This window comes from uncultured Methylibium sp., assembly GCF_902826655.1.
GTDB lineage: Bacteria > Pseudomonadota > Gammaproteobacteria > Burkholderiales > Burkholderiaceae_C > Methylibium.
Genome location: NZ_CADEFR010000014.1, coordinates 1 through 56161, shown reverse-complemented (window position 1 = coordinate 56161; position 56161 = coordinate 1). Strand labels below are relative to the sequence as shown.

General features: G+C 71.1%; 50 protein-coding genes (1 of these 50 cut by a window edge). 24 read left to right on the top strand and 26 right to left on the bottom strand.

Annotated elements, in window-relative coordinates; genetic code table 11:
• From QZV97_RS08405 to QZV97_RS08385, 5 genes are all read right to left on the bottom strand, one after another.
• On the bottom strand, positions 1-1262 hold the beginning of the coding sequence (locus tag QZV97_RS08405) for a CHASE2 domain-containing protein (protein ID WP_295641101.1). Its footprint begins 1543 nt before the window's first position; the window shows 1262 of its 2805 coding nt (coding positions 1-1262); the start codon lies at positions 1260-1262; its stop codon lies off the left edge, out of view.
• A gap of 10 nt (positions 1263-1272) precedes the next feature.
• Positions 1273-2931 (bottom strand): FecR domain-containing protein, encoded by a 1659-nt coding sequence (locus QZV97_RS08400; protein ID WP_295641099.1) that lies wholly within the window; start codon positions 2929-2931, stop codon positions 1273-1275.
• Positions 2932-3032: 101 nt separating this feature from the next.
• Positions 3033-3836 (bottom strand): DNA-binding domain-containing protein, encoded by an 804-nt coding sequence (locus QZV97_RS08395; RefSeq protein ID WP_295641097.1) that lies wholly within the window; start codon positions 3834-3836, stop codon positions 3033-3035.
• Positions 3833-4750, bottom strand: a complete 918-nt coding sequence (locus QZV97_RS08390; protein ID WP_366558899.1) for a DUF692 domain-containing protein — start codon at positions 4748-4750, stop codon at positions 3833-3835. The genes QZV97_RS08395 and QZV97_RS08390 overlap by 4 nt, the downstream gene beginning before the upstream one ends.
• Positions 4751-4757: 7 nt before the next feature.
• Complete coding sequence (locus tag QZV97_RS08385; RefSeq protein WP_295641096.1) at positions 4758-5039, bottom strand: hypothetical protein; 282 nt, start codon at positions 5037-5039, stop codon at positions 4758-4760.
• A 226-nt stretch (positions 5040-5265) separates the two neighbouring features.
• Between QZV97_RS08385 and QZV97_RS08380 the strand changes: the two genes are divergently transcribed.
• Together QZV97_RS08380 and QZV97_RS08375 are read left to right on the top strand one after the other, a co-directional pair.
• The gene (locus QZV97_RS08380; protein ID WP_295641094.1) at positions 5266-5745 is read left to right on the top strand and encodes a MarR family transcriptional regulator; all 480 of its coding nucleotides are present in this window, start codon (positions 5266-5268) and stop codon (positions 5743-5745) included.
• A 184-nt stretch (positions 5746-5929) separates the two neighbouring features.
• Positions 5930-6730, top strand: coding sequence for a dienelactone hydrolase family protein (locus QZV97_RS08375; RefSeq protein WP_295641147.1), 801 nt, complete (start codon positions 5930-5932; stop codon positions 6728-6730).
• A 64-nt stretch (positions 6731-6794) separates the two neighbouring features.
• On the opposite strand, the gene QZV97_RS08370 is transcribed toward QZV97_RS08375, so the two are convergent.
• From QZV97_RS08370 to queF, 3 genes are all read right to left on the bottom strand, one after another.
• Complete coding sequence (locus QZV97_RS08370) at positions 6795-8015, bottom strand: glycerophosphodiester phosphodiesterase (protein WP_295641091.1); 1221 nt, start codon at positions 8013-8015, stop codon at positions 6795-6797.
• A gap of 75 nt (positions 8016-8090) precedes the next feature.
• The gene (locus QZV97_RS08365; protein WP_295641089.1) at positions 8091-8609 is read right to left on the bottom strand and encodes a hypothetical protein; all 519 of its coding nucleotides are present in this window, start codon (positions 8607-8609) and stop codon (positions 8091-8093) included.
• 180 nt (positions 8610-8789) lie between these two features.
• Positions 8790-9221 (bottom strand): preQ(1) synthase, encoded by a 432-nt coding sequence (gene queF / locus QZV97_RS08360; RefSeq protein WP_295641087.1) that lies wholly within the window; start codon positions 9219-9221, stop codon positions 8790-8792.
• Between the two features lie 226 nt (positions 9222-9447).
• Here queF and smc point away from each other — a divergent pair, with 226 nt between their 5' ends.
• Genes smc through def form a run of 4 tightly spaced genes read left to right on the top strand, consistent with a single transcriptional unit; the run spans position 9448 to position 16634 of the window.
• On the top strand, positions 9448-12966 hold the full coding sequence (smc, locus tag QZV97_RS08355) for a chromosome segregation protein SMC (RefSeq protein ID WP_295641085.1): 3519 nt from the start codon (positions 9448-9450) through the stop codon (positions 12964-12966).
• 4 nt (positions 12967-12970) lie between these two features.
• Entirely contained in the window at positions 12971-14026 is a 1056-nt protein-coding gene (locus QZV97_RS08350) for a cell division protein FtsZ (RefSeq protein ID WP_295641083.1), read from the top strand.
• Positions 14027-14060: 34 nt separating this feature from the next.
• Positions 14061-16091, top strand: coding sequence for an NAD-dependent DNA ligase LigA (gene ligA / locus QZV97_RS08345; RefSeq protein ID WP_295641081.1), 2031 nt, complete (start codon positions 14061-14063; stop codon positions 16089-16091).
• Between the two features lie 6 nt (positions 16092-16097).
• Positions 16098-16634, top strand: a complete 537-nt coding sequence (gene def / locus QZV97_RS08340; RefSeq protein WP_295641079.1) for a peptide deformylase — start codon at positions 16098-16100, stop codon at positions 16632-16634.
• Between the two features lie 306 nt (positions 16635-16940).
• Here the strand turns inward: def and QZV97_RS08335 are convergent, their stop codons facing one another.
• Complete coding sequence (locus QZV97_RS08335; RefSeq protein ID WP_295641077.1) at positions 16941-17579, bottom strand: arylesterase; 639 nt, start codon at positions 17577-17579, stop codon at positions 16941-16943.
• Between the two features lie 24 nt (positions 17580-17603).
• Between QZV97_RS08335 and QZV97_RS08330 the strand changes: the two genes are divergently transcribed.
• From QZV97_RS08330 to QZV97_RS08310, 5 genes are all read left to right on the top strand, one after another.
• Complete coding sequence (locus tag QZV97_RS08330; protein ID WP_295641075.1) at positions 17604-18272, top strand: ABC transporter ATP-binding protein; 669 nt, start codon at positions 17604-17606, stop codon at positions 18270-18272.
• Between the two features lie 87 nt (positions 18273-18359).
• On the top strand, positions 18360-19097 hold the full coding sequence (gene rlmB / locus QZV97_RS08325; protein ID WP_295641073.1) for a 23S rRNA (guanosine(2251)-2'-O)-methyltransferase RlmB: 738 nt from the start codon (positions 18360-18362) through the stop codon (positions 19095-19097).
• A complete protein-coding gene (locus QZV97_RS08320; protein ID WP_295641072.1) occupies positions 19087-19845 on the top strand; it encodes an NAD-dependent deacylase in 759 nt (252 codons plus the stop codon). Before rlmB ends, QZV97_RS08320 begins: the two co-directional genes overlap by 11 nt.
• 17 nt (positions 19846-19862) lie before the next feature.
• Positions 19863-20489, top strand: a complete 627-nt coding sequence (gene upp / locus QZV97_RS08315) for a uracil phosphoribosyltransferase (RefSeq protein ID WP_295641070.1) — start codon at positions 19863-19865, stop codon at positions 20487-20489.
• 8 nt (positions 20490-20497) lie between these two features.
• The gene (locus tag QZV97_RS08310) at positions 20498-20839 is read left to right on the top strand and encodes a hypothetical protein (protein WP_295641068.1); all 342 of its coding nucleotides are present in this window, start codon (positions 20498-20500) and stop codon (positions 20837-20839) included.
• Here the strand turns inward: QZV97_RS08310 and QZV97_RS08305 are convergent.
• Entirely contained in the window at positions 20812-22065 is a 1254-nt protein-coding gene (locus QZV97_RS08305) for an MFS transporter (RefSeq protein WP_295641066.1), read from the bottom strand. The genes QZV97_RS08310 and QZV97_RS08305 overlap by 28 nt on opposite strands.
• Positions 22055-23068: a D-2-hydroxyacid dehydrogenase family protein gene (locus QZV97_RS08300; protein WP_295641064.1), complete on the bottom strand. Its 1014-nt coding sequence runs from the start codon at positions 23066-23068 to the stop codon at positions 22055-22057. Before QZV97_RS08300 ends, QZV97_RS08305 begins: the two co-directional genes overlap by 11 nt.
• A 120-nt stretch (positions 23069-23188) precedes the next feature.
• Between QZV97_RS08300 and QZV97_RS08295 the strand changes: the two genes are divergently transcribed.
• A complete protein-coding gene (locus tag QZV97_RS08295; protein ID WP_295641062.1) occupies positions 23189-23698 on the top strand; it encodes a DUF1993 family protein in 510 nt (169 codons plus the stop codon).
• Between the two features lie 47 nt (positions 23699-23745).
• A complete protein-coding gene (locus tag QZV97_RS08290) occupies positions 23746-26184 on the top strand; it encodes a penicillin acylase family protein (RefSeq protein ID WP_295641060.1) in 2439 nt (812 codons plus the stop codon).
• 26 nt (positions 26185-26210) lie between these two features.
• On the opposite strand, the gene QZV97_RS08285 is transcribed toward QZV97_RS08290, so the two are convergent.
• The 8 genes from QZV97_RS08285 to mltG all read right to left on the bottom strand — a co-directional run bounded on the left by QZV97_RS08285 (position 26211) and on the right by mltG (position 32319).
• Positions 26211-27254 carry a DUF72 domain-containing protein gene (locus QZV97_RS08285; protein WP_295641058.1) on the bottom strand — a complete coding sequence of 348 codons (1044 nt, stop codon included), beginning with the start codon at positions 27252-27254 and terminating at the stop codon, positions 26211-26213.
• 118 nt (positions 27255-27372) lie between these two features.
• On the bottom strand, positions 27373-27594 hold the full coding sequence (locus QZV97_RS08280) for a hypothetical protein (protein ID WP_295641056.1): 222 nt from the start codon (positions 27592-27594) through the stop codon (positions 27373-27375).
• Positions 27595-27726: 132 nt separating this feature from the next.
• Positions 27727-28362, bottom strand: a complete 636-nt coding sequence (locus tag QZV97_RS08275) for an ankyrin repeat domain-containing protein (protein WP_295641054.1) — start codon at positions 28360-28362, stop codon at positions 27727-27729.
• Positions 28363-28365: 3 nt separating this feature from the next.
• Positions 28366-29163, bottom strand: a complete 798-nt coding sequence (locus tag QZV97_RS08270) for a TatD family hydrolase (protein ID WP_295641052.1) — start codon at positions 29161-29163, stop codon at positions 28366-28368.
• Between the two features lie 57 nt (positions 29164-29220).
• Complete coding sequence (locus tag QZV97_RS08265; protein WP_295641050.1) at positions 29221-29604, bottom strand: PilZ domain-containing protein; 384 nt, start codon at positions 29602-29604, stop codon at positions 29221-29223.
• Positions 29601-30656: a DNA polymerase III subunit delta' gene (gene holB, locus QZV97_RS08260; RefSeq protein ID WP_295641048.1), complete on the bottom strand. Its 1056-nt coding sequence runs from the start codon at positions 30654-30656 to the stop codon at positions 29601-29603. The genes QZV97_RS08265 and holB overlap by 4 nt, the downstream gene beginning before the upstream one ends.
• Before the next feature lie 5 nt (positions 30657-30661).
• The gene (gene tmk, locus QZV97_RS08255; RefSeq protein WP_295641046.1) at positions 30662-31306 is read right to left on the bottom strand and encodes a dTMP kinase; all 645 of its coding nucleotides are present in this window, start codon (positions 31304-31306) and stop codon (positions 30662-30664) included.
• Positions 31303-32319 carry an endolytic transglycosylase MltG gene (gene mltG / locus QZV97_RS08250; RefSeq protein WP_295641044.1) on the bottom strand — a complete coding sequence of 339 codons (1017 nt, stop codon included), beginning with the start codon at positions 32317-32319 and terminating at the stop codon, positions 31303-31305. The genes tmk and mltG overlap by 4 nt, the downstream gene beginning before the upstream one ends.
• A gap of 44 nt (positions 32320-32363) precedes the next feature.
• On the opposite strand from mltG, the gene QZV97_RS08245 reads away from it, so the two are divergent.
• The 3 genes from QZV97_RS08245 to QZV97_RS08235 are packed head-to-tail and all read left to right on the top strand — an operon-like array spanning position 32364 to position 34580.
• Entirely contained in the window at positions 32364-33323 is a 960-nt protein-coding gene (locus tag QZV97_RS08245; protein ID WP_295641042.1) for a folate-binding protein, read from the top strand.
• Between the two features lie 7 nt (positions 33324-33330).
• Entirely contained in the window at positions 33331-33639 is a 309-nt protein-coding gene (locus QZV97_RS08240) for a DUF4936 family protein (RefSeq protein WP_295641041.1), read from the top strand.
• A complete protein-coding gene (locus QZV97_RS08235; protein WP_295641039.1) occupies positions 33627-34580 on the top strand; it encodes an NRDE family protein in 954 nt (317 codons plus the stop codon). Before QZV97_RS08240 ends, QZV97_RS08235 begins: the two co-directional genes overlap by 13 nt.
• Before the next feature lie 13 nt (positions 34581-34593).
• Here QZV97_RS08235 and QZV97_RS08230 read toward each other — a convergent pair whose 3' ends face one another.
• Positions 34594-35541, bottom strand: coding sequence for an asparaginase (locus QZV97_RS08230; RefSeq protein ID WP_295641037.1), 948 nt, complete (start codon positions 35539-35541; stop codon positions 34594-34596).
• Positions 35542-35645: 104 nt separating this feature from the next.
• On the opposite strand from QZV97_RS08230, the gene lexA reads away from it, so the two are divergent.
• The 3 genes from lexA to QZV97_RS08215 all read left to right on the top strand — a co-directional run bounded on the left by lexA (position 35646) and on the right by QZV97_RS08215 (position 37097).
• On the top strand, positions 35646-36323 hold the full coding sequence (gene lexA / locus QZV97_RS08225; RefSeq protein ID WP_295641035.1) for a transcriptional repressor LexA: 678 nt from the start codon (positions 35646-35648) through the stop codon (positions 36321-36323).
• An 8-nt stretch (positions 36324-36331) separates the two neighbouring features.
• Positions 36332-36670, top strand: coding sequence for a helix-hairpin-helix domain-containing protein (locus QZV97_RS08220; protein ID WP_295641033.1), 339 nt, complete (start codon positions 36332-36334; stop codon positions 36668-36670).
• Positions 36671-36950: 280 nt separating this feature from the next.
• Positions 36951-37097 (top strand): hypothetical protein, encoded by a 147-nt coding sequence (locus QZV97_RS08215; RefSeq protein ID WP_295641031.1) that lies wholly within the window; start codon positions 36951-36953, stop codon positions 37095-37097.
• Positions 37098-37178: 81 nt separating this feature from the next.
• Here the strand turns inward: QZV97_RS08215 and phbB are convergent, their stop codons facing one another.
• The 3 genes from phbB to phaC all read right to left on the bottom strand — a co-directional run bounded on the left by phbB (position 37179) and on the right by phaC (position 40979).
• On the bottom strand, positions 37179-37916 hold the full coding sequence (gene phbB / locus QZV97_RS08210) for an acetoacetyl-CoA reductase (RefSeq protein ID WP_295641029.1): 738 nt from the start codon (positions 37914-37916) through the stop codon (positions 37179-37181).
• A 121-nt stretch (positions 37917-38037) separates the two neighbouring features.
• Positions 38038-39219: an acetyl-CoA C-acetyltransferase gene (locus QZV97_RS08205; RefSeq protein ID WP_295641027.1), complete on the bottom strand. Its 1182-nt coding sequence runs from the start codon at positions 39217-39219 to the stop codon at positions 38038-38040.
• A gap of 68 nt (positions 39220-39287) precedes the next feature.
• Positions 39288-40979, bottom strand: coding sequence for a class I poly(R)-hydroxyalkanoic acid synthase (phaC, locus tag QZV97_RS08200; protein ID WP_295641025.1), 1692 nt, complete (start codon positions 40977-40979; stop codon positions 39288-39290).
• Positions 40980-41151: 172 nt separating this feature from the next.
• Between phaC and QZV97_RS08195 the strand changes: the two genes are divergently transcribed.
• Positions 41152-41439, top strand: a complete 288-nt coding sequence (locus QZV97_RS08195; protein WP_295641023.1) for a hypothetical protein — start codon at positions 41152-41154, stop codon at positions 41437-41439.
• On the opposite strand, the gene pgeF is transcribed toward QZV97_RS08195, so the two are convergent.
• Genes pgeF through QZV97_RS08180 form a run of 3 tightly spaced genes read right to left on the bottom strand, consistent with a single transcriptional unit; the run spans position 41353 to position 43465 of the window.
• Positions 41353-42054 (bottom strand): peptidoglycan editing factor PgeF, encoded by a 702-nt coding sequence (gene pgeF / locus QZV97_RS08190; RefSeq protein WP_295641145.1) that lies wholly within the window; start codon positions 42052-42054, stop codon positions 41353-41355. The two genes, QZV97_RS08195 and pgeF, sit on opposite strands and share 87 nt — an antisense overlap.
• A gap of 59 nt (positions 42055-42113) precedes the next feature.
• A complete protein-coding gene (gene maiA, locus QZV97_RS08185; RefSeq protein ID WP_295641143.1) occupies positions 42114-42755 on the bottom strand; it encodes a maleylacetoacetate isomerase in 642 nt (213 codons plus the stop codon).
• 11 nt (positions 42756-42766) lie between these two features.
• Positions 42767-43465, bottom strand: a complete 699-nt coding sequence (locus tag QZV97_RS08180; RefSeq protein ID WP_295641141.1) for a fumarylacetoacetate hydrolase family protein — start codon at positions 43463-43465, stop codon at positions 42767-42769.
• 107 nt (positions 43466-43572) lie between these two features.
• Between QZV97_RS08180 and QZV97_RS08175 the strand changes: the two genes are divergently transcribed.
• From QZV97_RS08175 to QZV97_RS08160, 4 genes are all read left to right on the top strand, one after another.
• A complete protein-coding gene (locus QZV97_RS08175; RefSeq protein WP_295641020.1) occupies positions 43573-44118 on the top strand; it encodes an NUDIX hydrolase in 546 nt (181 codons plus the stop codon).
• 16 nt (positions 44119-44134) lie between these two features.
• Complete coding sequence (locus QZV97_RS08170; protein WP_295641018.1) at positions 44135-46300, top strand: type I secretion system permease/ATPase; 2166 nt, start codon at positions 44135-44137, stop codon at positions 46298-46300.
• Entirely contained in the window at positions 46300-47727 is a 1428-nt protein-coding gene (locus QZV97_RS08165) for an HlyD family type I secretion periplasmic adaptor subunit (protein ID WP_295641016.1), read from the top strand. The genes QZV97_RS08170 and QZV97_RS08165 overlap by 1 nt, the downstream gene beginning before the upstream one ends.
• 174 nt (positions 47728-47901) lie before the next feature.
• On the top strand, positions 47902-56161 hold an 8260-nt coding region (locus tag QZV97_RS08160; protein ID WP_295641014.1), incomplete at its 3' end, for an Ig-like domain-containing protein.

The following is a 56161-nucleotide window of genomic DNA, read 5'->3' as shown; positions in this document are numbered from 1 at the left end:
GCGGCGTCGGCCACGGCGCGTTCGTAGGCGAGGCGCCGGTTGGCGCGGTTCATCCAGCGCTGCTGTGCCGCGGCGGCCAGCAGGAAGCCGGTGACGATGACGACGACCGGCAGTGCCGCATCGGTCTGCCGGTGCCACACGCTCAGGGCGATCCAGGCCGCCAGCAGGACGGCGACCAGCGCGCCGAGCGCGGCCAGCCCGTCGCGCAGGAGGTCCGGCCGGCCACGCTGCCAGGTCAGCCCGGCCGGCAGCAGGGCCAGGGCCAGGAGCAGGCCGTTGCCGAGCGGTCCCGGCGGATGCAGCACGCGGCCGTCGCGCAAGGCCGCATAGGCGCTGGCCAGCAGCGCGGTGCCCGAGAACTGCCCGCTCGGCGTCATCACGCCGTCGCCGAGGAAGGCGCTGCTGCCGACGAAGACGACGCGATCTCGGATGCGCTCGCGCAGGGCGTCGCCGTCACCGCGGCCGAGCGCCGCGTCGGCGAGCGTGCTGAAGGGCAGCGAGGCGATCGCCTGCGGCGAGGCCGGGAAGGCCAGCGTCGCCATGCCCTGCGCGTCGGTCGGCCAGGCGTGGTCGACGATGCCCCGGCTCATCGCCACCGCCAGCGGGAAGGACGGCAGGACGCGGCCCTGCGCGCGATGCAGCAGGGGCAGCCGACGCAGGCGACCGTCGCTGTCGAGCGGCGTCGTGATGACGCCGACGGCCCCGGGTCGCGACAGGGCCGACAGCAGCTGCGGCGTCGGCGGCGTGAAGGCGGCCCAGTCGGCCGCCGGTGTCGTCGTCGCGGGCAGAGCGACGCGGTCCAGCGGCAAGGCCGGCGGCAAGCCGTCGACCGGGGCCTGGCGCTGGCCGCTGGCCGCCAGCACGACCGGGCCGGGCTTGCCCAGGCTGCGCTGCAGGGCGTCGTCGCCGTCGCGGGGGTCGGCGAACACGATGTCCAGCGCGACCAGCCGTGCGCCGGCATCGCGCAGGTAGTCGATCGTCAGCGCGTAGACGTCGCGCCTCAGCGGCCAGTTGCCCAGGCGCGGCTGCAGCTCGCGCAGCGAGGCGTCGTCGATGTCGACCAGCAGCAGTTCCGGGTCGGGGGCGGACGCGGCGAGCCAGCGCAGCTGGGTGTCGTTCCAGGCATGCGTGAGGCGTTCGTGCAGCGGGCTCAGCCACAGCAAGCCGGCCGCCAGCAGCGCCCCCAGCGGCACCCACAGCAGGCTCGTCTCGCCCTCGGCGGGCCGTGTCAGGCGTTCGAACCAGCGCCGTGGGTCGTTCATCGTCGGCGGCTCACAGCGCCAGCAGCAGCCACACGGCCGGCGGGATCAGCAGCCACCAGCGCGACGTCGGCACCTCGATCTGCTGCGTACCGCCGTAAGGGCCGGCGAAGCCGTCCGGGTCCACGGTGCGGACGCGCATGTAGTAGCGGCCGGAAGGCGGATCGACGAGCGCGATGCTGGCTTGCGCGGTGCGTTCGGCGCGCACGATCTGGGTGAACTCGGCATCGCGCGCCACCTGGACATCGAAGGATTCGCCGGCGGTCGCCGCCTGCCAGCGGAACACCAGCTGGCCGTCACCCACCTGCGGCGGCTCGGCGGCCGGGCTGGGCGGGATGGCGCGCTGAGTGAAAGCCTGCGCGTCGCCGAACGGGCCCTGGTCGCCGTCGGCGGAGATGCTGGCCAGCCGCCAGTGGTAGCGGCCCGGCGGCAGGGCGAGCTGGAAAGCCGGCTCGGCCAGCGCGCGCTCGTCGGCGCGCAGGCGCGTGAACCCGGCGTCGTCGGCGACCTGCAGCCGGTAGCGCGCGGCCACGGCCGGGCGCGTCCACGCGAAGGCGGCGGCGTCGCCGTAGACGCGTGCATCGGCGCCGGGCTGGCTGGTGAACGGCGGCTCGGGCCGCGCCTTGACGACCAGCGTCGTGCTGGCGTTCAGGCCCTCCAGCCCGTCGGCGTCGACGGCGCGCACGCGCAGCAGGTAGCGGCCGTCGGGCAGGTCGGCCCAGCGCGCCGCGGGGTCGGTGAACTGGCCGTCGAGCAGCAGGCGTTCGGGCTGGCCGTCGGCCAGCACCTGGGCGCGATAGCCGCTGGCGCCGGCGGCCGCCTGCCAGCCGAGGCGCAGCGGGATGCGCTCTAGCCGGATGCCGTCGGCCGGCAGTTGCGGCGCAGGCAGCAGCCGGCGCGGCGGCTGCGGCGGCTTGCCGGCGGCGGCGACGCTGCCGAAGCCCGCGTCGACGCGGACCTCGCGACCGGCCGTCGCCGCGACCTGGCCGGTCAGGACCTCGACGCGCGCGCTCGCCGGGTCCGCGTGCGCGCGGAACTCGGTGCCGCGCACGCCGAGATTGACCGTCGGCGTGCGGATCTCGTAGCCGCCGCGGCGGCCCTTCTGCGGCGTGACGACGGTGTCGACGCTGCCTCGGTCGAGCTGCAGGCGCGTGTCCGCCAGCCCGCTGCGACCCAGCACCAGCAGGCGCTCGATGCGGAACTCGCTGTCGGGCGTGGCCAGCAGCCGCGAGCCGTCGGCGAAGCGCAGCGTCAGCGAGGCGCCCGCGCCCGTGCGCAGCACGTCGCCGGCTCGCAGCGACTCGCCGGTCTGCACCGCACGCGACGGCTCGCTGCCGCGCACGACCTGGGTCTCGCCCTGCACGTGGACGACTTCGGCCACGCCGACCTCGCGCCGCAGCCACTTCAGCGGGATGCGCAGCGCGCTGCCGGGCACCAGCCGCAGCGGGTCGGCGATGCGGTTGAGCTTTTGCAGGTCGCGCCAGCCGTAGGGCGCCTGCAGGTAGGTGCCCGACAAGCCGATCAGCGTGTCGGCCGGCGCGATACGGTAGACCCAGTCGCCATCGGGGGACTCGGACTGCGCCCCGGCCGGGCCGGCAGCAGCCAGCAGCAGGCCGCACAGCCAGGGCAGCAGGAGGCGAACGATGCGCTGGCGCATGGTTGGGGCGGGCACGCGTGGGGATGACCGCATGATGCGGCGTGCGGCACCCGGTGTGCAATCCGGTTCCGGCGCCGGCACCACACCCGGAGGGGTGGGGCAGCGATCCCCGGGCGTCAGGCGTCGACGATGGCGCTCAGAAGGTCGTCGTCAGCCCACTGCCTCAGGCAGGCGCCGATGCGCAGCTGCAGCTCGTCCGGGGTGTCGTCAGCGGCCCGCGCCGCGGCGTGCTCGCACGACGCTGCAAAGCCGGTGCCGCCCAGCGCGCCTTGCAGCAATGCGGCCTCGGCCGGATGAAGCGAGCGGAAGTGCGGCTGCAGACCCTTGCGCCAGACGAGCCAGGCGACCGGGTGGTCGCCACGTTCCAGCGGCGGCGGCTCGGTGTCGTCGTCCAGGGCCTGCCAGACCGCGACGGTGTTGTGCTCGAAGACCAGCAAGCGCGCCGTCGGATGCAGCACGAGCTTCAGCGTGCCCCAGGCCTCGGGGGCCACCGCGCCCAATGCCGCAGCGTCCAGCACCGGAGCGTCCGGGCCGTCGAAGGCGCCGCGCAAGGCCCAGTCGAGTCGCGCCAGTTCGGCAACCGCCGGCTCCCGAGGCAGCCAACCGGCCAGGGCGTCGGCGAGGCCGTCACCGAACCAGCGCAGGCTGCGCGTGGTCGGCGGCTGGGCATCGATGTAGCGCAGCGCGGCGCGCTCGAAGCGATCGGCGCCGAGGCAGGCCCGGGTCTTCGCGTAGGCGTCGGCCAGCGCGTCGATGAGCCGCAGGCGATAGGCCTGGGCGTAGATGCCGAGCCGCTGCGCGGCGTGCGCCGCGTCGCCGTCGATCAGCGCCGCGGCATCGGCCGTGCCGATCACGTGCTGCTGCACGAGCGATTGCATGCCCAGCAGCGCGGCGCTCGCTGGACGCCCCTCCGCGCTCATGCCAGGGCCTCGTGCCGGGCTTCGCGTGTCACGCGGGCAGCGATGCCGCGGGCATGGTCCAGTTCGGCGATCAGTTCGGGCAAGGGCGGAATGCGGTCGTCGCGCTCGATCATCGTCGCCACCGGACCGCAGCGCCGCAAGGCCGACTCGTAGAGCGCCCAGACCGGGTCGGCCACCGGCTGGTCGTGGGTGTCGATGATGTGGTCGCCGTGGTCGGAGTGGCCGGCCAGGTGGATCTGCTGGACGCGGTCGGCCGGGATGCCGTCCAGGAAGTCCAGTGGGTCGAAGCCGTGGTTGACGCTGCTGACGTGGATGTTGTTCACGTCCAGCAGCAGCCGGCAGCCGGTGCGACGACAGACCTCGGCGATGAAAGCCCACTCGGTCATGCGCGAGGCACGAAAGCCGACGTAGCTCGACACGTTCTCCAGCACCAGCGGGCGCCGCAGCACCTCCTGCGCCCGGTCGACGTTGCGTGCCACCACGTCCAGGGCCTCGTCGGTGTAGGGCAGCGGATAGAGGTCGTGCAGGACGCGGCCATGCACGCCGGTCCAGCACAGGTGGTCGGACACCCACAGCGGCTCGACGCGGTCGGCCAGCGCCTTCAGCGCGTGCAGGTAGGCGTCGTCGGGGCCGTCGGTGGCGCCGATCGACAGTGCGACACCATGCATCACGACGGGATAGTCGGCGCGGATGCGGTCCAGCATCACCAGCGGCTTGCCGCCGGGAACGAGGTAGTTGTCGGACAGCAGCTCCAGCCAGTCGACACGCTGCGGCGCGGCGAGAAAGTCCGGATAGTGCGCCGTGCGCAGCCCGAGCCCGAAGCCGGGCGACGGCTGCAGCGCCGGCGCCCGCAGCCCCGCACCGTTGCCGGCGCGGGGCTGCGGGGCGGCGTCCGTCTTGTGGACGAAGCTCACGCGCGGATCACAGGTCGCCGATGGTGCCGCCGGCCTTCAGGCACTCGGCCGCGGGCATGCCCTTGAAGCTGTGACCCTTGCAGGCGTTCTGGCCCTTGCAGGCGTTCTCGGTCGTCTTGCAGTCGCCATTGCCCTTGCAGCTGTGCACGCCGTAGCAGTGCACCTTGTCGCTCGCGGCGACCGCCTTGCCCGAGCTGCCCGCCGGCGGCGCGGCCGAGAAGGCGGCGGCCGAGAAGGCCAGGGCGGCAGCGGCGGCGGCGAGTTGCACGCCCTTCGATTGAACGATCATGGTGGTGTACTCCTGAGATGGCATTGAAGCGGGATGGACTGGCAGCGCGCCAGGCCGGACAGTGCTGGTCTTGCGAACCCTCGCACCGACGTGTGTCGCGGTCGCGGCACCAGACTTACACCGCCTCGGCGAAATCCCTGACGAGCCGCCGCGCCGACGGCGCGGGCGATCACCGCCGGCACGCATCGTCTTGTGTGCAATACTATTTGCAGCAACAAGACCCGCCATGGCCACCTCCAGGAAACCCGAAGCCAGTCGCCATCCGGCGCCCAGCGCCATCCTGCTCGACGAGCAGCTCTGCTTCGCGCTGTACGCCGCGTCGCTGGCGATGACGAAGATCTACCGCCCGCTGCTGGCGCAGATCGATCTCACCTATCCGCAGTACGTGGCACTGCTCGCGCTGTGGGAGTGCGACGGGCTGACGATCGGCGAGCTGGGCCAGCGCGTCGCGCTCGACTCCGGCACGCTGACCCCGCTGCTCAAGCGCATGCAGGCGCAAGGCCTGGTCGAGCGCACGCGCAGCGCCGCCGACGAGCGGCAGGTGCTGATCACGCTGACGCGCCGCGGCGCCGAGCTGCAGACGCGCGTCGGCGCGGTGCACGACCAGGTGGCCTGCGCCACCGCCTGCTCCGCGCGCGAGCGCCAGAGCCTCACCGCCGCGCTGCACGCGTTGCGCGGCGCGTTGCTGGCCGGCGCCGCCGGCTGAATCGGTCTTTCCCCCGGCTCGTCGCGGCCTCGGCCGCGCGAGCCCTTGCCGCTCGATCGTCCGTCACCGCTCAACCCAGGAGAACGACCCGATGAAACTGATGCAGTACGGCCTGAAGGCCATCGACTTCCGTCACGCGCAACCGGCGCCCGAGGCCGACGGCTTCTCGCGCCGCGGCTTCGTGATGAGCTCGCTGGCGACCGGCTTCGCCGCCGCCACGCTGCCGGTGTCGGCCCAGACCATCACCACCGACACCAGGGGCCTGAAGGTCGCCGAGGTGATGGTGAGCACCGCCGACGGCAAGATCCCGGCCTATGTGGCGCGCCCCGACAAGCCGGGGAGGCATCCGACGATCCTGGTGATCCAGGAGATCTTCGGCGTGCACGAGCACATCAAGGACATGTGCCGCCGCTTCGCCAAGCTCGGCTACTACGCGATCGCGCCGGAGATGTTCGCGCGCCAGGGCGATGTGTCGAAGCTGACCGACATCGGCGCCATCATCTCGACCGTGGTGTCCAAGGTGCCGGATGCCCAGGTGACCGCCGACCTCGACGCCGCGCTCGCCTTCGCCAAGGCCAGCGGCCAAGCCAACACCGAACGTCTGGGCGTGGTCGGCTTCTGCTGGGGCGGCCGCACGACCTGGGTCTATGCACTGCACAACCCCAAGGTGAAGGCGGCGGTCGCCTACTACGGCCTGCTCGACGGCTTCAAATCCGACATCCGGCCGCAAGACCCGATCGACTTCGGCGATCGGGTCAAGGTGCCGGTGCTGGGTCTGTACTCGGGCATCGACGCCTTCGTCAAGCAGGAGACCATCGCCAAGATGCGCGGCGCGATCGCCAGGTCGGGCAGCGGCTCGGAGATCGTCGTGTTCCCGAACGTCGATCACGGCTTCAACGCCGACTACCGGCCGAGCTACGACAAGGCGGCGGCGACGTATGCGTGGAAGCTGACGCGAGACTGGTTGAAGGAGCGCGGCGTCTGATCGAGCGTCTCGCCTGAACGAAAAGCCCGGCCATGGCCGAGCTTCTTGTTGGCGCGCGCAGCGGTCAGTCGCAGCCGCGCCGTTCCTCGCGCGTCAGGCAGTCGGCGTAGCCCGGGTCGGTCTCGAGCCGGTGCAGCACGCGGGCCGCCACGCCGCTGTCGGGGAAGTCGGTGAACAGGCCATCGATGCCGAGGCCGAAGAACTGCAGGTACTCGTTGACCGGATTGCCGGCGTAGTCACCCGCCAGGCGACGCTGCTCGTTGCGGAAGGTGTAGGCATGGACCAGCAGGCCGGCCCGGTGCGCGCGCGCGATCAGGTCGCCGGCGGGGGCCAGCTTCAGGCTCGCCTCGCCCGCGCCCGAGCCGGCCGGGTTGGCGAGCGTGCCGACGATGTAGCGCTTCCATGGGCCGATGCCGTCGGCATAGCTCTTCACTTCCTTCAGCCCTGCGTCGGTTGTCAGGTAGGCGAAGGTCCGGGCCAGCAGCGCCGGGTTGCCGGAGATGGTCCAGTCGTACGGCCGGTCGTAGGGCGCGGTGAAGTCCAGCGTGCCGTCCGCGTTGACGTCGTTCGCATCGATCAGCTGGACCAGCTTCACGCGCGTCAGCCGGTTCAAGAGCTTCAGGTTCGCCTGCTCGAAGGACTGGATGAAGACCGGCGCCTCGCGGTAGTTCCAGCCGTGGCGCGTCAGCACGTTCAGCAGCCGCTGCTCGAGCGGCAGGCCGAGCTTCTGGTGATAGGTCGGGTGCTTGGTCTCCGGATAGGCACCGACCACGCGGCCGAGCTCGCGGCCCTTGCGCTGCGCCAGCCGGACCACCTCGTCGAAGGTCGGAATCTCGAACTTGCCGTTGAACTGCTGCGGCCGCTCGGCGAAGGCCTGCCGCGCGCGCAGGGTCTTGATCTCGGCCAGCGTGAAGTCGGAGGCGAAGTAGCCTTCCTCGGGGAACCCGTCGACCACGGCCGTGCGGCGGCGTGCGGCGAACTCCGGCCGCGAGGCCGCGTCGGTGGTGTTGACGATGTTCGGCTCGTGCCGCGCGATCAGGTGGCCGTCCCTGGTGGCGACCAGATCCGGCTCGATGAAGTCGGCGCCCAGTTCGATCGCGAGCGCGTACGACTCGAGCGTGTGTTCGGGCAGGTAGCCGCTGGCGCCGCGGTGGCCGATGACGAGCGGGCGGGCGGATTCGGCGCGCGGGCCGCCGCGGCGGTCGTCGGCCGAGGCCGCGGGGATGAAGGCCGCGAGGCCGAGGGCACAGGCCAGCGTGGCGCAGAAGACGGGGATCGATCGCATGGGCACTCCTCCAAGGGGTGCGCGCACGCTAGGGGCCGGTCATGACCCGGCCGTGAGCGGTCGATGACGGTCGCGTCAGAACACGGCCAGCTTGAGCTGCAGCGCGAAGGCGCCGGTCACGTTGCCGGCCAGCGAGGGGATGTAGGTCAGGTTGACGCCGACGCGTCGCCACTCGACCGACGCGACCGGCAGCACGGTCGGGAAGAAACCGCCGTGCCGCATCGCCGGGTAGCCGTCGACGACGCCGAGCGCGGCACCGAGGCTGAACTTCCAGTCGCCACGGCGCGCGCGCGTGAACTCGGGCGACCACACCGCCTGGGCGTAGCGACTGTGCTGGCGCATCGAGTTCCTGTAGGCGCCGGCGGCCAGGCGCCAGTCCTCGTCGAGCGCGACCTCGATGCCGAGCCCGCCGTTCTTCTCGTTGTAGCGACCGGTGTTGCCGCTGCCGACGTGCCGCGACACGAAGCCGGTCGTGAGCCAGAGGTGCTGGCCGTCGGGCTCGTTCGTGTCGGCGCTGGCCGGCACGGCAATCGACAGCAGCGTGACGGCCACGGCCGCGCTGGCGAGGGATCTGAACGGGGATGACGAGGCCATGGTGACGTTCCGGCGAGTTGCTGACTTGCGTCGCAGGTCTCGCAGGGACGGACACGGCGTGGAGCCGATCCGGGCGGGGCACTGGCAAGCAGTGCCTTGTCATCGGCCGGTCATCGACCGGCCTGAACCAGAGTAACAGGGTGTTTGCGCGGCAGATTCGACGCCGCGGCCGACGGGGGGTCAGCCGCGCAGGCCGGATTCCACGGCATGCACCGGCAGATCGACCGGCGGAGCCGGCTTCCAGCCCTTCCTGCGGTGCTCGGCGACGACGTTGGTATAGATGCCGCCGCGCACGTACCAGCGCGCCGTGATGCGCGCGAAGCGCGGCGCCGCCGTCTCGACGAGCTTGCCGAGGATGTCGTTGGTGACCTTCTCGTGGAAGGCGCCTTCGTCGCGGAAGCTCCACATGTACATCTTCAGGCTCTTCAGCTCGATGCACAGCTGGTCGGCCACCATGTCGATCGTGAAGTGCGCGAAGTCCGGCTGCCCGGTCAGCGGGCACAGGCAGGTGAACTCGGGGATCTGGAACTGGATGACGTAGTCCCGCTCGGGCGCGGGGTTGGGGAAGACGTGCAGTTCCTTGGACGGTGCGGTCGGCGGATTCGGCGGCATCGGCCGTTGCCTGGGGGCGGACTTCGGGGCGGATCTGCTGGGGTTCTTGGCCATGGCGAAAGCTCGGTTCGGCCGACGTTTGCTTGCAGTTCGGCGAGGGGCGCGATGCTATCATCCACCGCACTCTCAAGCCGGCGTCCACGCCGGTTTTTCGTTGAATATCAAATAGATAGCGGATAGTCTTCAACTTTCACGCGAAGACGAATCACGCGATCTGCCGCCCGCGATGCGCCTCAATTCGATCAAGCTCTCCGGCTTCAAGTCCTTCGCGGAACCGACGAACTTCCAGCTGCCGGGTCAGCTGGTCGGCGTGGTCGGGCCCAACGGCTGCGGCAAGTCCAACATCATGGACGCGGTGCGCTGGGTGCTGGGCGAGAGCAAGGCCTCCGAGCTGCGCGGCGAGTCCATGCAGGACGTGATCTTCAACGGCTCGGGCAACCGCAAGCCGGCCAGCCGTTCCAGCGTCGAACTGGTGTTCGACAACGCCGACGCCCGCGCCGGCGGGGCCTGGAACCAGTTCACCGAGATCGCCGTCAAGCGCGTGCTGACGCGCGACGGCACCTCCAGCTACTACATCAACAACCAGCCGGTGCGTCGTCGCGACGTGCAGGACGTCTTCCTCGGCACCGGGCTCGGGCCGCGTGCCTACGCGATCATCGGTCAGGGCACCATCAGCCGCATCATCGAGAGCAAGCCCGAGGAACTGCGGCTCTTCCTCGAAGAGGCCGCCGGCGTCTCCAAGTACAAGGAACGCCGCCGCGAGACCGAGAACCGGCTCAAGGACACGCGCGAGAACCTGCAGCGCGTCGACGACATCCTGCGCGAGCTGAACGCCAACCTCGACAAGCTCGAGAAGCAGGCCGAGGTGGCGACGCAGTACCGCGCGCTGCAGGACCAGGGCACGCTCAAGCTCCATCAGCTGTGGTTCCTGAAGCACCGGGACGCCTCGGCCGAGGAGGCGCGCGTCAAGCAGGCCGTGCTGGACGCGACCACCGCGATCGAGGCGCGCGTCGCCGAGTTGCGCCATGTCGAGGCCGAGCTCGAGGCCGTGCGCCAGTCGCACTACGCGGCCAGCGATGCGCTGCACACGGCGCAGGGCTCGCTGGCCGAGGCGGCGCTCGAGGTGAGCCGGCTCGAAGAGCGCATCCGCTACGTCGTCGAGGGCCGCCAGCGTGCCGAGCAGCGCCTGGCCGAGCTCGGCGGCCAGAACGAGAGCTGGGCGGAGCGTCGAGAGCAGGCGACGAGCGAACTCGACGATGCGGCGACCCAGATCGCCGCGGCGGACGAGCAGGCCGAACTGCTGGCCGCGCAGGCCGAGGAGCAGGCCGCGGCATTGCCGGCCGCGGAGGACGCCGTGCGCGCCGCGCAGGCCCGCAGCAACGACCAGCGCGGCAAGGCCGCCGAGGTGCAGCAGCAGATCCAGCTGCTCGCGGCCGAGTCGCGCAACGTCGACGAGCAGACGCGCAGCCTCGCGCAGCGTCGCGACCGTCTGGCGAGCGAGCAGCAGAACCTGGCCGCGCCCGACGACGCACGACTGGAGGCCTTGAAGGCGCAGTTCTCGGCGGCCGGCGAGGTGCAGGCCATCGCCGATGCGCGGGCCGAGGAACTGACCGCCTCGGTGCCGGCACTCGACGAGGACCGCCGCACGCGGCAGGAGCGTGTCAACGCCGAGGCCGCACGCCAGGCCGAGTTGAACGCGCGGCTCGAGGCGCTGCGGGCGCTGCAGGACAAGGTCCAGACCGAAGGCAAGCTCAAGCCCTGGCTCGCGAGGCACGGCCTGGACGGCCTGGCCGGCCTGTGGACCCGCCTGCACATCGAACCCGGCTGGGAGCCGGCGCTGGAGGCCGCGCTGCGCGAGCGCCTGCACGCACTGGCGGTCGGCCGCATGGAGACGGTGCGGGCTTTCGAGGGCGATGCGCCGCCGGCCCGCCTGGCGTTCTACACGCCGCCGAGCGCTGCCATCGCCAACACCCACACGACGCTGCCGCGGCTGTCGGACCTGTTGCGCCTGGGCGGCGAGCCCGGGCTGTCGGCGCTGCTGAACGACTGGCTCGAAGGCGTGTACACGGCCGCCTCGCTCGACGAGGCCCTGGCCAACCGCGGCAAGCTGACCCACGGCGAGGTCATCATGACCCGCGCCGGCCATGCGGTCAGCCAGTTCGCCGTGGCTTTCTATGCGCCGGACTCCGAGCAGGCCGGCATGCTGGCCCGGGCCCAGGAGATCGAGAACCTGGAGAAGCAGGCTCGCGCCCAGGCGCTGATCGTCGACGAGGCGCGCGCCGGGCTGGTCCGCGCCGAGGCGGCCTACACCGATGCGTCGTCGCGCCTGGTCGGCGCGCGCCGCGAGGCAGCGGACAGCCAGACCCGCAGCCACCAGTTGCAGGTCGAGGTGCTGCGCCTGAGCCAGCTGGCCGAGCAGACCACCGCGCGCCGCGACCAGATCGCCGCAGAGCTGGCCGAGATCGATGCCGCTCTGGAGGGGCTGCAGGACAAGCGCGCGACCGCCGAAGGCCGTTTCGAGGAACTGGACCTGCAGCTTGCCGGCGAGCAGGAGCGCCATGCGGAGCTGGACGAGGCCGTGATCCAGGCCGAGCGCCGCCTCGCGGACGCCCGCGAGCAGCTGCGATCGCTGGAGCGCGAGGCCCAGGAGGCGCAGTTCAGCTCGCGCGCCCTGGCGGCGCGCCGCGGCGAGCTGCAACGCGCGATCGAGACCGCGGCACAGCAGATCTCCGCCAACGAGCAGAGCGCCGCACAGCTGCAGGACGAACTCGGCCAGCTGACCGACGCCGCCGCGCAGGCCGGCCTGCAGACCGCTCTGGCGCTGAAGCTGGAACGCGAACAGGCGCTCGGCGCGCAGCGCAGTGCCTACGACGACCTGTCGGCGCGCCTGCGCCAGGCCGACGAGCAGCGCCTCGGCTTCGAGCGCAGCCTCGAGCCGCTGCGCGAGAAGATCACCAGGCTGCAGCTCGAGGAGCAGGCGGCCCAGCTCGGCGGCGCGCAGTACCTCGAGCAGCTCACCGCCGCGCAGGTCGATCTGGACGCGCTCGGCCAGGGTATCGAGGCCGGCGGCGTCAGGCTCCAGGGCCTGCAGGGCGAGATCGACCGCATCAACCGCGAGGTCGCGGCGCTGGGTGCGGTGAACCTTGCCGCACTGGACGAGCTGACCGCCTCGCGCGAGCGCAAGACCTTCCTCGATGCGCAATCGGCCGACCTGATCGAGGCGATGACGACGCTCGAGGACGCGATCCACAAGATCGACCTCGAGACCCGCGACCTGCTGAAGGGCACCTTCGACACCGTCAACGAGCACTTCGGGCGCATGTTCCCCGAGCTCTTCGGCGGCGGCCAGGCGCGCCTGGTGATGACCGGCGACGAGATCCTCGACGCCGGCGTGCAGGTGATGGCCCAGCCGCCCGGCAAGAAGAACAGCACGATCCACCTGCTGTCCGGCGGCGAGAAGGCGCTGACGGCGATCGCGCTGGTGTTCGCGATCTTCCAGCTGAACCCGGCGCCGTTCTGCCTGCTGGACGAGGTGGACGCGCCGCTCGACGACGCCAACACCGAGCGCTACACCAAGCTGGTGAAGAGCATGTCGGACAACACGCAGTTCCTCTTCATCTCGCACAACAAGATCGCGATGGAGATGGCCGGCCAGCTGATCGGCGTGACGATGCAGGAGCAGGGCGTGTCGCGCATCGTCGCGGTCGACATGGACTCGGCGGTTTCGATGGCCGAGGCCGCCTGATCCCATGACCTCGCTCCAGCTCTCGCTCGCGATCGCCGGCGGGCTGGTGCTGGCCGCTGTCGTGGCGCACGGCGCCTGGCAGGCTCGGCGCAGCGAGATCAAGCGCGTGGCGGCCGAGCCTGTCGACCCGCCGGCGCCGCAGGAGCCGAGCTTCGACGCGCCGCCTCCGCCCGGCGCCGCAGCGGATGACGCCGGAACCGTGCCGCGCATCGAGCCCACGCTGGGTCGCCGCAGCGCCGGACCGCGGCTGGACGCGCTGATCGACGCGATCGCAACGCTGACGATCGACACCCCCGCCAGCGGCGAGACCGCCGTCATGCATCTGCCACCGACCCGGCGGGCCGGCAGCAAGCCGCTGCTGGTCGAAGGCCTGAACGCCGAGACCGGCGAGTGGGAGACGCCGTCGGCGGGCCAGCGCTACGGCGAGTTCCAGGCCGGCGTGCAGCTGGCCAACCGCAGCGGTGCGCTCAACGAGATCGAGTACTCCGAGTTCGTGCAGAAGGTCCAGGCTTTCGCCGAGTCGCTGGGTGCGCTGGCGGACTTTCCGGACATGCTGGACGTGGTGGCCCGGGGGCGCGAGCTGGACGCCTTTGCCGGCGAGCACGATGCCCAGCTGGCGCTGAGGCTGGTGTCGCGCGGCGCCGCGTGGTCGCTGGGCTACGTGCAGCAGCACGCCAGCCGCCACGGCTTCGTCGCCGGGCAGCTGCCGGGCCGGCTGGTCTTGCCGGGCGGCGAGGAGGGCGCGCCGCCGGTGCTGAGCCTGCAGTTCGACCCCCAGGCCGCATTGGCCGACGAGCCCAGCCAGGCCGCCGTGCGCGAACTGACGCTGGCCTTCGACGTGCCGCAGACCGCGGCCGGTGAAGCGCCCTTCGGCGCGTGGTGCGCGGCCGGCGAGGCGCTGGCGCTGTCGCTCGACGCGGCGATGTACGACGACAGCGGCCAGCCGCTGCAGGCGGCCGCCTTCGCCGGCATCGGCCAGGCGCTGGAGCGCCTGTACGCGGCCCTGGCCGAGCGCGATCTCGCGGCCGGCTCGGCCGCGGCGCGGCGCCTCTTCAGCTGAATCCGCTGAAGAGACGGCCCCTAAACTCGGCGGCATGCCCGTTCCCGAAGCCTTGGCCGACCAGGCCGCGCGGCTGCGCGAGCAGCTGCAGCACCACGCCCACCGCTACTACGTGCTCGACGCGCCGGAGATCCCCGACGCCGAGTACGACCGCCTGTTCCAGGAGCTTCAGGCGATCGAGGCCCGGCACCCCGAGCTGCGCACGCCCGACTCGCCGACGCAACGGGTGATCGGCCAGGTGCTCGACGGCCTGGTGGCCGTTCGGCACGCGCTGCCGATGCTGTCGATCCGCACCGAGACCGACACCAGCGCCGCCGGCGCGGTGGCTTTCGATGCGCGCGTGCGACGCGAGCTCCAGCTCGGCGACGATGCGCCGGCGCTCGACTACAACGCGGAGCTCAAGTTCGACGGCCTGGCGATCAACCTGCGTTACGAGGACGGCGTGCTGGTGCAGGCCACGACGCGGGGCGACGGCGAGACCGGCGAGGACGTCACGCACAACGTCCGCACCATCGGGCAGATCCCGCTGAAGCTGCGCGGCCGGGCGCCGGCGCTGATCGAGGTCCGCGGCGAGGCCTACATGCGCCGCGACGACTTCGAGCGCCTGAACGAACTGCAGCGGGCGAGGGGCGGCAAGACCTTCATCAACCCGCGCAACACCGCGGCCGGTGCGATCCGCCAGCTCGACCCCAAGGCGCTGGCCGACAAGAAGCTGAGCTTCTTCGCCTACGGCGTGGGCGACACGCGCGGCTGGGAGCAGCCCGCCACGCACAGCGGCACGCTCGATGCCATCGCCGCCTTCGGCGTGCCGGTCAACGCTGACCGCCGCGTGGTGCAGGGCGCCGACGGGCTCGTGGCCTTCCACCAGGCCATCGCCGCGAAGCGCGACGCGCTGCCCTTCGACATCGACGGCGTGGTCTACAAGGTCGACGAGGTCGCGCTGCAGAAGCGCCTGGGCTTCGTGACGCGCGAGCCGCGCTGGGCGGTGGCGCACAAGTACCCGGCCCAGGAACAGCTGACGCGGCTGAACGGCATCGAGATCCAGGTCGGCCGCACCGGCAAGCTGACGCCGGTGGCCAAGCTGGCGCCGGTCTTCGTCGGCGGCACGACGGTCAGCAACGCGACGCTGCACAACGTCTTCGAGCTCAGGCGCAAGGGCGTGCGCATCGGCGATACCGTGGTCGTCCGCCGCGCCGGCGACGTGATCCCCGAGGTCGTCGGCCGCGTGCCGGGAGAGCGTGCGGTCTACGTGCCCAACTTCCGCATGCCGCGCGACTGCCCGGTGTGCGGCAGCCGCGTGCTGCGCGAAAAGGGCGGCATCGACCATCGCTGCACCGGCGGCCTGTTCTGCGCCGCGCAGCGCAAGCAGGCGATCCTGCACTTCGCCGGGCGGCGCGCGATGGACATCGAAGGCCTGGGCGACAAGCTGGTCGAGCAACTGGTCGACGCCGGCATCGTCGAGAGCCTGCCGGACCTGTACCGGCTGGAGGTCGCCGACCTCGCCGCACTGGACCGCATGGCCGAGAAGAGCGCCGGCAATCTCGTGGCCGCCCTGCAGAAGAGCCGGCGCACGACGCTGGCGCGCTTCCTGTACGCACTCGGCATCCGCCAGGTCGGCGAGACGACGGCCAAGGACCTGGCGAAGCATTTCGGATCCCTGGATCGCGTCATGGCTGCGACCGAGCCGCAACTGCTCGAGGTCGACGACGTCGGCCCGGTCGTCGCGCAGAGCATCCGGACCTTCTTCGAGCAGCCACACAACCGCGAGGTCGTGGGCCAGCTCCGCGCGGCCAGCATCGAGTGGGACGAGCACGACGGCGAGGCCGACCTGAGTCCGAAGCCGCTGGCCGGCAAGACCTTCGTGCTGACCGGCACGCTGCCGACGCTGAGCCGCGACCAGGCCAAGGAGATGATCGAGGCCGCCGGCGGCAAGGTGGCCGGCTCGGTGTCGAAGAAGACGCACTACGTCGTCGCCGGCGCCGAGGCCGGCAGCAAGCTCGACAAGGCGCGCGAGCTGGGCATCGAGCTGCTGGACGAGGGCGGCCTGCTGACCCTGCTAGGCTAGGACAACATGGCCATCCGCGAGATCCTGAAGATGGGCGACCCCCGCCTGCTGCGCGTCGCGCAGCCGGTGCGCGAGTTCGACACGCCCGAGCTCCACGCGCTGATCGCCGACCTCTTCGACACCATGGAGGCGGCCAACGGCGCCGGCCTGGCGGCGCCGCAGATCGGCGTCGACCTGCAGGTGGTGATCTTCGGCTTCAGCCGCAACGACCGCTATCCCGACGCGCCGCCGGTGCCGCGCACGGTGCTGCTCAATCCGGTCATCACGCCGTTGTCCGACGCGCTGGAGGACGGCTGGGAAGGCTGCCTGTCAGTGCCCGGCCTGCGCGGCGTCGTGCCGCGGCATGCGCGCATCCGCTACGCCGGCGTCGACCCGCAGGGCCAGCCGATCGATCGCGAGGCCGAAGGCTTCCACGCCCGTGTGGTGCAGCATGAGTGCGACCACCTGATCGGCACGCTCTACCCGATGCGGGTGCGAGACTTCTCGAAGTTCGGGTTCACCGAGGTGTTGTTTCCGGGCCTCGATGCGACCGCTGACGATTGAGTGCGGGCTCGGCGGCCGCTCCGAGCCGGCCGAGAGCGACGGGCGACCGACTGCGTTCATGTCCCCCGACGCTTGCTGGACGCTCGCGTCTCCTCCTTTGCTTCACTCCGTCGGTCGCCCATCGCTCTCGGCTTGTCATCGCTCGAGCCGCTTGCAACGGATGCCAGGGCGGCTCAGGCGACCAGCCGGCTGCCGGGTTGTGCGGAGCGAAGTAAAGGAGGAGGCGGGGCGCAGCCCCGCCGGGGGACATGAGCGCAGTACAGCCCGGCAGTCGGCTGGTCAGCTCGCTCCGAAAGTCAATGCGGCCTACTTCAGCAACGGCCGCAACACCGGCCAGACATTGCCCAGCATGATCGGATGCGCCGCTTCCTTCGGATGGATGCGGTCGGCCTGGAACAGCTCGGTGGCGTTCGGCGCGTCGCCCACGCCCTTCAGAAGGAAGGGCACCAGCGCCGCGCCCTCGGCCTTGGCCACCTTGGCGAACAACGCCGCGAAGTCCTCGTTGTACTGGCGGCCGTAGTTCGGCGGGACCTGCATGCCGGCCAGCAGCACCTTGGCGCCAGCGGCCTTGGCGGCGCGCGCCATCTCGGCCAGGTTGCGCTCGGTCATCGACAGCGGCAGGCCGCGCAACGCATCGTTGCCGCCGAGCTCGATCACGACGACGGCCGGCCTGTGCTGGGCCAGCAGCGGCGCCAGGCGCGAGCGGCCACCCGAGGTGGTGTCGCCGCTGACGCTGGCGTTCACGACGGTGGCCGCCACCTTCTCCTGCGCGAGCTTCTTCTCCAGCAGCGCGACCCAGCCGCTACCGCGCTGCAGGCCGTACTCCGCCGAGAGGCTGTCGCCGACGACCAGCACCACCGGTGCCGCGGCTGTCGCCACGCCGGCGAACCCGAGCAGCAGCGCGGCCGAAATCCCCTTGATACAGTGCCTGCGCCCCATCGCCATTCCAGCATCCTCGAAGAAGAACCAATGTCCGCAACGATCATCGCCGTCGAGCACGTCACCAAGCGCGTACAGGACTCGGGCGGCGAATTGACGATCCTGCACGATATCGACTTCTCGCTCGCACCGCAGGAGTCCGCCGCGATCGTCGGAGCGTCGGGGTCGGGCAAGAGCACGCTGCTGTCCATCATCGCCGGCCTGGACGTGCCGACCGAGGGCACGGTGCGACTCGCCGGCATCGACCTGTTCGCCCTGGACGAGGATGCCCGCGCCGCGGTGCGGGCCGAGCGCGTCGGCTTCGTGTTCCAGAGCTTCCAGCTGATGGGCAACCTGACCGCGCTCGAGAACGTGATGCTGCCGCTCGAGTTGCAGGGTCGGGCCGACGCGAAGGCGGCCGCGACCGAGATGCTGGTGCGCGTGGGCCTGGGCGAGCGCCTCGGCCACTACCCCCGGCTGCTGTCGGGCGGCGAGCAGCAGCGCGTGGCGCTCGCGCGCGCCTTCGTCGTCAAGCCGGCGCTGCTGCTGGCCGACGAGCCGACCGGCAGCCTCGACTTCGCGACCGGCGAGCGCGTGATGGAGCTGATGTTCGAGCTCAACCGCGAGCAGGGCACGACCCTGGTGCTGGTGACGCACGACCGCGGCATCGCCGCGCGGTGTGACCGGCAGGTGCGGATCGAAGCGGGACGCCTGACGTAGGCTCGTTCGCGCCCGCCGTTGCGCAGCAAGGCACGCGCGTCCATCGGTGGCGGCGGCTTCCTTCGAGGCACGCCACGATAATCCGGCATGACCCAAGCCCGCGTGCTCTTCGGCTTCCATGCCCTCACCGTCCGACTGAAGACCGCGCCGGGCTCCATCGTCGAGCTCTACATCGACGCGACCCGCCGCGATGCACGCATGCGCCAGTTCGTCGAGCGCGCCAAGGAAGCCGGCGTGCGCCTGCTCGACAGCGACGAACTGCGCCTGCAGGCCCTGGCCGGCACGCACCGCCACCAGGGCGTGGTCGCCAAGGTCCACCCGGTGCCGGCGGCGAAGTCGCTGGACGACCTGCTCGACACGGTGGAGGGCCCGCCGCTGCTGCTGGTGCTGGACGGCGTGACCGATCCGCACAACCTCGGCGCCTGCCTGCGCGTGGCCGACGGCGCCGGGGCGCACGCCGTGATCGCCCCCAAGGACCATGCGGTCGGCCTGAACGCGACCGTCTCCAAGGTCGCGAGCGGCGCCGCCGAGACGGTGCCCTATTTCATGGTCACGAACCTGGCGCGCAGCCTGAACGAGCTGAAGGAACGCAACATCCGCGTGGTCGGCACGGCCGACGACGCGCCGCGCACGCTCTACGCGGCCGACCTGCGCGAGCCGCTGGCGCTGGTGCTCGGCGCCGAAGGGCAGGGCATGCGCCAGCTGACGCGCAAGACCTGCGACGAACTGGTGAGCCTGCCGATGGCCGGCGCGGTGGAAAGCCTGAACGTGTCGGTCGCCAGCGGCATCTGCCTGTACGAGGCGGTGCGCCAGCGTGGCGCCTGACGACGACGGCCTGGCCCAGGTCCGCGGCTGGATCGCCGACGCGGATCGCATTGCGGTGCTGACGGGCGCGGGCATATCGGCCGAGAGCGGCAGCCCCACCTTCCGCGACGCGCAGAGCGGCCTCTGGGCGAAGTTCGACCCGGCCCGGCTGGCCTCGCCCGAGGGCTTTGCGGCCGATCCGGCGCTGGTGTGGGGCTGGTACGCGAGCCGCCGCGACGGCGTGCGCCAGGCGCAGCCGAACGCGGCGCACCGGGCGCTCGCCGACTGGGCGGCCGTGCACCGGGGCCGGCTGGCGGTGGTCACGCAGAACGTCGACGACCTGCACCAGCGGGCTGGCAGCCGCGACGTGATCCGCCTGCACGGCGACATCCTCGAGGACCGCTGGTTCGACACCTGCCGGCGGCAGGAACGCGGCGAGCCGCCCTGCGACCCGGCGTCGGCCCGGGCCGGCGAGCCGCCGACCTGTGCCGACTGCGGCAACCGCGTGCGGCCCGGCGTCGTCTGGTTCGGCGAGCCGCTGCCGGTCGCGGCGCTGGATGCTGCCGAGCAGGCGGCCCGGCGCTGCGCGCTGATGCTCGTCGTCGGCACCTCGGGCGCGGTCTATCCCGCCGCAGGCCTGGCGCGCACCGCGCGACGCCACGGGGCGCGCGTGGTGATCGTCAATCCGCACGAGAGCGAGCTCGACGACGTCGCCGACCTCTGCCTGCGCGGCCCGGCGGCCACGCTGCTGCCGCGGTTGCTCGCATAGACTTTGCACGAATCGCCATGCCCGTCGTCGCCGTCACCCATCCGCTGGTCCGCCACAAGGTCGGGCTGTTGCGCGAGGCCGAGGCCTCGACCAAGAAGTTCCGCGAGATCACGGCCGAGCTGGCCCGCTTGCTGGCCTACGAGGCGACGGCCGACTTTCCGCTCGAGCGGGTCACGATCGACGGCTGGTGCGGCCCGGTCGAGGTCGAGCGCATCCAGGGGCGCAAGGTCACCGTGGTGCCGATCCTGCGGGCCGGGCTGGGCATGCTGGACGGCGTGCTGGACATCGTGCCCAACGCCAAGATCAGCGTCGTGGGCCTGTCCCGCAACCACGACACGCTGCAACCCGAGCACTACTTCGAGAACCTGGTCGGCCAGCTCGCAGAGCGCACTGCGCTCATCATCGACCCGATGCTGGCGACGGCCGGTTCGATGATCGCGACGGTCGACCTGCTCAAGCGCAAGGGCTGCCAGGACATCCGCGCGCTGGTGCTGGTGGCCGCGCCGGAAGGCGCGCAGGCGCTGAACGCGGCCCACCCCGAGGTCCGCTGCTGGACCGCGGCGGTCGACAGCCACCTGAACGGGCAGGGCTACATCATTCCCGGCCTGGGCGACGCGGGCGACAAGATCTTCGGCACCAAGTGAGTTCGAGCATGACGAGACCCTGGCTGATCGCGCCGCTGGCGCTGACCCTGACCCTGATGGCCGGCTGCACGCAGGAGCGGCAGAACCAGATCCGCCGCGACATCCAGAACTGGACCGGCACCAACGGCGTGATGGAGGTCTACGCCGGCGGGCAGCTGGTGAAGCGCTTCCTCAAGGTCGACAAGCTCAGCACCGCCTACGGCACCGACGACGGCCAGGCGCGCGGCTACCGCTTCGGCTACGGCGTCTACGACGCCAACCTCGACGGCAAGGTCGACCCCGGCGAGAAGCGCGTCTACTTCGAGGTCGGCGAGTTCTCGACCTACGTGTTCTTCGAGAACCCGTCCTGAGCGTCGTCGCCGCGGCGCAGCCGGCGCTCGGCCCACAGGCTGAGTGCCAGCGCCCCGACGACCCAGGCCAGCCCGATCCAGTTCAGTCCGACGTAGAGGTCGCGCCCGCTCGCGCCGGCCAGGCCGTGCGCCGCGACGACCGCGCCGCCGCCGGCCGCGCCGATCGCCTGGCCCAGGTAGATGGCCGACGTGTTGAGCGCCATCAGTGCCGGGGCCAGCGCCGGCGCGGCCTGGCCCAGCCGTGCCTGCTGGGCCGAGTTGGACGAGAACAAGCCCAGCGCCCAGGGCACCAGCAACAGGGCCATCGACAGGTAGCCGACGCCGAGCGGCCAGATCAGCAGCGAGAAAGCGATGAAGGCCAGCATCGCCGCCACGGCGCGCGCCGCGCCGACGCGGTCCACGTGCCGCGACAGCAGCACGTTGCCCAGCACGCCGAAGGCGCCGAACCAGGCGAAGAGCAGGCTGATCTCGGTCGCGCCCGCGCCCAGCACCTGCTTGTAGTACGGCGCGAAGTAGGTGAAGACGGTGAACTGGCCGGCCCCGGAGAGCGCGGTCACCGCGACGATCGCCATCAGCGCCGGGTGCGTCAGCACCTCGCGCCAGGCGCGCAGGCTCATCGCGGGCGGCCTCACGCCGTCGGGCATCACGGCCCAGACCCAGGCTGCGCCGGCCACGCCCAGCACCGCCACCAGCCCGAAGGCCCAGCGCCAGCCGAAGGATTCGCCGATGTAGCTGTGCAGCGGCATGCCGAACACCGACGCGACCGACCAGCCGAGGAAGATGAATGTGATCGCGCGGCCCCGCTCGGCCGGTGGCGCCAGCCAGCCCATCGCCGCGGCCGCCTGGGGCGTGAACACGGCCGCGGCCAGCATCGTCAGCGCGCGCACCGGCGTCAGCACCGCGTAGCTCGGCATGACGGCCGACAGCAGGTGGCCGATCGCGTACCAGACGAGCGAGAACGTGAGCAGCCGCCGGCGGTCCCAGCCGCCGATCGCGGCGGCCAGCAGCGGGGCGCCGATGCACATCACGACCGCCGCGATCGCGATCAGCTGGCCGCCGAGCGCCACGCTCACGTCCAGCGAGCGCGTCAGGTCGTTCAGCGAGCCGGCCACGACCATCACGCCGCAGCCGATCACGAAGTTGCCGAACATCAGCGCCCAGCGGGCGCCGCGCAGCGTGGGGAGGGCCGGCGCGGCGTTGCCGGCGTCCGCGGCCTCACTGGCCACGCATCACCCGGAAGGCCTCGGGGTTGACGACGTTGGTCGGCTCGCCCTTGATGAAGCTGATCACGTTGTCGAAGGCGGCGCCGAAGTAGAGCTCGTAGTTCTCCTGCTCGACATAGCCCAGGTGGGGCGTGCAGATCGCGTTCTCGAGCCGCAGCAGCGGCGTGCCCTGCATGATGGGCTCGTTCTCGAACACGTCGACGGCGGCCATGCCGGGCCGGCCGCGGTTGAGGGCGGAGACGAGGGCGTTCTCCTCCAGCAGCTCGGCGCGAGAGGTGTTGACGAAGAGGGCGGTCGGCTTCATCCGCTGCAGGTCGTCGAAGCCGACCAGGCCGCGGGTCGCCTCGTCCAGCCGCAGGTGCAGCGACAGCACGTCGGCCTGCTCGAAGAAGTCCTCGCGCGATGCCGCGGCCTCGCAGCCATCGGCCTGGGCCTTGTAGCGCGAGGCTTCGCTGCCCCATACCAGCACCCGCATGCCGAAGGCCCGGCCGTAGCCGGCGACCCGCTGGCCGATGCGCCCGTAGCCCCACAGGCCGAGGGTCTTGCCCTCGAGCACCATGCCGACGCCGAAGTTCGGCGGCATCGACGAGGCCTTGAGCCCCGCCTGCTGCCAGGCGCCGTGCTTGAGGCTCGCGATGTACTGCGGCAGCCGCCGCATCGCCGCCATGATCAGCGCCCAGGTCAGCTCGGCCGGCGCGACCGCCGAGCCGACGCCTTCGGCGACGGCGATACCCAGGCGGGTGCAGGCCTCGACATCGATGTGCGGACCGACGCGCCCGGTCTGCGCGATCAGCTTGAGGCGCGGCAGCTTCTCGAGCAACTGCCGCGGGAAGGGGCTGCGCTCGCGGATCGGCACCACGATGTCGGCATCGCGCAGGCGCACCGACAGCTGGCCGATGCCCTTGACGGTGTTGGTGAAGACCTTGGCGCTGTAGCCGTCGAGCTTGGACGCGCAGGCCAGCTTGCGCACGGCGTCCTGATAGTCGTCCAGGATGATGATGTTCATGCGGGGAGGGGGCCGTGCGATGCCGACCCCACCGGTCGTCGCGGTCGATTGTGCACGCCGCGCGCGGAGATCGGCTTCGGACTAGCATCCGCCGCCATCACCCCGACGAGGAGACCCGCGATGTCGCTCACCATGCACTCGGCCAGCGTGCCGATCTACCTCACGATGCTGGGCAACCTGTCGAAGTGGCTCGACAAGGCCGTGGCCCACGCCGAGGTCAAGAAGTTCGACGTCAACACCTTGCTGACGGCTCGGCTGGCGCCGGACATGCTGTCGCTCGCCAAGCAGGTGCAGATCGCCTGCGACAGCGCCAAGTTCGGCGTCGCCCGCCTGGCTGGCGGCGACGCGCCCAAGTTCGACGACACCGAGACCACCATCGCCGAGCTGCAGCAGCGCATCGCGGCGACCGTCGCCTACATCAAGGGCGTGCCGGCCGCGCAGGTCGACGGCACCGAAACCAAGCCGATCAGCGTGCCGGTCCGTGGCCGCGATCCGCTGCAGTTCAGCGGCGAGCAGTACCTCAAGCACTTCGCGCTGCCGAACTTCTTCTTCCACGTCACGACGGCCTACGGGCTGCTGCGCCACAACGGCGTCGAGCTCGGCAAGGCCGACTTCCTGCGCGGCGGCTGAGGCCTTCCCCCGATGCGCCGGCCGGCCGCGACGACTAGGCTGGAACGATGAAGTGGATCCGTCGCGGCACGCTGGGGCTGCTGCTGGTGGCGGCGCTGGTCGGCGGGGCACTGGGGGTCTACCGTCACTTCGCGCTGCCGCAGACCGAGGGCCGCCTGCAGGTCGCCGGCCTGCGGACCGGTCTGACGATCGAGCGCGACGAGCATGGCATCCCGACCATCCGTGCCGCCTCGGTCGACGACGCCTGGTTCGGGCTGGGCTTCGTGCACGCGCAGGACCGGTTGTGGCAGCTGGAGACCCACAAGCGCATCGGCGCCGGGCGCCTGGCCGAGGCCTTCGGGCCGCCGGCGCTGGAGAGCGATCGCTTCCTGCGGGCCCTCGGGGTGCGTCGCAGCGCCCAGGCGCAGTGGCAGCAGGCCAGTCCGGCCGTCCGCGCGACGCTGACGGCCTACAGCGCCGGCATCAACGCCTACCTGCGCGACCACCTGCGCGCGCGGCCGCCCGAGTTCGTGCTGCTGGGCCTGCAACCCGAGGAATGGAGTCCCGTCGACAGCATGGCCTGGTCGACGATGATGGCCTGGGACCTGGGCGGCAACTGGAGCAGCGAGCTGCTGCGCATGCGACTCGCCCTGACGATGCCGGTGCTGCGGATCCAGCAGCTGCTGCCGCCCTACCCGGGCGATCGGCCTCCGCAGACGCAGGACTACGCGTCGCTCTACCGCAAGCTCGAGGTCGGTGACCCCGGCCGGCCGCTCCAGGCCGCGGCACCGGTGGCCGGGCTGCCCTGGAGCATCGACGGCGCCGTCGAGGGGGCGGGATCGAACAACTGGGTCGTCGCCGGCTCGCGCAGCGTCACCGGCACGCCCTTGCTGGCCAACGACCCGCACCTGAAGCTCAGCGCGCCGGCGCTGTGGTACTTCGCCCGGCTCGAAGCCCCGGGCCTGCGCGTGGCCGGTGCGACCCTGCCGGGCCTGCCGACCGTGGTGCTGGGCCAGAACGAGCACATCGCCTGGGGCTACACCAACACCGCGCCGGACGTGCAGGACCTCTACCTCGAGCGCGTCGATACCGGCGCGCCGGAGCGCTACGAGACCCCCGAGGGCTGGGCCGAGTTCGAGCGCTTTCCCGAGACGATCCGCGTCAAGGGCCAGGCCGATGTCGCCTTCGTCGCGCGGCGCAGCCGCCACGGGCCGATCATCTCGGATGCCGGGGTGCCGGCGACGGCCGGACTCACCGGCGCCGGCCCCACGCCGCGCTACGCGATCGCGATGCGCTGGACCGCGCTGGATGCGGATGCCAGCGCGACGCTCGACGCCGGCCTCGCCTTCAATCTGGCCGGGTCGGTCGAGGCCTTCGTCGACGCGTCGTCCCGTTATGTGGCGCCGATGCAGAACATGGTGGTCGCCGATGCCGAGCACATCGCCATGGTGGCGGCCGGTCGTGTGCCCCTCCGGCGCCCCGAGCACGATCTCGAGGGCCTGGCGCCGGCCCCTGGCTGGGACGCGAAGTACGACTGGGTCGGCTTCGTGCCGGCCACGGCGACGCCGCGCGAGCGCGACCCTTCGCGCGGCTGGATCGCGACCGCCAACCATCGCATCCACGGGACGCAGTACCCGCACTTCATCACCAGCGAATGGGCGCCGCCGTACCGACAGCAGCGCATCGAGCAACTGCTCGGCGCGCGGCCGTTGCACAGCCTGGAGAGCCTGGCGGCGATCCAGGCCGACGTGCTGTCCGGTGCCACGCGGCGCCTGCTGCCATTCCTGCAGCATGCGCGCTCGGCGCATCCGCTGGCGGCGGCCGCCCAGCAGCAGCTCGAAGGTTTCGAAGGGACGATGTCGGCCGAGCGGGCGGCGCCGTTGATCTTCAGCGCCTGGGCCCGCCAGCTCGGCCAGGCGGTGTTCTCCGACGACCTGGGACCCGCGCTGTTCGATCGGCAGCTGGCCAACCGCAGCTTTCGCGAGGCGCTGGAAGCCGTGCTCGAACGCGACGACGGTGCCTGGTGCGACGACCTGCGCACGGCGGCGGTCGAAAGCTGCGCCCAGCAGTCGGACGCCGCCTTCACGCGGGCACTCGACGAACTGCAGGCCGCCCAGGGCGCGGACGTGGCGCAATGGCGCTGGGGCCAGGCCCACGTGGCGCGCGCCGAACACCGGCCGTTCAGCCGCGTCAAAGCGCTTGCGCCGTGGTTCGAACTGCGCACGCCGGTCGGCGGCGACACCTACACCGTCAACGTCTCTCGCGTCGGCCTGCGCGCCGATCCGACCACCGGCGAGCTCTATCTCAACGAGCACGGCCCGAGCCTGCGGGCGCTGTACGACCTGGGTGATCGCAGCCGGTCGCGTTTCGTGCATTCGGGCGGGCAGAGCGGACTGGTCTTCAGCCCCCACTACCGCAACTTCGTCGACCGCTGGGCGCACGTCGAGTACCTGCCCGTCTGGGGCGACGGCCGACGCGGCAGGGTGCTGGAGCTGGCGCCCCGCTGATCGGCGCAGAAAGGCCGTGCCGGGAGTCAACCGGGCGCGGCGGGCGCCTGGGCCTGCACCGCGGCCGCGAGCTCGAACACCGACAAGGGCGCGCTGCCCTCGGCCTTGTTGTTGATCGTCACGTAGACCGGCTGGCCAGCGCCGGCCGTGGCGGCAATCAGGCGGGCGAGGGCGGCGCGCGTGGCCGGGTCAGGAGCCACGAGGCGGTCGAAGGGCTCGAACCTGTCCTTCGCCTGGGCGTAGCGCAGGCCACGCTGGAGGTTCCAGCGGCACACCAGTGCTCCAGGCCAGGTCGCGCGCAGCATCGGGAGCTGATCCTCCAGCGGCGGCATCCGATCGTGGAGGCCGACGCAGTAGCGCACGCCTTGCGCCTTGAGCAGCGCGGCGAGTTCCGGGGTCAGCAGTCTGGTGTCGCGGACTTCCAGCGCCAGCAGGCCGTGCTGGGGTCGCGGAAGAGCATCGAAGAGCCGGTCGAGGGCGGCCAGCCAGCGACGTTCGTCGGCCAGCCAGGGCGGCGTCAGCGGCGAGATCTGGAAGACCAGCACGCCGAGCTTGTGGCGAAGCCCCTCCACAGCAGGCATCACGACCTCGTCCCGCGCCATCGCCGGATCGAGGAACAAGGGGTTGGGCTGGGCCGGCAGGCCGCTGCCGACCTCGCGCAGGCTGGCGTCGGTCACCGCCGAGGCGGCCTTGACGACGAACCGGAAGTCGTCGGGCACCTGTGCTGCGAGCCGTGCGTAGTCGGCCGCCGGCATCGGGCGATAGAAGCTGCGGTCCAGGCTGACCGTTCGCAGCAAGGGATGCTGTGCGTAAGCCTCGAGGCCGTGCCGGGACAGGCCGGGCTGGGGATAGTCGCGGGCGAAGACCAGGCCGGCCCAGCCCGGGAAGTACCAGGACGAGGTACCCAATCGCACCAGGGGCGACAGGCCGGTCGCGAGGCGCTTCAGCGCGTCCGGCACCTCGGCGGGTTCGACACGCGCCGCGCCGCGACGTCGTGGACCGGCGCGGACGTCAGGACCCGGCAGGACGAACGCCGGATCGGTCTCGAACAGATCGGGGTGGGAGGGCACGCCTCGAGTATCGGGCGGGCTTCGCAGATCACCTGAGCAGGTTGATCTAGTAATTTACATAATATACATCAGCGCGGCTACTGGAACCGCGATGACGAGCTTCCCGGCTGGCCGACCTTCAGGCGTCGCCTTCCAGGCTGGCCAGCTCAGGCGCGTCGTCGATCTCGCGATCGAAGTCGGCCACATCCTTGGCGGTGCGCGGGATCAGCGGCTTGTCGAGCGGCCGGCAGACGCGGCGCTTCAGGCGGCTCAGGCGATCGGAGCGCTCCATGGCCTGCACCACGGCATCCGGGTTCATCAGCAAGGCGAAGGGATTCGAAGGAGTCTGGATCGGAAGCATCGGGCACCTCTGTTGGTTGCGTCTCGGTGCTTGCAATGTAGGCAGGTGCCGGGCGACTCCATAGTCGGCCGGCCGCCAAAGGCAATGTCGGAAAGCGGCTGACACGCTGTCAGGCCACCCTGCCTTCATGTGTCAGCGACTGCCCGGCCTGGCGCGGGCTTCCAGACGTGCTGCCAGCTTCTCGCGGCCCGCCAGCTCGGCCAGGTCGGCGGCAGCGGTGTCGTTGCGGTCACGCGCCGCCGGATCGGCACCCGCTGCGAGCAGCGTGTCGACGATCTCCTCGCTGCCGTGCAGGGCTGCGAGCATCAGCGCCGTGCGGCCGTTCGGGGCCCGCGCGTCGACGTCGGCACCCTGCTGCAGCAGCAGGCGCGTGGCGGCCAGCGAGTTGCCGGCCGCTGCGTAGTGCAGCGGCGTCCAGCCGCTGAGCCGCACCTCGGCGCCGCGGGCGATCAGGGCCTTGCAGACTTCGGGCTGCCCCTTGAGCGCGGCCATCATCAGCGGCGTCTCGCCGGCCTTGTTGCGCACGTTGACGTCGGTCCCCGGCAACTGCGCCAGCGCCATCGCCGAGGCTGGCGCGTCGGCCCGCAGCGCACGGATGATGGCCGGCTGACCATCCGGATCGCGCGCGTTGGGGTCGAATCCACGACTGACGAGGTCACGGATCTGCTCGACATCCCCGCCGACCACGGCCCGGAAGAAGCTGTCGTAGGAGTTGAAACCAGCGCAAGAAATGCAAGCTACAGCAACAAGATAGGTTGCAATTCTCATAATCTACATTGCATTGTGAAGAAGGCCGGTGCGAGCGAAGAGCCGCTCGAAATTGCGGCTGGTCTCGGCAGCGATCAGCTCGACGCCCAAGCCCTTGATGCGGGCCAGTTGCTCGGCCACCCGGGGCACGTAGGACGGGTTGTTGATCTTGCCGCGATAGGGCACCGGCGCGAGGTAGGGGCTGTCCGTCTCGATCAGGCAGCGGTCCATCGGCACGATGCGCGCGACTTCGCGCAGGTCGGTCGCGTTCTTGAAGGTCAGGATGCCCGAGAAGGAGATCATGAAACCCAGGTCCAGCGCGTCGCGCGCGACGTCCAGCGTCTCGGTGAAGCAATGGAACACCCCGGTGACCGCATGGCCGCCCTCCTCGCGCAGGATCGCCAGCGTGTCTGCGGACGCGCTGCGGGTGTGGATGATCAGGGGCAGGCCGGTGGCGCGCGCCGCGCGGATGTGGATGCGAAAGCGCTCGCGCTGCCACTCCATGTCGGCGACGCTGCGTTCGCCCAGCCTGTAGTAGTCGAGTCCGGTCTCGCCGATGGCGACCACGCGCGGCAGCGCGGCGCGCTCCTGCAGGTCGGCCACCGTCGGTTCGGTCACGCCCTCGTTGTCCGGATGAACGCCGACGCTGCACCAGAAGTTGTCGTAGCCGGTTGCCAGCGCGTGAACGGTCTCGAACTCCTCGAGCGTCGTGCAGATGCACAGCGCGCGGTCGACGCGCTCGCGCGCCATCGCCGCGCGGATCGCCGGCAGTTCGGCCTGCAGTTCGGGAAAGCTGAGGTGGCAGTGCGAGTCGACGAACATCTTGCGGGGGCGCAGCGAGCGAGCCCGCAGTATCGGGCAGCAGCGCAGCCCGGCCGGTCAGATGGTCTGGGTCGGCTTGGCGGACGAGATCGAGGTTCCGAGGATCTCCTCGATCTTGACCTTCAGCAGCCGGGTCTTCTCGTCGGTGGGAAATCGCACGCCGACACCTTGTGTGCGGCCGCCGGAGGCATTGGCCGGCGTGACCCAGCCGATCTTGCCGGCCACCGGATAGCGCTGGGGGTCGTCGGGCAGGGACAGCAGGAGATAGATGTCCTCGCCGAGCTTGTATTCGCGGTTGGTCGGCACGAACAGGCCGCCTTCCGCGAACAGGGGAATGTAGGCTGCATAGAGGGCGCCCTTTTCCCGGAAGACGAGCTGGATGACGCTCGGGCGCGCCGTGTTTGCGGGCGCCGGCGTGCCCCGGACGTTGACCTCACTCATCGGCCCAGTGTAGCCAACGGATCGCGCGCAACGCGGCCCGTGGCGGGGCTCTGCATGGCGTAGCGCACGGTTTGGACCAGCGATTCGACCGCGAGCGTGGCGTTCCACGGATGCTCGGCCCGACGAGCCTCGGCCCGCAAGTCGCGGGCGCAATCCGTCAGCCGCGACAGCTCGGCGCCAGTCGGCATCGCAGCGACGGGAAAGTAGCGCGGTGCAGCACCGACGGCGAGCGCCATCGCGTCGTGGCAGAGCTTCTGCAGTGCCTCGATCGCCAGAGGAAGCGGCCAGGCCGCGAGCGTCGCCGACTGACCCGCCAGCACCTCGCGCGGCAGGCGCTGCCAGCAGGCCGCATCGACGCCCAGTGCCAGCCGGTCGATCACGTCGAGCGGCGCTCCGCCGGCCGCGGCGAGCAGCACGGCCGGCTGCTCGATCTGCTGCGCGGCCAGCCAGCCGGCGGCCACGTGGGCATCGGGCAGCGCGACACGCCGGGCCTGGCAGCGGCTGCGCACCGTCGGCAGCAGCCGTTGCGGGGCCGACGACGTCAGCACGAAGCGGGCCCTGCCGGGGGGCTCCTCCAGCGTCTTCAGCAGCGCGTTGGCGCTGGTGGCATTCATGCGATCCGCCGGATGCACAACGACCACTTTGGTGCCGCCTCGCGATGCCGTCTGCTGCGCGAAGGCGACCGCCGTGCGTACCGCCTCGACCTTGATCTCCTTGCTGGACTTGGCCTTGCCCTTGCCGCCTTCCGCGTCGTCGGCATCGTCGGCGGCGTTCCAGCCCAGACGGTCCTGCAGCGCTTCGGGGATCAGCACCAGCAGGTCCGGATGGGTCCGCGCGGCCAGCAGGTGACAGGCGGTACAGCGGCCACAGGCTCGACCCGAGGGCCGGGCGCCCTCCTCCGCTTCGCACAGCCACGCCGACGCCACCGCCATCGCCAGTTCGAACTGCCCGACCCCCTGCGGCCCATGCAGCAGCAGCGCGTGGCCGCGCGTCGCTCGCAGCGCCTGCGCCAGCGGTCCATCCAGCCAGGGCGGTAGCGCGTCGGCCGTCATGGCGCTCACCAGCCGCGCGCGGCCAGCGCGGCGGCGACCTGCGCCGCCACCGCCTCGCGCGACTGTCCCGCGTCGATGCGCACGAAGCGCCGCGGCTCGGCCGCGCAGCGCTCGCCGTAGCCGCTGCGCACGCGCTCGAAGAAGGCGGCGTCCTGCTGCTCGAACCGGTCGGGGGCTCGGGCGGCGGCCAGCCGCTCGGCGGCCAAGGCCGGATCGAGGTCGAACCACAGCGTCAGGTCGGGCTGGCGCAGCCCGGCCGGCGAGGACTGGACCCAGGCCTCCAGCGTGGCCAGGATCCGTTGATCGAAGCCGCGGCCGGCACCCTGGTAGGCAAAGCTGGCGTCGGTGAAGCGGTCGCACAGCACCGCGACCCCGCCGTCGAGTGCCGGCTGGATGACCCTCTCGAGGTGATCGCGGCGCGCCGCGAAGATCAGCAGCGCCTCGGTCAGTGCGTCCATCGGCCGGTGCAGGATCAGGTCGCGCAGGGACTCCGCCAGCGGCGTGCCGCCCGGCTCGCGCGTCCGCAGCACCTCGATGCCGCGCTGGCGCCAGCGTTCCGCGAGCGGCTCGATGTGGCTGGACTTGCCGGCGCCGTCGATGCCTTCGAAGCTGATGAATCGGCCCGCTGGGCCGGCCTGGGTCGCGCTCACTGCGTGCTGCTGCTGCGGCCGCCGCCGCGCTGGTATCGGTTGACGGCGCGATTATGGTCGGCGAGGTTCGAGCTGAACTCGCTGCTGCCGTCGCCGCGCGCCACGAAGTAGAGCGCCTTGGTCGGCTCGGGCCGCACGGCGGCCAGCAGTGACGCCTTGCCCGGCATCGCGATCGGCGTCGGCGTCAGGCCGGTTCGCAGGTAAGTGTTGTACGGCGTGTCGGCCTGCAGGTCGCGTTTGCGCAGGTTGCCGTCGAAGGACTCGCCCAGGCCGTAGATCACGGTCGGGTCGGTCTGCAGCGGCATGCCGATCCGCAGCCGGTTGATGAAGACGCCGGCGACCTTGCCGCGATCGGCCGCAGCACCGGTTTCCTTCTCCACGATCGAGGCCAGGATCAGGGCGTCCTCGGGCGACCTGAGCGGGGTGTCGGGCTGGCGCTCGGCCCAGGCCGATTCGAGACGCCGCTGCATCGCGCGGTGGGCCCGCTGCAACACGGCGAGATCGCTGCTGCCCTTGCTGTAGGCGTAGGTGTCGGGGAAGAACCAGCCCTCGGGCGCCTTCCCGGCGGCGCCGATCGCGGCCATCAACTCCGCGTCGCTCATCGCGGCGGAGGCCGGCTTCAGCGCCTCGGCCTTGGCCAGTTCGGCACGCACCTGGCGGAAGGTCCAGCCCTCGATCAGCCGCACCGCGGCCTGGGCCTCGTCGCCGCGCACCATCTTGCGCAGCAGGTCCTGGGGCGTGATGCCGGCTTCGATCTCGTAGCTGCCGGCGCGGATGCGGCGGGCCTGGCCCGACCAGCGGAACCACTCGTAGAGCAGCCGCGGATCGACCCGCACACCGGCATCGACCCAGCCCTGCGCGATCTCGCGCGGCGAGGTGCCGGACTCGACGGACAGCTCGACCGTCGGCGTCGCCAGCGGCAGCGGCTGATCCAGCCACCAGCGCACGGCCGCCGCGGCACCGAAGGCCAGCAGCAACAGCAGGAACAGCCCCCACAGCAGGATGCGCTTCATCGACTCCGAACGGCTTGAATGTTCACGCTGATGATAATCAGCGCATGTCCAACGCCCTTCAGACCGACCCGGCCACCGGCGGTGCGGTGCGCCTGATGCACAGCGCCGTGATCCGCGCCAGCGGGCCGGACGCCGCCGCCTTCCTGCACGGCCAGCTGACCAACGACTTCACCGGCCTGGGCCTCGGCGAGGCGCGCCTGGCGGCCTACTGCTCGGCGAAGGGCCGCATGCTGGCGAGCTTCGTCGGCTTCAAGCACCGCCACGACGAGATCTGGCTGGCCGGCCGCGCCGAACTCGTGCCTGCAACCCTGAAGCGGCTGCGCATGTTCGTGCTGCGCGCCAAGCTGCAGCTGGCAGAAGGCGGCGACGACGCCATGCTGCTGGGCCTGGCCGGCGACCCGGTGACCCGGCTCACCCCGGCCGCGTCGTCGATGGCGGTCTGGTCGCGTCGCGATCACGACGGCGGCCATCTCGTGCGCCTGCCCGACGCCGTCGGCGTGCCGCGCTGGCTGTGGGCTGGCTCGGCGACCCAGGCCGAGTCGGTGCTGGCCGCATTGCCGCCGCTGGCGCTCGAGCTCTGGGACTGGCTCGAGGTGCGCAGCGGGGTCGCGCCGATCGTCGGCGCGACGGTCGAGGCCTTCGTGCCGCAGATGCTGAACTACGAGCTGCTCGGCGGCGTGAACTTCCAGAAGGGCTGCTACCCCGGCCAGGAGATCGTGGCCCGCAGCCAGTACCGCGGCACGCTGAAGCGCCGGGCCGCGCTGCTGCATGCCGAGGTCTCGCTGCAGTCCGGGCAGGAAGTCTGGTGGAGCGGCGATGCCGCCCAGCCCAGCGGCCTGGTCGCGCTGGCAGCCGCGGCGCCCGCCGGAGGCTGGGACGCCCTGGTCGAGCTGAAGCTCACGGCACTCGATGGCGGCACGCTGCACCTGGGTGCCGTCGATGGCCCGCCGCTGGCGGTGCTGCCCCTGCCCTACGCCCTGCCCCGCGAGCCGGCGACGGCCTGAACGGCGGATGCGCCCCGAGCAGCACGAGCTCTTCGTCTACTACCGCGTGCCGCAGGCGCGGGCCGCGGAGCTGGTCGACGCCGTGGTGCGCATGCAGGCCGCGCTGCAGGCAGCGCACCCGGGCCTGCGGCAAGCGCGTCTGCTGCGGCGGCCGGACGCCGCCGATGGTCGCCATACCTGGATGGAGGCCTACGCCTTCGATCCGGCCAGCGCGCCCGAGCAGCTGGCCGCCGCCATCGAGCAGGCGGCCAGCCCGTTGGCGGCCTTGATCGACGGGCCGCGCCACGGCGAACGCTTCATCGCATGTGCCTCGTAGCCCTGGCCCTCGACCAGGACCGGCGCTTCCCGCTGGTGCTGGCCTCCAACCGCGACGAGTTCTTCGACCGTCCGGCCGCGCGCCTGGGCTGGTGGACGCCCGAAGGCGGCGGCTCCGAGATCCTCAGTGGCCGAGACCTGCAGGCCGGCGGCACCTGGCTCGGCCTCAGTGCCGCCGGCCGGCTGGCGCTGGTGACCAATGTGCGTGACCCGGCCCGCCACGACCCGGCGGCGCCGTCGCGCGGCGAACTGGTGCCGCGCTGGCTGCACAGCGAGCTGCCGCTCGACCGCTTCTGGATGCAGGTGGCTCTGTCGGGCTACAACGGCTTCAACCTGATCGCAGCCGACTTCGCTCGCGGCGACTGCTTCTGGGCCAGCAGTGCGGCGGCCTTGCCGCGCCGGCTGGAGCGTGGGCTGTACGGCCTGTCGAACGCGCTGCTCGACACACCCTGGCCCAAGGTGGCGCGGCTCAAGGCCGGGGTGCAGGCCGCGATCGGTTCGGTCGGCGCCGACGACGACGTCGACCTGCTGGCCACGCGGCTCTTCGACGCGCTGGGCGATCGCAGCCTCGCGCCGGACGAACAACTGCCGGACACCGGCGTGCCGCGCGAGCTGGAGCGCCAGCTGTCCGCGGCCTTCATCCGCACACCCGACGGCCGCTACGGCACGCGCTGCTCGACCCTGGTGATCACCGAGCGCATCAAGCGCCAGCTCGTCACGCATGTCTTCGAGCGCAGCTACACCGCCGGGCCGGGCGTCGCGCTGCTGCGGCGGTCCCGACTGAACGGCTGGCCGCCGCGCTACAGCGCGTCGGGCACGGCCGGCCGCATGTCGGCCGAGACGGTGCCCGCCGGGCTCGACGAAGCCGCTGCCCCGGCGGCCGCCAAGCGCACGCGCGCCCGCGGCGTGATCAAGCCCAGCGGCCCGCGCACCCGCTACTGAGCCGCCCGGGGCATCAGCGGCGCAGCGCCATCAGTTCGAGCATCAGTTCGATGCGGGCCTGCGCCGGCGTCGGCGCGCCGCTGGCCGGCAACTCGTCGTGACCCGTCGGCAGCAGCAGGCCGTCCGGCACCCGGCTGCTGCGACGGATCGCCACGCCAGCCGCCTGCGCTGTGCGCAGAGCCGCCTCCAGGGCGTGGTGCAGGCTGCCGTTGCCGGTGCCGGCCGCCACGATGCCGTCGACGCCCTGCGCGACCAGCGCGTCGACCAGGGCGCCCGTCGCACCGGCGTGGCTGGCGACGATCTCGACGCGCGGCCAGGGACGGTCGAGCAAGGCGGTGCCCAGCGCGGTGCCACCCGGCCAGTCGCGCGCGCGCTGCAGGCTCGCGCCGTCGAGTCGGCCGATCGGCCCCGCGTCCCCGGCGCCGAAGCCATCGACGCGCTGCCGATGCGTCTTGCGCACGTCGAGCGCGCCGAACACCGTGCCGGCGAACACGACGCCTACGCCTCGGGCACCCGGCTCGCGGGCCACCCGCACGGCATCGGCCAGGTTCTGCGGCCCGTCGGCCTCGCGCGCACTGGCCGGGCGCATCGCGCCGGTCAGGATCACGGGCTTGGCCGGCGCCAGGACGCGCTGCAGCAGGTAGGCCGTCTCCTCCATCGTGTCGGTGCCGTGGGTGACGACGACGCCGGCCACCTCGGGCCGCGCCAGATGCTGTTCCACGCGCTGCACCAGCTGCCGCCAGAGGTCGAAGCTCATGTCCTTGCTGTCGACCTGGGCGATCTGCTCCGCCTCGATCGCCTGTCCGGCCAGGCCCGGCACCGCGGCAAGCAGCTGCTGCACGCCGAGCCGGGCCGCCGTGTAGCCGACATGATCGTCGGCACTGGCCGCGGTCCCGGCGATGGTGCCGCCCGTGGCCAGGATCACGACGGTCGCGGCAGACGGCTGAGGCGGGCTTTGCATGTTTTGGAAAACTGGATAAAAATACAGCTACTGGATAAATCGCCAGATCGAGCCCCGCATCCCGCGACCGGCCACGATCCGCGATCGATCCTCGGGAGCCCGCGATGGACGAAACGCCCAAACTCACTGCCCGGCAGCAGCAGATCCTCGATCTGGTCCAGACCTCGATCGAGCGCAGCGGCTCACCGCCGACGCGGGCCGAGATCGCGGCAGAACTGGGCTTTCGTTCGGCCAATGCCGCCGAGGAACACCTCCAGGCCCTGGCCCGCAAGGGCGTGATCGAGCTGCTGGGCGGCACCTCGCGCGGGATCCGCTTGAAGTCTGACACATTGCGTTCGCTGAACCAGGCGCGCAACAAGCAGTTCTCGCTGCCCCTGCCCAGCCTGTCGCAGCTGATGCTGCCGCTGGTCGGGCGCGTCGCCGCCGGCAGCCCCATCCTCGCGCAGGAACACATCGACCAGACCTTCGCAGTCGAGGCCACTCTGTTCCCGCGCCGGCCCGACTACCTGCTCAAGGTGCGCGGCATGAGCATGCGCGACGCCGGCATCCTGGACGGCGACCTGCTCGCGGTGCAACGCTCCAAGGAGGCCAAGAACGGCCAGATCGTCGTCGCGCGGCTGGGCGAGGAAGTCACGGTCAAGCGCTTCCGGCGCGTGCGCGGCACGATCGAACTGCTGCCCGAGAACCCGGACTTCGAACCCATCGTCGTCGGCCCCGACAGCGGCGAGTTCGAACTCGAAGGCCTGGCCGTCGGCCTGATCCGTAATACCTTGCTGATGTGAGCGGCGCCATGGCAGCGACGGCCAAGGCCCGCGAAGCATCCTCCTGCGAAAGCCTGGAACAGATCCCGAACATCGGCACCTCGCTGGCCGCCGACCTGCGGCTGATCGGCATCCGGCATCCGCGTGACCTTGCCGACCGCGACGCCTTCGTGCTCTATCAGGCGCTGTGCGCCAAGACCGGCCAGCGCCAGGACCCGTGCGTCCTTGACACCTTCATGGCCGCGACCGACTTCATGCGCGGCGCCGCACCGGCACCCTGGTGGGCCTACACCGCGCAGCGCAAGGCGCTCTACGGTCAGATCGACCCGCCCGCTGCGACCGGCGACGGAGGCCGCAAGCCGCGCTGATGCTTCTTCCGGTCCCGGCGGGTGGTAGGCATGCGTCGACTGGCGCATCCCGCGGGCAGGCCGGTCACCATCAATCCTGCTGATCTTCCGACGGAGATTCAACATGGTCATGGTTCTGTGGAGTCCGCTGCGGCGGTGGTGGCAGGCGACTTTCACCGCGCCGGTGCCGGCAGCGGTGCAGCCCCTGCGCTTCAGGCGGCCCGCCACGCGCTCGAGCGCGCACAAGGCAGGGGGCGCACGGCCTCTGACACCTTTCGGGGCGACGATGACGGGGGGTCGCGTGGCCGTTGCCCAGCACGCCGCCCGGCGCTTCTGGATGACGCTCGATCCGGAGGATCAGCGCCGTGCCGCGATCGGTGGGTCGTTTGCCGAGGTCTGCGCGGCGCTCGAGCGCCTGGCCGCCGTCGAGGAAGGTCAGCGCTGCTGAACCCACGACGAGCGCACACGACGAACTGAAAAGACAAAGCCGGGCGCGAGGCCCGGCTTTGTTCGTGGCGGTGGTCGCCGCTCAACCCATGTGCAGACCGCCGTTGACCGAGAAGTCGGCTCCGGTCGCGAAGCCGGATTCGTCGGACGCCACCCACGAGACCATCGACGCGATGTCCTCCGGCGTGCCCAGGCGCCTGACCGGGATCGTGGCGACGATCTTCTCCAGCACCTCGGGCTTGATTGCGCGAACCATGTCGGTGCCGATGTAGCCCGGGCTCACCGTGTTGACGGTGACGCCCTTGGCGGCCAGCTCCTGCGCCAGCGCCATCGTGAAGCCGTGCATGCCGGCCTTGGCCGCCGAATAGTTGGTCTGACCTGCCTGCCCCTTCTCGCCATTGACCGACGAGATCTGGATGATCCGGCCCCAGCCCTTTTCCACCATGCCCGGCACCACCTGCTTGGTGACGTTGAACATGCTGTTCAGGTTGGTGTCGATCACCGCCTTCCAGTCCTCCGGGCTCATCTTCAGGAACATGCGGTCACGGGTGATGCCCGCGTTGTTGACCAGCACCTCGATCGGACCATGCTCGGCCACGGCCTTGCTGAACGCCACAGCGGTGCTTTCCCAATCGGCGACGTTCCCGGCGGAGGCGTGGAACGTGTAGCCCAACTCGGCCTGCTCGCCGATCCACTTGGTGTGGTCACGGCTCGGGCCGCACCCGGCGATCACCTTGAAGCCATCCTTGTGCAGGCGCTGGCAGATGGACGTCCCGATCCCACCCATGCCACCCGTGACGTACGCGACCTTCTTGCTCATGATCCGACTCCGGTTTCGTTGTTGTCCCGGCTAGCGTCCCCCGCGGACCGGTCCCGGTCAACGGTATTCGCCCGATGCGGGCTCTCCCTAGCGTGGCGGTCGCGGGACCGACACGCCTGTGTCATCGCTCCACGGTCAGCGCAACACCCATGCCGCCACCGATGCACAGCGAGGCGATGCCGCGCTTGCTGTTGCGACGCTGCATCTCGTGCAGCAGGGTCACGAGGATGCGGCAGCCCGAAGCGCCGATCGGATGACCGATCGCGATGGCACCGCCGTTCACGTTGACCTTGCTGGTGTCCCAGCCCATCTCGTTGTTGACCGCGCAGGCCTGGGCCGCGAAGGCCTCGTTGATCTCGAGCAGGTCCAGGTCGGCGGCTTTCCAGCCGGCCCGCTTGAGCGCCATCTGGCTGGCCGGCACCGGCCCCATGCCCATGATCTTGGGGTCGAGGCCTGCGGTCGCGTAGGAGGCGATCCGCGCCAGGGGCTTGAGCTTCAGCGCCTCGGCCTTGGCCGCGCTCATCACCAGCACCGCCGCGGCGCCGTCGTTGATGCCGGAGGCATTGCCTGCGGTCACGCCACCGGCCTTGTCGAAGGCGGGACGCAGGCCGGCCAGGCCCTCGGCGCTCGACTTGCGGTTCAGGAACTCGTCGGCCGCGAAGACCAGCGGGTCGCCCTTCTTCTGCGCGATGCTGAACGGCGTGATCTCGTCCTTGAAGCGCCCGGCGTCCTGCGCCGCCGCCGCCTTGGTCTGCGAGGCCAGCGCCAGCGCGTCCTGCTGCTCGCGGGTGATGCCGTACTGCTTGGCCACGTTCTCGGCCGTGATGCCCATGTGGTACTGGTTGTAGACGTCCCACAGGCCGTCGGTGATCATGGTGTCGACCATCTTCCAGTCGCCCATGCGCTGGCCGTCGCGCGAGCCCATCAGCGCGTGCGGCGCGAGGCTCATGTTCTCCTGGCCGCCGGCGATGATGATCTCGGCGTCGCCATCGCGCACCGCCTGCGCCGCCAGCATCACGGCCTTCAGGCCCGAGCCGCACACCACGTTGATGGTCATGGCCGGCACGCTGTTCGGCAGGCCGCCCTTCAGCGTGGCCTGGCGCGCCGGGTTCTGGCCGGCCGCAGCCGTCAGCACCTGGCCCAGGATCACCTGGTCGATCTGCTCGGCGGCCAGGCCGGACTTGCCGAGCAGTCCCTGGATCACCGCGGCGCCGAGTTCGGGGGCCGGTGTCTTGGACAGGCTGCCGCCGAACTTGCCGACGGCGGTGCGGGTGGCGGCGACGATGACGATGTCGGTGGTCATGGCGGGATCTCCTTCAGGGGTTCGGGGCGGATGAGAGCATGTCGCGTGCCGGCGGACCTTGCGCGAGCTCAGGCTTTGGTCTTGACGTAGCGACCGGGGGCGGCTTCGATGGGGAGGTGCTGGCGGTCACCCGCCGACTTGGGCGCGGCGACCTGCTTGCCGGCGTGCGAGGCCAGCCAGCCGATCCACGCCGGCCACCAGCTGCCCGGGTGCTCGGTCGCGCCGTCGAACCAGGCCGAGGCTGTCTTCGGCAGCCGCGCGTTGATCCAGTGGCTGCGCTTCTTCTTCTCGGGCGGGTTGATGACGCCGGCGATGTGACCCGAGGCGCCCAGCACGAACTGCGTCTTGCCCGGCAGGACGTGGGTCGACAGATAGGCGCTCTGCCAGGGCACGATGTGGTCCTCGCGCGAGGCGTAGACGAAGGCCGGCATGTCGAGACGCCTCAGGTCGATCTTCTGGCCGCAGACCGTCAGCTTGCCCGGCTTGACGAGGTTGTTCTCGAGATAGGTGTGCCGCAGGTACCAGCAGTACATCGGGCCCGGCAGATTGGTCGAGTCCGAGTTCCAGTACAGCAGGTCGAACGGCGGCGGCGTCTCGCCCTTCAGGTAGTTGCCGACGACGTAGTTCCAGACCAGGTCGTTGGGTCGCAGGAAGCTGAAGGTCGCGGCCAGCTCCTTGCCCTTGAGCAGGCCGCCCTGCCCCAGGGCCATCTCGCGCATCCGGACCATGTTCTCGTCGACGAAGAGGTCCAGCACGCCGGTGTCGCTGAAGTCCAGGAAGCTCGTCAGCAGCGTCAGGCTGGCCGACGGCCGCTCGCCGCGCGCCGCCAGCACCGCCAGCGCCGTGGCCAGCAGCGTGCCGCCGATGCAGAAGCCCAGCGTGTTGATCTGCTTCTGCCCGCTGATCGCGCGCACCTCGTCGATCGCGCGGATCACCGCGTGCTCGATGTAGTCGTCCCAGGTCTTCTCGCCGATCGACTCGTCGGCGTTGACCCAGCTCAGCATGAAGACCTGCTGCCCCTGGGCCAGCGCGTGGCGCACCAGCGAGTTGTCCGGCTGCAGGTCGAGGATGTAGAACTTGTTGATGCAGGGCGGCACGATCAGCAGCGGCCGCTCGTGCACCTTGGCCGTCAGCGGCTTGTACTGGATCAGCTGGAACAGCTCGTTCTCGAACACGACGCTGCCTTCGGTGGTCGCCACGTTGCGGCCGACCTCGAACAGGCTCTCGTCGGTCTGCGAGACGTGGCCTTGCCGCAGGTCCTGCCACAGGTGCTTCATGCCCTGGGCGATGCTCTCGCCCTTGGTCTCGAGCGCCTTGCGCTGCGCCTCGGGGTTGAGTGCGAGGTAGTTCGACGGCGATGCCGCGTCGACCCACTGCTGCACGGCGAAGCGCACGCGCTGGCGCGTCTTCTCGTCACCCTGCACCTGGTCGGCCATCTTCAGCAGCGTGCGGGCGTTCAGCAGGTACATGCCGGCGGTGTAGGCCGCAGCCGGGTTGCCCAGCCAGTCCTGGGCGGCGAAGCGGCGGTCACCGACGGCCGGCCGGGCTTCAGGCTGCGCCGCCGCCTGGTTCCACAGGGCGGTCGCCTCGCGCAGATAGTCGGCCTGGAGCGTCGGCAGCGCGTCAGGCGCCAGGCTCACGCCGGTCATGCCCTTGAGCGCCTGCGCCCAGCCTTCGCCGAGCTGCTGCGCCGATCGCGCGAAGTCCATTCCCATGGCCGGGCCGAAGCCGGCCCATGCAGGTGCACCGGTGCTGTTCATCTGTCTCCTCGTCGGGTCGGTCGCCTCATCGACATGACACACCGATGATGAACCGTCCGCAAGCCTTGTGTCGGCTGCTGTCTGCCCTTGCGGGTTTACCCGATTATCCTGTCGACACTTGCACGGAACTGAACGCCCGTGCCATTCCGGCCGACCCCTGCAGGACCCTTCGATGTATCTCGTCGCGATCGCCTGGATGTACGTGGTGCTGATGGTCGCGATCGCCGAAGTCGCGCATCCCGGCGGCAGCCTGCTCGGCGCGCTGATGACCTTCGTGTTCTGGGGTGTGCTGCCGCTGGCGGTGGTGCTCTACATCCTGGGCTCGCCGGCCCGTCGCCGCGCCCGCCGACGGGCCGAGGCCGCCGACGCCGCCTCAGGCGGCCGTGATCCAGATGGCCGCGGCCAGTCGTCCGCTGTTGCCGTGCCGCGGACGGTCGCGCCGGAACGAGAAGAACCGTGAAGCGTCCTCGACGGTGCACCACGTGCCGCCGTCGACCCGGGCCACGCCCAGCGCCTGCAGGCGGTCGCGTGCCAGGCCGGGCAGGTCGGCCAGCCATTTGCCGGCGCCCTGCGGCACGAAGCGCGGATGCGTTGTGCCCGGTGCGAGGCCGAAGCCTTCCAGCACGTCGGCCCCGACCTCGAACCGGCGCGGGCCGATGCACGGCCCCAGCCAGGCCTCGACCTCGGCGGGCGCGCAGCCGGCCGCTTTGCACAAGGCCTCCACCGCCGCCTCGAGCACACCGCCGGCCAGTCCGCGCCAGCCGGCGTGCGCCGCGGCGACGCCGCGCGCCTCGGGCGCGGCCAGCAGCACCGGCAGGCAATCGGCGACCTGGATGACGCAGGCCACGCCGGGTTCGGTCGTCACGCAGGCATCGGCCTCGGGCAGCGCTTCGGTGGTCGGCAAGCGCACGACGTGCCGTCCGTGCACCTGCTTCAGGAAGGTCGGCGCAGCACCCAAGGCGCGGGCAAAGCGTGCGCGGTTCTCGGCCACCCGGGCCGGATCGTCACCGACGGCCGTGCCGAGATTGAGGCTGTCGAACACGCCGCAGCTCACACCGCCGGCCCGCGTGCTCATCAGCGCGCCGACGCGCCGCGACGCGAAGCGCGGGCGCAGCACGCCAGGCAGATCCTCGTTCACGCCTCGAAGTCGGGGCAGGCCGAGGGCTGGGCGCGCTGGAAGGCCGGCAGGGCCATGCAGGCGTCGAAGACGCGCATCACCGTCGGCACGTGGTCCAGCCGGCAATCGAAACGCCGGGCATTGAAGATCTGCGGCACCAGCACGCAGTCGGCCAGCGTCGGCGTGTCGCCATGGCAATGGCGGCCGGTCTGCGGCTCGGCGGCCAGGCGCCGCTCGACCGCGGCCAGCCCCTGCTCGACCCAGTGCCGGTACCAGGCATTCTTGGGCTCCTCGCCGACCTTGAGCTCGCGCACCAGATAGCGCAGCACGCGCAGGTTGTTCAGCGGATGGATCTCGCAGGCGATGTCGAGCGCGATCGAGCGGATCCGCGCCCGCTCGATCGCGCTCCCCGGCAGCAGCGGCGGCTCGGGATGGCTTTCGTCCAGGTACTCGATGATCGCCAGCGACTGCCCGAGCGAGACTTCGCCGTCGATGAGCTGCGGCACCAGCGCGGTTGCCGACACCGCGGCGTAGGCCGCACCGAGCTGCTCGCCCCTGGGCAGGTGCACCGGGCGGTAGTCGTAGGCCAGGCCCTTGAGCTCCAGCGCGATACGCACCCGGAACGACGCCGAGGAGCGGAAGTAGCTGTACAGCTCCATGGCCCGCCCGCTCACGCGGCGATCCGCACCCGCAGCGTCTCCAGGCCGTCGATGCGCGCCTCGAGCAGATCGCCGGCGACCACGGCGTTCACGCCCTCGGGCGTGCCGGTGTAGATGAGGTCGCCCGGCGCCAGCGCCCAGGCGGCGGACAGGTGTTCGATGATCTCGGCCACGCTCCAGATCATCTTGCCGATGTGGCTGGTCTGGCGCACCGCGCCGTTCACGTCCAGCACCAGCGGCGCGGTATGGATGCCGGGCACGGCTGCGGCCGGCGTGATCGGGCCGATCGGCGCCGAGTGGTCGAAGCCCTTGCCGATGCTCCAGGGCCGGCCGGCCTTCTTCATGTCGTTCTGCAGGTCGCGGCGCGTCATGTCCAGCCCGACGGCATAGCCCCAGACATGCTCCAGCGCGTTCGCCGCCGCGATGTGGTGGCCGCCCCGGCCGATGGCGACGACCAGCTCGATCTCGTGGTGCAGGTTCTTCGTCAGCGTCGGGTAGGGCATCGTGCCGGTCGCACCGGCCTCGACGGCGACGATGGCGTCGGCCGGCTTCAGGAAGAAGAACGGCGCCTCGCGGCCGCTGCCGCCCATCTCGATCTGGTGCTCGGCGTAGTTGCGGCCGACGCAGTAGATGCGGCGCACCGGAAAGCGCTCGGTCCGGCCGAGGACCGCCACGCTGGGCAGGTCGGGCGGGGTGACGACGTGGTTCATGGCAAGGACGAAGGGGAAGCTGCGGACGCGGTCGATCATGCCATGCGCCCTGCGGCGCGGGCATCGACCGGGCGCGACCGCGAGAGCCGGCGCTACACTCGCCAGCCATGTTTCAAGCGCGCAGCTTTCGACATTGCAAGGCCTGCGGCGCCGCCACCGAGTACCGCATCCCGGCCGACGACAACCGCGAGCGCGCGGTGTGCACGTCCTGCGGCACGGTCCACTACGAGAACCCCTTGTGCGTCGTCGGTACCTTGCCGGTGTGGCGCAGCCAGGTGCTGCTGTGCCGGCGCGCGATCGAGCCCCGATCCGGCCTGTGGACCTTGCCGGCCGGCTTCCTCGAGCTGGGTGAGACGACCGAGGAAGGCGCGCTGCGCGAAACCGCCGAAGAAGCCGGCGCGCGCGCGACCCTGCAGGGCCTGTTCTCCATGCTGAACGTGGTGCGGGTCGGACAGCTCCACCTCTTCTACCGCGCCGAACTGCACGACACCGACTTCGCGCCGGGCGAGGAGTCGCTGGAGGCCGCGCTCTTCGAGGAACACGAGATCCCCTGGGACGATCTGGCCTTCCGCACCGTGCGAGAAACCTTGCGGCACTACTACGCCGATCGACAAAGAGGTCAATTCGGCCTGCATTGCGCCGACATCAGTTGAGGCTTCCGACCGCCGCATGCCCACCCCGCCCTCGCCCGCCAATCCGACCACGCGCCTGCGCGAGGACCTGATCCACCCGGATCCGCTGCTCGACTGCCTGCTCGAGATCTGCCGCCTGCACGGCGTGGCCGCCTCGCGCGCCTCGCTGTCGGCCGGTCTGCCGCTGGTCGAGGGACGACTGACGCTGGCGCTGGTCGAGCGCGCCGCGGCCCGCGCGGAGATGACGGCGCGGCTGCAGCGCCTGGCCTTGTCGGCGATTGACGCGGCGGCGCTGCCCGCGATCGCCGTCCTGCAGGGCGAGCGTGCCTGCGTGCTGCTCGGCCGCGAAGGCAGCGACTGGCGCGTGCTCCTGCCCGAGACGGGCTCCGGCGCCGTCACGCTGAGCGACGCCGAGCTGGCCGCCCGCTACGGCGGCGTCACGCTGTTCGTGCGACCGCAGTTCCGCTTCGACGAGCGCGCGCCCGAAGTGCGCGCGACCCGCAGCGGCCACTGGTTCTGGAGCGCGGTGCTGTCGCAACGCCACGTCTACCGCGACGTGCTCTGGGCGGCACTGCTGATCAACCTGTTCGCGATCGCCTTCCCGCTGTTCTCGATGAACGTCTACGACCGCGTGGTGCCCAACCACGCGCAGGAGACGCTCTGGGCGCTGGCGATCGGCATCGTCGTCGTCATCAGCGCCGACCTGCTGATGCGCACGCTGCGCAGCCACTTCGTCGACGAGGCCAGCGCGCGCATCGACGTGCAGATCTCGGCCACGCTGATGGAACGCGTGCTCGGCATGCAGCTGACGCACCGGCCGGCCGCGGTCGGCTCCTTCGCGGCCAACCTGCGCGGCTTCGAGCAGGTGCGCGACTTCATCGCCTCCAGCACCGTCACCGCGCTGATCGACCTGCCCTTCGCGCTGCTCTTCCTGGGCGTGATGGCCTGGCTGTCGCCCTGGCTGGCGGTCCCGGTGATCGTCGTGTTCACGCTGATCGTCGTGGTCGGCTACGTGCTGCAGCACCGCCTGCACGAGCTGTCGCAGGCCACCTGGCAGGCCGGCGCCCAGCGCAACGCCACGCTGATCGAGAGCCTGACGGCCATCGAGACCGTCAAGACCCAGGGCGCCGAGAGCGTCATCCAGACCCGCTGGGAACAGGCCAACGCCTACCTGGCCGGCATCAACATGCGCATGCGCGGCCTGTCGTCGGGCGCGATGTCGGCCACGGCCTGGCTGACGCAGCTGGTGAGCGTGTCGCTGATCGTCATCGGCGTCTACCTGATCAGCGAACGGCAGCTGACGATGGGCGCGCTGATCGCCGCCAGCATGCTGAGCGGCCGCGCGCTGGCGCCGGCCGGCCAGGTGGTCGGCCTGCTGCTGCAGTACCAGGGCGCGCTGACGGCGCTGCAGTCGCTCGAGAAGATCATGGCCCAGCCGGTCGAACGGCCGGTGGGTACCGCCTTCATCCACCGCCGCGAGCTGCGCGGCGACATCGAGTTCCGCGAGGTGCGCTTCGCCTACCCCGGCCGCACCGACAGCGCGCTCGACGGGGTCAGCTTCAAGATCGCCGCCGGCGAACGAGTGGCGCTCATCGGCAAGGTCGGGTCGGGCAAGAGCACGATCGAGAAGCTGCTGCTCGGGCTGTACGCGCCGACCTCGGGCGCCGTGCTGCTCGACGGCATCGACCTGCGCCAGCTCGACCCCGCCGACGTGCGCCGCAACCTCGGCTACGTCTCGCAGGACGTGACGCTGTTCTTCGGCACGCTGCGCGAGAACATCGCCTTCGGCCTGCCCTACGCCGACGACTCCGCGATCGTCGCCGCCGCCGAGGTCGCCGGCCTGGCCGAGTTCGTCAACCGTCATCCGCGCGGCTTCGACATGCCGGTCGGCGAGCGCGGCGAATCGCTGTCGGGCGGGCAGCGCCAGAGCGTCGGCATCGCGCGCGCCGTGCTGCACAACGCCCCGCTGCTGCTGCTGGACGAGCCGACCAGCGCGATGGACTTCTCGACCGAGGCCCACGTCACGGCCCGGCTCGGCGCCTTCGCCATCGACAAGACCATGGTGCTGGTGACGCACCGCACCTCGCTGCTGCCGCTGGCCACGCGGGTGATCGTGATCGACCAGGGCCGGGTCGTCGCCGACGGTCCGCGCGAACAGATCCTGCAGGCCCTGGCCGCCGGGCGCATCACGAGGGCTGCGTGATGAGCGACGCGACGCCGACGCCCTGGATCGCGCGCCTCGGCCGGCCGCTGCTGGCCGTGCTGGAGCGCCTGCGCATCCTGCTGACCCCGCTGACGAACCGCCTGTTCGGCCCGGTCTCGCCCGAGCTCGCGCCGGGTGCGGCGGCCGACGGCTTCGAGGCGCTGCTGGCCCGGCAGCGCACGCGCCGCGCCCAGACCATCGTGCGGACCGCCGTCGTCGTCGTGCTGCTGCTGATCCTCTGGGCCGCGCTCGCGCGCGTCGACGAGGTGACGCGCGGCGACGGCAAGGTCATCCCGTCGAAGCAGCTGCAGGTGATCCAGTCGCTCGATGGCGGCGTGGTGTCCGAGATCCTGGTGCAGGAGGGCCAGGTCGTCGAGGCCGGCCAGCTGCTGCTGCGCATCGACGAGACGCGGGCCACGTCCGGCGTGCGCGAAAGCGCCGCGCAGAGCTTCTCGCTGCTGGCCCGCCAGGCGCGCCTGCGCGCGCTCGCCGAAGGCAGCCCGTTCACGCCGCCGCCGTCGAGCGCCGACCCCGAGGAGCGCCGCATCCTCGAAGAGGAACGCCGGCTCTACGAGTCGCGCCAGACCGAGCTGGCGACGCTGGTGTCGATCAGCCGCCAGCAGCTGCTGCAGCGCGAGCAGGAGCTGAACGAGGCGCGCTCGCGCCGGGCCTCGGCCGAGCGCGGCATGGACCTGTCCCAGCAGGAACTGGCCAAGACCCGGCCGCTGCTCGCCACCGGGGCGGTGTCCGAGGTCGACATCCTGCGGCTCGAGCGCGACCTCGCCAAATACCGCGGCGAGGTCGACCAGGCCGGGGCACAGATCGCGCGCGTGGGCGCCGCGGTCGGCGAGGCCCAGCGCAAGATCCAGGAGACCGAACTCACTTTCCGCAACGAGGCGCGCCGCGATCTGGCCGAGGTGCTGGGCAAGCTCAACGCGCTGACCGAAGGCCGCGTTGCCCTGACCGACAAGGTCGACAAGGCGCAGGTCAAGTCGCCGGTGCGCGGCCGGGTGCAGCGCCTGCTCGCCAACACCGTCGGGGGCGTCGTGTCGCCGGGCAAGGACATCGTGGAGGTCGTGCCGCTGGACGATGCGCTGGTCCTCGAGGCCCGTGTGCTGCCCAAGGACATCGGCTTCATCCATCCGAACCAGACCGCGATGGTCAAGTTCACGGCCTACGACTTCTCGATCTTCGGCGGGCTCGAGGCCAAGGTCGAGAACATCAGCCCGGACACCGTGGTCGACGAGAAGGGCAACGCCTACTACGTGGTGCGGGTCCGCACGCTCAAGCCGCAGCTGAGTGAAAAGCTACCGATCATCCCGGGCATGACGGCCGAGGTCGACATCCTGACGGGCAAGAAGTCGGTACTGTCCTATCTGCTCAAGCCCGTTCTGCGCGGCAAGGCCTACGCGTTCTCCGAACGCTGACGGCCCCGTCGGACCCGGCTGCGGCCGTGTCCGACGCCAAAACCTTAAGTCCGCAAATCAGGCCCCTGGCGTGCGTCGCGTCACGTTCGCGGCGCGAAACGGGCCTTTAGAGCGCCCTGGGCCGCCGATATCCTCGTATCGGGGTCGCAGTCGTCATTCAGCCAGAGTATGAACATGCCCGTTATCGCATCGGTTTCCGTCGGCAAAGTCACCGCCATCTGGGGCAACGCCCTGGTTCGCTTGCCCGATGGCAGCACGCGTGTCCTGAAGCTCGGCGACATCGTTCGTAAGGGTGAAGTCATTTTGACGCGTCAGGACAGCATCGTCGAGATCCGCAACGACGACGGCCAGGTCTGGAACACCGCCGAAGGCCAACTGATCCCCGAGACCGACGCGCCCGTGCGCCAGGCCACCACGCCGGTGCCCGCCGAGATCGATCGGGTGATCCAGGCCTTGAACCAGGACGACCCGGAAGCGGCCACCGCCGCCGGCGCACCGCAGGGCGGCGGCGAGGCCGCGCCGGCGCTGCGCGTCGACCGCATCGCCGAGGCCAGCGGCAGCCCGCTGACCGGCATCGAGGTGCCGCGCATCGCGACCCCGACGAGCGACATCGTCGACCTGTCGGGCCCCGGCACGCTGCAGACCGGCAATCTCCCGCCTGTCGTCACGCCCCCGGGCGGCACGGTCGTCACGGCCGGCAGCAGCGCGATCCAGGCGCAGGAAGAAGGCGCCTCGATCGGCCTGGCATTGCCGGCACCCGCCAGCAGCGGCAGCGGCGCGATCACGGTCACCGTCACCGCCCTGCCGACGATCGGCGAGATCCGCACCGCGGCCGGCACGGTCGTCGCGGTCGGCGACGTGCTCAGCACCAGCCTGCTGCAGGGCCTGGTCTACGTGCCGCCGGCCGACTACGTGGCCGGCAGCCCGGTCGGCGACTTCGTGTACACCGCGACCGACGGCAGCAGCGTCGCCCAGGGACGCACGACCATCGGCATGACCGCCGTGAACGACCAGCCGGTCGCCATCGGCGAAGGCAGCATGGCCGCACCGGTGATGACCGTGGCCCAGGGCTCCGGCCCGTCGTCGCCGATCACCGTGCTGACCAACGACACCGATGCCGACGGCGATCCGCTGACGGTGGTCTCGGCCTCGTCGCCGAACGGCAGCGTCACGATCAACCCGGACGACACGCTCGTCTTCACCCCCACGCCCGGCTACAGCGGCCCGGCGACGATCACCTACACCATCAGCGACGGCCAGGGCGGCAGCTCGACGGCGTCGGTGCACCTCGCGGTCAGCGCGAACAACGCGCCGATCGCCGTGGACGACGGCAGCGCGGCGACTCCGCTGGTCAGCGTGGCCGAAGACTCCGGTGCCTCGGCCCCGATCACCGTGCTGGGCAATGACAGCGATCCGGACGGCCATCCGCTCGGCGTGATCGCCGCGACCTCGCCGAACGGCACGGTCACGATCAACGCGAACGGCACGCTGAGCTTCACGCCGGCGGCCAACTTCAACGGGCCGACCACGATCAGCTACACGATCAGCGACGGCCAGGGCGGCACCGCGACCGCCACGGTCCACGTGGCCGTGACGCCGGTCAACGACGCCCCGGTGGCGACCGACGACGGCACGGCCGCGAGCCCGCTGCTGACGGTGCCCGAGGACTCCGGCGCCTCGGCGCCGATCACCGTTCTGGCCAACGACACCGACGTCGACGGCGATCCGCTCGCGGTCGTTGCGGCCACCTCGCCGAACGGCACGGTCACGATCAATCCGGACGGCAGCCTCTCGTTCACGCCGGCCGCCAACTTCAGCGGCCCGACGACGATCAGCTACACGGTCAGCGACGGCCAGGGCGGCACGTCGACCGCCACGGTCCACGTGGCCGTGACGCCGGTCAACGATGCCCCGGTGGCCACCGACGACGGCAGCGTCGCGAGCCCGCTGCTGACGGTGGCCGAGGACTCCGGCGCCTCGGCGCCGATCACCGTGCTGGCCAACGACACCGATGTCGACGGCGATCCGCTGACCGTCGTTGCGGCGACCTCGCCGAACGGCGCCGTCACGATCAACGCCGACGGCACGCTGAGCTTCACGCCCGCGGCCAACTTCAGCGGCCCGACCACCATCAGCTACACGATCAGCGACGGCCAGGGCGGCACGTCGACCGCGACGGTCCACGTGGCTGTCACGCCGGACAACGACGGCCCGACCGCCGTCGACGACGGCACGCCGGCCGCGCCGGCGCTGACCGTGGCCGAGGACTCCGGCGCCTCCGCGCCGATCACGGTCCTGGCGAACGACACCGACGACGACGGCGATCCGCTGAGCATCATCGCCGCGACCTCGCCCAACGGCACGGTCACGATCAATCCGGACGGCACGCTGAGCTTCACGCCGGCGGCCAACTTCAACGGGCCGACGACGATCAGCTACACGATCAGCGACGGCGAAGGCGGCAGCAGCACGGCTGTCGTGCACGTGGCCGTCACGCCCGTCAACGACGCGCCGGTGGCCCAGCCCGCCGCCGCAGTGGTGGCCGAGGACGCGCCGGTGCTGACCGGCAACGTCGTCGCGACCGACGTCGACGCCGGCGCCGTGCTGAGCTTCGCACTCACCGGCGGCGCGCCGGCCGGCCTGGCCTTCAACCCGGACGGCAGCTTTGCCTTCGACCCGTCGAACGCAGCCTACCAGTCGCTGGGCGTGGGCCAGTCGGTCGTGCTGACCATGCCCTACACCGTCACCGACGACCAGGGCGCGACCTCGACCGCCAACCTCGTCATCACGGTCACCGGCACCAACGACGCGCCGGTCGCGCAGGCCGCGAGCTTCAGCGTGGCCGAGGACGGCGCGCCGATCAGCGGCACCGTCGTCGCGACCGATGTCGACGCCAACGCCGTGCTGGGCTTCGCGCTGACCGGCGCCGCGCCGGCCGGCCTGAGCTTCAATGCCGACGGCAGCTACAGCTTCGATCCGTCGAATGCCGCCTACCAGTCGCTGGGCGCCGGCCAGTCGGTGCTCATCACCGTGCCCTATCGCGTCACCGACGATCAGGGCGCGAGCTCGATCGCCAACCTGGTCATCACCGTCACCGGCAGCAACGACGCGCCGGTCGCGCAGGCGGCCAGCTTCAGCGTGGCCGAGGACGCACCGGTCGTGAACGGCTCGGTCGCCGCGACCGACAGCGACGGCAATGCGACGCTGAGCTATGCGCTGGTCGGCGCCGCGCCGGCCGGCCTGGTGTTCAACGCCGACGGCAGCTATGCCTTCGATGCGTCTGCCGCGCCCTACCAGTCGCTGGGCGTCGGGCAGTCGACCGTGCTGACCGTGAGCTACCGCGTTACCGACGACCAGGGCGCCACCTCGACCGCCAACCTCGTCATCACCGTCACCGGCACCAACGATGCGCCGGTCGCACAAGCCGCGAGCGTGCTGACCAGCGAAGGGGCCGCCGTGCTGACCGGTGCCGTGGTCGGCACCGACATCGACGCCAACGCCGCCCTGAGCTATGCGCTGGTCGGCAGCGCGCCGGCCGGTCTGGTGTTCGGCAGCGACGGCAGCTACAGCTTCGACCCGTCGAACGCCGCCTACCAGTCGCTGGGCACCGGCCAGTCGCAGGTCATCACCGTGCCCTACCGCGTCACCGACGACCAGGGTGCTACGTCGACCGCCAACCTCGTCATCACCATCACCGGCAGCAACGACGCGCCGGTCGCCCAGGCGGCCAGCTTCAGCGTGGCCGAGGATGCGGCCGTCGTCAGCGGCGCGGTCGTCGCGACCGATGCCGATGCCAATGCGGTGCTGGGCTTCGCGCTCAACGGCGCGGCGCCGGCCGGTCTGACGTTCAACGCCGACGGCAGCTACAGCTTCAATCCGGCCAACGCGGCCTACCAGTCGCTGGGCACGGGCCAGTCCCAGGTCATCACGGTCCCCTACACGGTGACCGACGATCAGGGCGCCACTTCGACCGCCAATCTCGTCATCACCGTCACCGGCACCAACGATGCGCCGGTCGCGCAGGCGGCCAGCTTCGCCGTGGCCGAGGATGCCCCGACGATCAGCGGCGCGGTCAGCGCCAGCGACATCGACGCCAATGCCACGCTGAGCTTCGGCCTGGTCGGCGCCGCGCCGGCGGGTCTGACGTTCAATGCCGATGGCAGCTACAGCTTCGATCCGTCCAACGCGGCCTACCAGTCGCTGGGAGCGGGCCAATCGACGGTGATCACCGTGCCCTATCGGGTCACCGACGACCAGGGTGCGAGCTCGATCGCCAACCTGGTCATCACCGTCACCGGCAGCAACGACGCGCCGGTCGCGCAGGCTGCCAGCTTCTCGGTGGCCGAGGATGCGGCCGTCGTGACGGGTGCGGTCGTCGCGACCGACACCGATGCCGGCGCGACGCTGAGCTACGCGCTGGTCGGCGCGGCACCCGCCGGCCTGGTGTTCGCCAGCAGCGGCAGCTACAGCTTCGATCCGTCCAACGCGGCCTACCAGTCGCTGGGCGTGGGCCAGTCGGTCGTGCTGACCGTGCCCTACACCGTCACCGACGACCAGGGCGCCACGTCCACCGCCAACCTCGTCATCACGATCACCGGCACCAACGATGCGCCGGTGGCGCAGGCGGCCAGCTTCTCGGTCGCGGAAGACGCGACCATCGTCTCCGGCACGGTCGTCGCGACCGGTGTCGACGCCAATGCCGTGCTGGGCTTCGCGCTCAACGGCGCCGCGCCGGCCGGCCTGACGTTCAACGGCGACGGCAGCTACAGCTTCGACGCGACGAATGCGACCTACCAGTCGCTGGGCGTGGGCCAGTCGGTCGTGCTGACCGTGCCCTACACCGTCACCGACGACCAGGGCGCCACGTCCACCGCCAACCTCGTCATCACGATCACCGGCAGCAACGACGCGCCGGTCGCCCAGGCGGCCGCGCGCACGGTGGCCGAGGACGCCGCGCCGATCGGCGGCTCGGTCGTCGCGACCGACACCGATGCCAACGCCGCGCTGAGCTATGCGCTGAACGGCGCCGCGCCGGCCGGGCTGGTGTTCGCCGCCAGCGGCAGCTACAGCTTCGACCCGTCCAACGCGGCCTACCAGTCGCTCGGCGTCGGCCAGTCGGTCGTTCTGACCGTGCCCTACACCGTCACCGACGACCAGGGTGCGACGTCCACCGCCAACCTCGTCATCACCGTCACCGGCACCAACGACGCGCCGGTGGCCGGTGCGGCCAGCGTGACGGTGGCCGAGGACGGCGCGCCGATCAGCGGCGCCGTCGCGGCCAGCGACGTCGATGCCAACGCCGTGCTGGGCTTCGCGCTCAATGGCGCGGCACCTGCCGGCCTGGTGTTCAACGCCGACGGCAGCTACAGCTTCAACCCGGCCAACGCCGCTTACCAGTCTCTCGGCGTGGGCCAGTCGGTCGTGCTGACCGTGCCCTACACCGTCACCGACGACCAGGGCGCCACCTCCACCGCCAACCTCGTCATCACCGTCACCGGCAGCAACGACGCGCCGGTCGCGCAGGCCGCGAGCTTCAGCGTGGCCGAAGACGCCACCGTGGTCAACGGCGCCGTCGTCGCGACCGACACCGATGCCAACGCCGCGCTGAGCTACGCGCTGAACGGCGCGGCGCCGGCTGGCCTGGTGTTCGCCAGCAGCGGCAGCTACAGCTTCGATCCGTCCAACGCGGCCTACCAGTCGCTGGGCGTGGGCCAGTCGGTCGTGCTGACCGTGCCCTACACCGTCACCGACGACCAGGGCGCCACCTCCACCGCCAACCTCGTCATCACCGTCACCGGCAGCAACGACGCACCGCTCGCCCAGGCGGCGGCGCGCACCGTGGCCGAGGACGCCGCGCCGATCAGCGGCTCGGTCGTCGCGACCGACGTGGACGCCAACGCCACGCTGGGCTACGCGCTCGTGGGCGCGGCGCCGGCCGGCCTGACGTTCAACGCCGACGGCAGCTACAGCTTCGATCCGTCCAACGCGGCCTACCAGTCGCTGGGTGTGGGTCAATCGCAGGTCATCACGGTGCCCTACCGCGTGACCGACGACCAGGGCGCCACGTCGACGGCGAACCTGGTCATCACCGTCACGGGCAGCAACGACGCGCCGCTCGCAAGCGCGGCAAGCTTCTCCGTCGCCGAGGACGCCGCGACGATCAGCGGTGCGGTCAGTGCCAGCGATGTCGATGCCAACGCGACGCTGAGCTTCGCGCTCAACGGCGCCGCCCCGGCCGGCCTGAGCTTCAACGCCGATGGCAGCTACAGCTTCAATCCGGCCAACGCGGCCTACCAGTCGCTGGGCGTGGGCCAGTCGGCCGTGCTGACCGTGCCCTACACGGTCACCGATGACCAGGGCGCCACCTCGACCGCCAACCTGGTCATCACGATCACCGGCACCAACGACGCGCCGGTCGCCGGCGCCGCGAGCTTCACGGTCGCCGAGGGTGCGCTGCCGGTGACGGGCTCCGTCACGGCCACCGACATCGACGCCAACACCGTGCTGAGCTACTCGCTCAACGGTGCCGCGCCGGCCGGCCTGGTGTTCAACAGCGACGGCAGCTACAGCTTCGACGCGTCGAACGCGGCCTACGAGCCGCTGGCCGTGGGCCAGTCGGTCGTGCTGACCGTGCCCTACACCGTCACCGACGACCAGGGTGCCACCTCCACCGCCAACCTCGTCATCACCGTCACCGGCACCAACGGCGGGCCGGTGGCCCAGCCGGAGTCCTTCTCGGTCGCCGAAGACGCCGCGATCGTGAACGGCAATGTCGTCGCGAGCGATCCCGACGGGACCGGCGGCCTGAGCTACGCGCTCGTCGGCGTCGCACCGGCCGGCCTGGTGTTCAACGCCGACGGCAGCTACAGCTTCAACCCGGCCAACGCCGCCTATCAATCGCTGGGTGTCGGCCAGTCGCAGGTCCTGAGCCTCAGCTACACCGTCACCGACGACCAGGGCGAGAGCTCGACCGCCAGCTTCGTCATCACCGTCACCGGCACCAACGATGGCCCGGTCGCCGCGGCGGCCAGCTTCTCGGTGGCCGAGGACGCCGCCATCGTCAGCGGCAACGTCGTCGCGACCGACATCGACGCCAATGCGGTGCTGGGCTATTCGCTCAACGGCGCGGCGCCGGCCGGCCTGAGCTTCAACGCCGACGGCAGCTACAGCTTCAACGCGGCCAATGCCGCCTACCAGTCGCTGGGAGCGGGCCAGTCGGTCGTGCTGACCGTGCCCTACACCGTCACCGATGACCAGGGCGCGACCTCGACCGCCAACCTGGTCATCACCGTGACCGGCGCCAACGACGCACCGGTCGCCGTGGCCAGCAGCTTCAGCGTCGCCGAGGATGCGGCCGTCGTCAGCGGCAGCGTCACGGCCACCGATGCCGACGGCAATGCCAGCCTGGGCTACGCGCTCAACGGCGCGGCGCCTGCCGGCCTGGTGTTCAACGCCGACGGCAGCTACAGCTTCGACCCGGCCAACGCCGCTTACCAGTCTCTCGGCGTGGGCCAGTCGGCCGTGCTGACCGTGCCCTACACCGTCACCGACGACCAGGGTGCGACCTCGACCGCGAATCTCGTCATCACCATCACCGGCACCAACGATGCACCGGTCGCGCAAGCGGCCGCGTTCTCGGTGGCCGAGGATGCGCCGGTGGTCACCGGCTCGGTCCTCGCGACCGATGTCGATGCCAACGCCACGCTGACCTTCGCGCTGGTCGGCGCCGCGCCGGCCGGCCTGGTGTTCAACGCCGACGGCAGCTACAGCTTCGACGCATCGAACCCGGCCTACCAGTCGCTGGCCGCCGGCCAGTCGCAGGTCGTGACCGTGCCTTATCGCGTCACCGACGACCAGGGCGCCACCTCGACCGCCAACCTGGTCATCACCGTCACCGGTACCAACGACGGCCCGGTGGCCCAGCCGGCGGCCTTCACCGTGGCCGAGGATGCCGCAGTGGTCAGCGGCAACGTCGTCGCCGTCGATCCCGACGCAGGCCCGGCGCCGAGCTACGGCCTGGTCGGCGGTGCGCCGGCCGGCCTGACGTTCAACGCCGACGGCAGCTACAGCTTCAACCCGGGGAACGCGGCCTACCAGTCGCTGGCCGCGGGCCAGTCGCAGGTCATCACGGTCCCCTACCGCGTGACCGACGACCAGGGCGCCACGTCCACCGCCAACCTCGTCATCACGATCACCGGCAGCAACGACGCCCCGGTCGCCGGCGCGGCGAGCTTCACGGTGGCCGAGGATGCCGCCACGATCTCCGGCGCGGTCAGCGCCACCGACGCCGATACGGGCGCGGTGCTGAGCTTCGCGCTCAACGGCGCTGCGCCGGCCGGCCTGGTGTTCAACGCCGACGGCAGCTACAGCTTCAACCCAGCCAACGCGGCCTACCAGTCGCTGGGCGTGGGCCAGTCGGCCGTGCTGACCGTGC

What these genes read in the sequence shown, in the direction of transcription:
- QZV97_RS08395 (WP_295641097.1), bottom strand. Translation starts at nt 3,836, where the DNA reads ATGAGCGCGGAGGGGCGTCCAGCGAGCGCCGCGCTGCTGGGCATGCAA.
- QZV97_RS08385 (WP_295641096.1), bottom strand. Translation starts at nt 5,039, where the DNA reads ATGATCGTTCAATCGAAGGGCGTGCAACTCGCCGCCGCCGCTGCCGCC.
- QZV97_RS08380 (WP_295641094.1), top strand. Translation starts at nt 5,266, where the DNA reads ATGGCCACCTCCAGGAAACCCGAAGCCAGTCGCCATCCGGCGCCCAGC.
- QZV97_RS08375 (WP_295641147.1), top strand. Translation starts at nt 5,930, where the DNA reads ATGAGCTCGCTGGCGACCGGCTTCGCCGCCGCCACGCTGCCGGTGTCG.
- QZV97_RS08370 (WP_295641091.1), bottom strand. Translation starts at nt 8,015, where the DNA reads ATGCGATCGATCCCCGTCTTCTGCGCCACGCTGGCCTGTGCCCTCGGC.
- QZV97_RS08365 (WP_295641089.1), bottom strand. Translation starts at nt 8,609, where the DNA reads ATGGCCTCGTCATCCCCGTTCAGATCCCTCGCCAGCGCGGCCGTGGCC.
- queF (WP_295641087.1), bottom strand. Translation starts at nt 9,221, where the DNA reads ATGCCGCCGAATCCGCCGACCGCACCGTCCAAGGAACTGCACGTCTTC.
- smc (WP_295641085.1), top strand. Translation starts at nt 9,448, where the DNA reads ATGCGCCTCAATTCGATCAAGCTCTCCGGCTTCAAGTCCTTCGCGGAA.
- QZV97_RS08350 (WP_295641083.1), top strand. Translation starts at nt 12,971, where the DNA reads ATGACCTCGCTCCAGCTCTCGCTCGCGATCGCCGGCGGGCTGGTGCTG.
- ligA (WP_295641081.1), top strand. Translation starts at nt 14,061, where the DNA reads ATGCCCGTTCCCGAAGCCTTGGCCGACCAGGCCGCGCGGCTGCGCGAG.
- def (WP_295641079.1), top strand. Translation starts at nt 16,098, where the DNA reads ATGGCCATCCGCGAGATCCTGAAGATGGGCGACCCCCGCCTGCTGCGC.
- QZV97_RS08335 (WP_295641077.1), bottom strand. Translation starts at nt 17,579, where the DNA reads ATGGCGATGGGGCGCAGGCACTGTATCAAGGGGATTTCGGCCGCGCTG.
- QZV97_RS08330 (WP_295641075.1), top strand. Translation starts at nt 17,604, where the DNA reads ATGTCCGCAACGATCATCGCCGTCGAGCACGTCACCAAGCGCGTACAG.
- rlmB (WP_295641073.1), top strand. Translation starts at nt 18,360, where the DNA reads ATGACCCAAGCCCGCGTGCTCTTCGGCTTCCATGCCCTCACCGTCCGA.
- upp (WP_295641070.1), top strand. Translation starts at nt 19,863, where the DNA reads ATGCCCGTCGTCGCCGTCACCCATCCGCTGGTCCGCCACAAGGTCGGG.
- QZV97_RS08310 (WP_295641068.1), top strand. Translation starts at nt 20,498, where the DNA reads ATGACGAGACCCTGGCTGATCGCGCCGCTGGCGCTGACCCTGACCCTG.
- QZV97_RS08300 (WP_295641064.1), bottom strand. Translation starts at nt 23,068, where the DNA reads ATGAACATCATCATCCTGGACGACTATCAGGACGCCGTGCGCAAGCTG.
- QZV97_RS08295 (WP_295641062.1), top strand. Translation starts at nt 23,189, where the DNA reads ATGTCGCTCACCATGCACTCGGCCAGCGTGCCGATCTACCTCACGATG.
- QZV97_RS08290 (WP_295641060.1), top strand. Translation starts at nt 23,746, where the DNA reads ATGAAGTGGATCCGTCGCGGCACGCTGGGGCTGCTGCTGGTGGCGGCG.
- QZV97_RS08280 (WP_295641056.1), bottom strand. Translation starts at nt 27,594, where the DNA reads ATGCTTCCGATCCAGACTCCTTCGAATCCCTTCGCCTTGCTGATGAAC.
- QZV97_RS08275 (WP_295641054.1), bottom strand. Translation starts at nt 28,362, where the DNA reads ATGAGAATTGCAACCTATCTTGTTGCTGTAGCTTGCATTTCTTGCGCT.
- QZV97_RS08270 (WP_295641052.1), bottom strand. Translation starts at nt 29,163, where the DNA reads ATGTTCGTCGACTCGCACTGCCACCTCAGCTTTCCCGAACTGCAGGCC.
- QZV97_RS08265 (WP_295641050.1), bottom strand. Translation starts at nt 29,604, where the DNA reads ATGAGTGAGGTCAACGTCCGGGGCACGCCGGCGCCCGCAAACACGGCG.
- holB (WP_295641048.1), bottom strand. Translation starts at nt 30,656, where the DNA reads ATGACGGCCGACGCGCTACCGCCCTGGCTGGATGGACCGCTGGCGCAG.
- mltG (WP_295641044.1), bottom strand. Translation starts at nt 32,319, where the DNA reads ATGAAGCGCATCCTGCTGTGGGGGCTGTTCCTGCTGTTGCTGCTGGCC.
- QZV97_RS08245 (WP_295641042.1), top strand. Translation starts at nt 32,364, where the DNA reads ATGTCCAACGCCCTTCAGACCGACCCGGCCACCGGCGGTGCGGTGCGC.
- QZV97_RS08240 (WP_295641041.1), top strand. Translation starts at nt 33,331, where the DNA reads ATGCGCCCCGAGCAGCACGAGCTCTTCGTCTACTACCGCGTGCCGCAG.
- QZV97_RS08235 (WP_295641039.1), top strand. Translation starts at nt 33,627, where the DNA reads ATGTGCCTCGTAGCCCTGGCCCTCGACCAGGACCGGCGCTTCCCGCTG.
- QZV97_RS08230 (WP_295641037.1), bottom strand. Translation starts at nt 35,541, where the DNA reads ATGCAAAGCCCGCCTCAGCCGTCTGCCGCGACCGTCGTGATCCTGGCC.
- lexA (WP_295641035.1), top strand. Translation starts at nt 35,646, where the DNA reads ATGGACGAAACGCCCAAACTCACTGCCCGGCAGCAGCAGATCCTCGAT.
- QZV97_RS08220 (WP_295641033.1), top strand. Translation starts at nt 36,332, where the DNA reads ATGGCAGCGACGGCCAAGGCCCGCGAAGCATCCTCCTGCGAAAGCCTG.
- phbB (WP_295641029.1), bottom strand. Translation starts at nt 37,916, where the DNA reads ATGAGCAAGAAGGTCGCGTACGTCACGGGTGGCATGGGTGGGATCGGG.
- QZV97_RS08205 (WP_295641027.1), bottom strand. Translation starts at nt 39,219, where the DNA reads ATGACCACCGACATCGTCATCGTCGCCGCCACCCGCACCGCCGTCGGC.
- phaC (WP_295641025.1), bottom strand. Translation starts at nt 40,979, where the DNA reads ATGAACAGCACCGGTGCACCTGCATGGGCCGGCTTCGGCCCGGCCATG.
- QZV97_RS08195 (WP_295641023.1), top strand. Translation starts at nt 41,152, where the DNA reads ATGTATCTCGTCGCGATCGCCTGGATGTACGTGGTGCTGATGGTCGCG.
- pgeF (WP_295641145.1), bottom strand. Translation starts at nt 42,054, where the DNA reads ATGAGCACGCGGGCCGGCGGTGTGAGCTGCGGCGTGTTCGACAGCCTC.
- maiA (WP_295641143.1), bottom strand. Translation starts at nt 42,755, where the DNA reads ATGGAGCTGTACAGCTACTTCCGCTCCTCGGCGTCGTTCCGGGTGCGT.
- QZV97_RS08180 (WP_295641141.1), bottom strand. Translation starts at nt 43,465, where the DNA reads ATGAACCACGTCGTCACCCCGCCCGACCTGCCCAGCGTGGCGGTCCTC.
- QZV97_RS08175 (WP_295641020.1), top strand. Translation starts at nt 43,573, where the DNA reads ATGTTTCAAGCGCGCAGCTTTCGACATTGCAAGGCCTGCGGCGCCGCC.
- QZV97_RS08170 (WP_295641018.1), top strand. Translation starts at nt 44,135, where the DNA reads ATGCCCACCCCGCCCTCGCCCGCCAATCCGACCACGCGCCTGCGCGAG.
- QZV97_RS08165 (WP_295641016.1), top strand. Translation starts at nt 46,300, where the DNA reads ATGAGCGACGCGACGCCGACGCCCTGGATCGCGCGCCTCGGCCGGCCG.